At 60.1% G+C, this 55,086-nt stretch carries 60 protein-coding genes, 1 other RNA gene and 1 pseudogene (2 of these 62 only partly in view); 32 read left to right on the plus strand and 30 right to left on the minus strand.

Features of this window, described 5'->3' with window-relative positions; all coding sequences use genetic code 11:
- From AAIH70_RS07620 to ykgO, 3 genes are all read right to left on the minus strand, one after another.
- Nucleotides 1-1,006: the 5' portion of an alpha/beta fold hydrolase gene (locus AAIH70_RS07620; protein ID WP_132271584.1), read on the minus strand. The gene continues 35 nt to the left of window position 1, outside the view; 1,006 of the gene's 1,041 nt are visible here — the first part of the coding sequence; the start codon lies at nt 1,004-1,006; its stop codon lies beyond the left edge, outside the window.
- A 100-nt stretch (nt 1,007-1,106) separates the two neighbouring features.
- On the minus strand, nt 1,107-1,889 hold the full coding sequence (locus tag AAIH70_RS07625; RefSeq protein WP_132271585.1) for a hypothetical protein: 783 nt from the start codon (nt 1,887-1,889) through the stop codon (nt 1,107-1,109).
- An 80-nt stretch (nt 1,890-1,969) separates the two neighbouring features.
- Entirely contained in the window at nt 1,970-2,095 is a 126-nt protein-coding gene (gene ykgO, locus AAIH70_RS07630; RefSeq protein ID WP_132271586.1) for a type B 50S ribosomal protein L36, read from the minus strand.
- Nucleotides 2,096-2,320: 225 nt separating this feature from the next.
- Between ykgO and AAIH70_RS07635 the strand changes: the two genes are divergently transcribed.
- Entirely contained in the window at nt 2,321-2,821 is a 501-nt protein-coding gene (locus AAIH70_RS07635; RefSeq protein WP_207908210.1) for a PaaI family thioesterase, read from the plus strand.
- Between the two features lie 19 nt (nt 2,822-2,840).
- Here AAIH70_RS07635 and AAIH70_RS07640 read toward each other — a convergent pair whose 3' ends face one another.
- The 4 genes from AAIH70_RS07640 to AAIH70_RS07655 form a co-directional block, all read right to left on the minus strand.
- Entirely contained in the window at nt 2,841-3,401 is a 561-nt protein-coding gene (locus tag AAIH70_RS07640; protein WP_132271587.1) for a hypothetical protein, read from the minus strand.
- A gap of 68 nt (nt 3,402-3,469) precedes the next feature.
- Nucleotides 3,470-4,531 carry a 5-(carboxyamino)imidazole ribonucleotide synthase gene (locus tag AAIH70_RS07645; protein WP_132271588.1) on the minus strand — a complete coding sequence of 354 codons (1,062 nt, stop codon included), beginning with the start codon at nt 4,529-4,531 and terminating at the stop codon, nt 3,470-3,472.
- 5 nt (nt 4,532-4,536) lie between these two features.
- Nucleotides 4,537-5,004, minus strand: coding sequence for a 5-(carboxyamino)imidazole ribonucleotide mutase (gene purE, locus AAIH70_RS07650; RefSeq protein ID WP_132272532.1), 468 nt, complete (start codon nt 5,002-5,004; stop codon nt 4,537-4,539).
- A gap of 41 nt (nt 5,005-5,045) precedes the next feature.
- Nucleotides 5,046-5,249 carry a YdcH family protein gene (locus AAIH70_RS07655; RefSeq protein ID WP_132271589.1) on the minus strand — a complete coding sequence of 68 codons (204 nt, stop codon included), beginning with the start codon at nt 5,247-5,249 and terminating at the stop codon, nt 5,046-5,048.
- Nucleotides 5,250-5,655: 406 nt separating this feature from the next.
- On the opposite strand from AAIH70_RS07655, the gene AAIH70_RS07660 reads away from it, so the two are divergent.
- Entirely contained in the window at nt 5,656-5,832 is a 177-nt protein-coding gene (locus AAIH70_RS07660; protein ID WP_132271590.1) for a YdcH family protein, read from the plus strand.
- 168 nt (nt 5,833-6,000) lie between these two features.
- Here the strand turns inward: AAIH70_RS07660 and AAIH70_RS07665 are convergent.
- Both AAIH70_RS07665 and AAIH70_RS07670 read right to left on the minus strand, forming a co-directional pair.
- Nucleotides 6,001-6,269 (minus strand): annotated as a pseudogene (locus AAIH70_RS07665) (ArsR/SmtB family transcription factor).
- 86 nt (nt 6,270-6,355) lie between these two features.
- Nucleotides 6,356-7,120, minus strand: coding sequence for a sulfite exporter TauE/SafE family protein (locus tag AAIH70_RS07670; protein WP_132271591.1), 765 nt, complete (start codon nt 7,118-7,120; stop codon nt 6,356-6,358).
- A 218-nt stretch (nt 7,121-7,338) separates the two neighbouring features.
- Here AAIH70_RS07670 and AAIH70_RS07675 point away from each other — a divergent pair, with 218 nt between their 5' ends.
- Nucleotides 7,339-7,992, plus strand: coding sequence for a thiamine phosphate synthase (locus tag AAIH70_RS07675; RefSeq protein ID WP_132271592.1), 654 nt, complete (start codon nt 7,339-7,341; stop codon nt 7,990-7,992).
- Nucleotides 7,993-8,000: 8 nt separating this feature from the next.
- Complete coding sequence (locus AAIH70_RS07680; protein WP_165931921.1) at nt 8,001-9,107, plus strand: tetratricopeptide repeat protein; 1,107 nt, start codon at nt 8,001-8,003, stop codon at nt 9,105-9,107.
- Here the strand turns inward: AAIH70_RS07680 and AAIH70_RS07685 are convergent, their stop codons facing one another.
- Entirely contained in the window at nt 9,108-9,458 is a 351-nt protein-coding gene (locus AAIH70_RS07685; RefSeq protein WP_132271593.1) for a hypothetical protein, read from the minus strand.
- A gap of 218 nt (nt 9,459-9,676) precedes the next feature.
- Here AAIH70_RS07685 and AAIH70_RS07690 point away from each other — a divergent pair, with 218 nt between their 5' ends.
- The 3 genes from AAIH70_RS07690 to AAIH70_RS07700 all read left to right on the plus strand — a co-directional run bounded on the left by AAIH70_RS07690 (nt 9,677) and on the right by AAIH70_RS07700 (nt 12,751).
- Nucleotides 9,677-10,477 (plus strand): inositol monophosphatase family protein, encoded by an 801-nt coding sequence (locus AAIH70_RS07690; RefSeq protein WP_132271594.1) that lies wholly within the window; start codon nt 9,677-9,679, stop codon nt 10,475-10,477.
- 141 nt (nt 10,478-10,618) lie between these two features.
- Entirely contained in the window at nt 10,619-11,716 is a 1,098-nt protein-coding gene (locus AAIH70_RS07695) for a flagellar motor protein MotA (RefSeq protein WP_132271595.1), read from the plus strand.
- 3 nt (nt 11,717-11,719) lie between these two features.
- Nucleotides 11,720-12,751, plus strand: coding sequence for a peptidoglycan -binding protein (locus AAIH70_RS07700; protein ID WP_132271596.1), 1,032 nt, complete (start codon nt 11,720-11,722; stop codon nt 12,749-12,751).
- Between the two features lie 54 nt (nt 12,752-12,805).
- Here AAIH70_RS07700 and AAIH70_RS07705 read toward each other — a convergent pair whose 3' ends face one another.
- The 3 genes from AAIH70_RS07705 to AAIH70_RS07715 form a co-directional block, all read right to left on the minus strand.
- Nucleotides 12,806-13,369: a hypothetical protein gene (locus tag AAIH70_RS07705; protein WP_132271597.1), complete on the minus strand. Its 564-nt coding sequence runs from the start codon at nt 13,367-13,369 to the stop codon at nt 12,806-12,808.
- A 45-nt stretch (nt 13,370-13,414) separates the two neighbouring features.
- A complete protein-coding gene (locus AAIH70_RS07710; protein ID WP_430033736.1) occupies nt 13,415-14,731 on the minus strand; it encodes a glucoamylase family protein in 1,317 nt (438 codons plus the stop codon).
- Nucleotides 14,732-14,854: 123 nt separating this feature from the next.
- Nucleotides 14,855-16,603, minus strand: coding sequence for an ABC transporter transmembrane domain-containing protein (locus tag AAIH70_RS07715; protein ID WP_132272535.1), 1,749 nt, complete (start codon nt 16,601-16,603; stop codon nt 14,855-14,857).
- A gap of 239 nt (nt 16,604-16,842) precedes the next feature.
- Between AAIH70_RS07715 and rpmE the strand changes: the two genes are divergently transcribed.
- The 3 genes from rpmE (at nt 16,843) to AAIH70_RS07730 (ending at nt 19,555) form a co-directional block, all read left to right on the plus strand.
- Complete coding sequence (gene rpmE, locus AAIH70_RS07720) at nt 16,843-17,064, plus strand: 50S ribosomal protein L31 (RefSeq protein WP_132271598.1); 222 nt, start codon at nt 16,843-16,845, stop codon at nt 17,062-17,064.
- A 441-nt stretch (nt 17,065-17,505) separates the two neighbouring features.
- Complete coding sequence (locus AAIH70_RS07725) at nt 17,506-18,075, plus strand: AAA family ATPase (RefSeq protein WP_207908211.1); 570 nt, start codon at nt 17,506-17,508, stop codon at nt 18,073-18,075.
- Nucleotides 18,076-18,133: 58 nt separating this feature from the next.
- Nucleotides 18,134-19,555: a M20 family metallopeptidase gene (locus AAIH70_RS07730; RefSeq protein WP_132271599.1), complete on the plus strand. Its 1,422-nt coding sequence runs from the start codon at nt 18,134-18,136 to the stop codon at nt 19,553-19,555.
- Nucleotides 19,556-19,645: 90 nt separating this feature from the next.
- Here AAIH70_RS07730 and AAIH70_RS07735 read toward each other — a convergent pair whose 3' ends face one another.
- The 3 genes from AAIH70_RS07735 to AAIH70_RS07745 all read right to left on the minus strand — a co-directional run bounded on the left by AAIH70_RS07735 (nt 19,646) and on the right by AAIH70_RS07745 (nt 22,050).
- The gene (locus AAIH70_RS07735) at nt 19,646-20,155 is read right to left on the minus strand and encodes a DUF1465 family protein (protein ID WP_132271600.1); all 510 of its coding nucleotides are present in this window, start codon (nt 20,153-20,155) and stop codon (nt 19,646-19,648) included.
- Nucleotides 20,156-20,515: 360 nt separating this feature from the next.
- Nucleotides 20,516-20,707, minus strand: coding sequence for a DUF1192 domain-containing protein (locus tag AAIH70_RS07740; RefSeq protein WP_132271601.1), 192 nt, complete (start codon nt 20,705-20,707; stop codon nt 20,516-20,518).
- Between the two features lie 47 nt (nt 20,708-20,754).
- Nucleotides 20,755-22,050, minus strand: coding sequence for an MFS transporter (locus tag AAIH70_RS07745; protein WP_132271602.1), 1,296 nt, complete (start codon nt 22,048-22,050; stop codon nt 20,755-20,757).
- 197 nt (nt 22,051-22,247) lie between these two features.
- Between AAIH70_RS07745 and AAIH70_RS07750 the strand changes: the two genes are divergently transcribed.
- A complete protein-coding gene (locus AAIH70_RS07750) occupies nt 22,248-22,409 on the plus strand; it encodes a hypothetical protein (RefSeq protein WP_165931922.1) in 162 nt (53 codons plus the stop codon).
- A 163-nt stretch (nt 22,410-22,572) separates the two neighbouring features.
- Nucleotides 22,573-24,759, plus strand: coding sequence for a TonB-dependent siderophore receptor (locus tag AAIH70_RS07755; RefSeq protein ID WP_132271603.1), 2,187 nt, complete (start codon nt 22,573-22,575; stop codon nt 24,757-24,759).
- Nucleotides 24,760-24,872: 113 nt separating this feature from the next.
- On the opposite strand, the gene AAIH70_RS07760 is transcribed toward AAIH70_RS07755, so the two are convergent.
- On the minus strand, nt 24,873-25,904 hold the full coding sequence (locus AAIH70_RS07760; RefSeq protein WP_132271604.1) for a class I fructose-bisphosphate aldolase: 1,032 nt from the start codon (nt 25,902-25,904) through the stop codon (nt 24,873-24,875).
- A 233-nt stretch (nt 25,905-26,137) separates the two neighbouring features.
- Nucleotides 26,138-27,337 (minus strand): phosphoglycerate kinase, encoded by a 1,200-nt coding sequence (locus AAIH70_RS07765; protein ID WP_132271605.1) that lies wholly within the window; start codon nt 27,335-27,337, stop codon nt 26,138-26,140.
- Nucleotides 27,338-27,638: 301 nt separating this feature from the next.
- Here AAIH70_RS07765 and AAIH70_RS07770 point away from each other — a divergent pair, with 301 nt between their 5' ends.
- From AAIH70_RS07770 to AAIH70_RS07780, 3 genes are all read left to right on the plus strand, one after another.
- Nucleotides 27,639-29,303 carry a GGDEF and EAL domain-containing protein gene (locus AAIH70_RS07770; RefSeq protein ID WP_165931923.1) on the plus strand — a complete coding sequence of 555 codons (1,665 nt, stop codon included), beginning with the start codon at nt 27,639-27,641 and terminating at the stop codon, nt 29,301-29,303.
- A gap of 83 nt (nt 29,304-29,386) precedes the next feature.
- The gene (locus tag AAIH70_RS07775) at nt 29,387-29,620 is read left to right on the plus strand and encodes an AbrB/MazE/SpoVT family DNA-binding domain-containing protein (RefSeq protein ID WP_132271607.1); all 234 of its coding nucleotides are present in this window, start codon (nt 29,387-29,389) and stop codon (nt 29,618-29,620) included.
- Entirely contained in the window at nt 29,617-30,021 is a 405-nt protein-coding gene (locus AAIH70_RS07780; protein WP_132271608.1) for a type II toxin-antitoxin system VapC family toxin, read from the plus strand. Before AAIH70_RS07775 ends, AAIH70_RS07780 begins: the two co-directional genes overlap by 4 nt.
- A 13-nt stretch (nt 30,022-30,034) precedes the next feature.
- On the opposite strand, the gene AAIH70_RS07785 is transcribed toward AAIH70_RS07780, so the two are convergent.
- Nucleotides 30,035-31,864: a potassium/proton antiporter gene (locus AAIH70_RS07785; RefSeq protein ID WP_132271609.1), complete on the minus strand. Its 1,830-nt coding sequence runs from the start codon at nt 31,862-31,864 to the stop codon at nt 30,035-30,037.
- 347 nt (nt 31,865-32,211) lie between these two features.
- Between AAIH70_RS07785 and AAIH70_RS07790 the strand changes: the two genes are divergently transcribed.
- From AAIH70_RS07790 to AAIH70_RS07800, 3 genes are all read left to right on the plus strand, one after another.
- The gene (locus AAIH70_RS07790) at nt 32,212-32,841 is read left to right on the plus strand and encodes a GntR family transcriptional regulator (protein ID WP_132271610.1); all 630 of its coding nucleotides are present in this window, start codon (nt 32,212-32,214) and stop codon (nt 32,839-32,841) included.
- Nucleotides 32,842-32,960: 119 nt separating this feature from the next.
- The gene (locus tag AAIH70_RS07795; RefSeq protein ID WP_132271611.1) at nt 32,961-33,551 is read left to right on the plus strand and encodes a biotin transporter BioY; all 591 of its coding nucleotides are present in this window, start codon (nt 32,961-32,963) and stop codon (nt 33,549-33,551) included.
- The gene (locus AAIH70_RS07800) at nt 33,548-33,994 is read left to right on the plus strand and encodes a DUF1284 domain-containing protein (RefSeq protein ID WP_132271612.1); all 447 of its coding nucleotides are present in this window, start codon (nt 33,548-33,550) and stop codon (nt 33,992-33,994) included. The genes AAIH70_RS07795 and AAIH70_RS07800 overlap by 4 nt, the downstream gene beginning before the upstream one ends.
- A gap of 352 nt (nt 33,995-34,346) precedes the next feature.
- Here the strand turns inward: AAIH70_RS07800 and gap are convergent, their stop codons facing one another.
- Nucleotides 34,347-35,357 carry a type I glyceraldehyde-3-phosphate dehydrogenase gene (gene gap / locus AAIH70_RS07805; RefSeq protein WP_132271613.1) on the minus strand — a complete coding sequence of 337 codons (1,011 nt, stop codon included), beginning with the start codon at nt 35,355-35,357 and terminating at the stop codon, nt 34,347-34,349.
- An 82-nt stretch (nt 35,358-35,439) separates the two neighbouring features.
- The gene (gene tkt, locus AAIH70_RS07810; protein WP_132271614.1) at nt 35,440-37,413 is read right to left on the minus strand and encodes a transketolase; all 1,974 of its coding nucleotides are present in this window, start codon (nt 37,411-37,413) and stop codon (nt 35,440-35,442) included.
- Between the two features lie 325 nt (nt 37,414-37,738).
- Here tkt and AAIH70_RS07815 point away from each other — a divergent pair, with 325 nt between their 5' ends.
- From AAIH70_RS07815 to ssrS, 3 genes are all read left to right on the plus strand, one after another.
- On the plus strand, nt 37,739-38,011 hold the full coding sequence (locus AAIH70_RS07815; RefSeq protein ID WP_132271615.1) for a DUF4164 domain-containing protein: 273 nt from the start codon (nt 37,739-37,741) through the stop codon (nt 38,009-38,011).
- A gap of 19 nt (nt 38,012-38,030) precedes the next feature.
- Nucleotides 38,031-38,411 (plus strand): cell division protein ZapA, encoded by a 381-nt coding sequence (locus AAIH70_RS07820; RefSeq protein WP_132271616.1) that lies wholly within the window; start codon nt 38,031-38,033, stop codon nt 38,409-38,411.
- Between the two features lie 110 nt (nt 38,412-38,521).
- Nucleotides 38,522-38,680, plus strand: a non-coding RNA gene (gene ssrS / locus AAIH70_RS07825) — 6S RNA.
- A gap of 353 nt (nt 38,681-39,033) precedes the next feature.
- Here the strand turns inward: ssrS and AAIH70_RS07830 are convergent.
- Entirely contained in the window at nt 39,034-39,342 is a 309-nt protein-coding gene (locus AAIH70_RS07830; RefSeq protein WP_132271617.1) for a type II toxin-antitoxin system RelB/DinJ family antitoxin, read from the minus strand.
- A 227-nt stretch (nt 39,343-39,569) separates the two neighbouring features.
- On the opposite strand from AAIH70_RS07830, the gene AAIH70_RS07835 reads away from it, so the two are divergent.
- The 10 genes from AAIH70_RS07835 (at nt 39,570) to AAIH70_RS07880 (ending at nt 49,472) form a co-directional block, all read left to right on the plus strand.
- Nucleotides 39,570-41,066 (plus strand): sensor histidine kinase, encoded by a 1,497-nt coding sequence (locus AAIH70_RS07835; protein WP_430033745.1) that lies wholly within the window; start codon nt 39,570-39,572, stop codon nt 41,064-41,066.
- Complete coding sequence (locus AAIH70_RS07840) at nt 41,063-41,500, plus strand: response regulator (RefSeq protein ID WP_132271618.1); 438 nt, start codon at nt 41,063-41,065, stop codon at nt 41,498-41,500. Before AAIH70_RS07835 ends, AAIH70_RS07840 begins: the two co-directional genes overlap by 4 nt.
- A 15-nt stretch (nt 41,501-41,515) precedes the next feature.
- Entirely contained in the window at nt 41,516-42,574 is a 1,059-nt protein-coding gene (locus tag AAIH70_RS07845) for a histidine kinase dimerization/phosphoacceptor domain -containing protein (protein WP_165931924.1), read from the plus strand.
- Between the two features lie 277 nt (nt 42,575-42,851).
- Nucleotides 42,852-44,138, plus strand: coding sequence for a hemolysin family protein (locus AAIH70_RS07850; protein WP_132271619.1), 1,287 nt, complete (start codon nt 42,852-42,854; stop codon nt 44,136-44,138).
- The gene (locus AAIH70_RS07855) at nt 44,138-44,713 is read left to right on the plus strand and encodes a 5-formyltetrahydrofolate cyclo-ligase (protein WP_132271620.1); all 576 of its coding nucleotides are present in this window, start codon (nt 44,138-44,140) and stop codon (nt 44,711-44,713) included. Before AAIH70_RS07850 ends, AAIH70_RS07855 begins: the two co-directional genes overlap by 1 nt.
- A gap of 46 nt (nt 44,714-44,759) precedes the next feature.
- Complete coding sequence (locus AAIH70_RS07860; protein ID WP_132271621.1) at nt 44,760-45,584, plus strand: TIGR00282 family metallophosphoesterase; 825 nt, start codon at nt 44,760-44,762, stop codon at nt 45,582-45,584.
- A gap of 254 nt (nt 45,585-45,838) precedes the next feature.
- Nucleotides 45,839-46,867 carry an ABC transporter ATP-binding protein gene (locus tag AAIH70_RS07865; protein ID WP_132271622.1) on the plus strand — a complete coding sequence of 343 codons (1,029 nt, stop codon included), beginning with the start codon at nt 45,839-45,841 and terminating at the stop codon, nt 46,865-46,867.
- Between the two features lie 10 nt (nt 46,868-46,877).
- Complete coding sequence (locus AAIH70_RS07870) at nt 46,878-47,660, plus strand: ABC transporter permease (protein ID WP_430033749.1); 783 nt, start codon at nt 46,878-46,880, stop codon at nt 47,658-47,660.
- A 3-nt stretch (nt 47,661-47,663) separates the two neighbouring features.
- Nucleotides 47,664-48,464, plus strand: a complete 801-nt coding sequence (locus AAIH70_RS07875; protein WP_132271624.1) for an ABC transporter permease — start codon at nt 47,664-47,666, stop codon at nt 48,462-48,464.
- A 129-nt stretch (nt 48,465-48,593) separates the two neighbouring features.
- Entirely contained in the window at nt 48,594-49,472 is an 879-nt protein-coding gene (locus tag AAIH70_RS07880) for an MBL fold metallo-hydrolase (RefSeq protein WP_132271625.1), read from the plus strand.
- A 132-nt stretch (nt 49,473-49,604) separates the two neighbouring features.
- On the opposite strand, the gene AAIH70_RS07885 is transcribed toward AAIH70_RS07880, so the two are convergent.
- Nucleotides 49,605-50,108, minus strand: coding sequence for a pyridoxamine 5'-phosphate oxidase family protein (locus AAIH70_RS07885; RefSeq protein ID WP_132271626.1), 504 nt, complete (start codon nt 50,106-50,108; stop codon nt 49,605-49,607).
- A gap of 161 nt (nt 50,109-50,269) precedes the next feature.
- On the opposite strand from AAIH70_RS07885, the gene AAIH70_RS07890 reads away from it, so the two are divergent.
- Entirely contained in the window at nt 50,270-51,016 is a 747-nt protein-coding gene (locus AAIH70_RS07890) for a YebC/PmpR family DNA-binding transcriptional regulator (RefSeq protein WP_132271627.1), read from the plus strand.
- Between the two features lie 59 nt (nt 51,017-51,075).
- Here the strand turns inward: AAIH70_RS07890 and AAIH70_RS07895 are convergent, their stop codons facing one another.
- From AAIH70_RS07895 to AAIH70_RS07925, 7 genes are all read right to left on the minus strand, one after another.
- Entirely contained in the window at nt 51,076-51,588 is a 513-nt protein-coding gene (locus tag AAIH70_RS07895) for an NUDIX hydrolase (protein ID WP_132271628.1), read from the minus strand.
- A 3-nt stretch (nt 51,589-51,591) separates the two neighbouring features.
- Nucleotides 51,592-52,482: a metallophosphoesterase gene (locus AAIH70_RS07900; RefSeq protein ID WP_132271629.1), complete on the minus strand. Its 891-nt coding sequence runs from the start codon at nt 52,480-52,482 to the stop codon at nt 51,592-51,594.
- Between the two features lie 7 nt (nt 52,483-52,489).
- Entirely contained in the window at nt 52,490-53,530 is a 1,041-nt protein-coding gene (ruvB, locus tag AAIH70_RS07905; RefSeq protein ID WP_132271630.1) for a Holliday junction branch migration DNA helicase RuvB, read from the minus strand.
- Nucleotides 53,527-53,931, minus strand: coding sequence for a PIN domain-containing protein (locus tag AAIH70_RS07910; protein WP_132271631.1), 405 nt, complete (start codon nt 53,929-53,931; stop codon nt 53,527-53,529). Before AAIH70_RS07910 ends, ruvB begins: the two co-directional genes overlap by 4 nt.
- Nucleotides 53,922-54,215 (minus strand): AbrB/MazE/SpoVT family DNA-binding domain-containing protein, encoded by a 294-nt coding sequence (locus tag AAIH70_RS07915; protein WP_132271632.1) that lies wholly within the window; start codon nt 54,213-54,215, stop codon nt 53,922-53,924. The genes AAIH70_RS07910 and AAIH70_RS07915 overlap by 10 nt, the downstream gene beginning before the upstream one ends.
- Nucleotides 54,216-54,280: 65 nt before the next feature.
- Nucleotides 54,281-54,895 (minus strand): Holliday junction branch migration protein RuvA, encoded by a 615-nt coding sequence (ruvA, locus tag AAIH70_RS07920; protein WP_132271633.1) that lies wholly within the window; start codon nt 54,893-54,895, stop codon nt 54,281-54,283.
- Nucleotides 54,892-55,086: the 3' end of a type II toxin-antitoxin system VapC family toxin gene (locus AAIH70_RS07925; protein WP_132271634.1), read on the minus strand. 237 nt of this gene lie beyond the right edge of the window; 195 of the gene's 432 nt are visible here — the last part of the coding sequence; its start codon lies off the right edge, out of view; it ends in the stop codon at nt 54,892-54,894. The genes ruvA and AAIH70_RS07925 overlap by 4 nt, the downstream gene beginning before the upstream one ends.

Consider the following 55,086-nt stretch of genomic DNA (forward strand, 5'->3'; position numbering starts at 1 on the left):
GCGCGGGCACGCCGCTCTGCTGCAGTCTTGTCTCCACCACCTTGGCGGTCGCCTGCAAATCGCGCTCGAACCCCGCCACCTTTTCGATTGCCGCGATACACAGGTCGGTGATGACGTAATCCGGTTTGTGGCCGAGGCCGTGGACCATCACCAGTTCGGAGCCAGTGATATCGCGGGCGAGCCCTTGCGAGTGGATTTCTTCGAGAACGATCGGGTCGCTGTCGCCGGTGATGATGACCGTCGGTGCCTTGATCTCCCGGTAACGTGGCGCGATGCGGGCAACATAGTCGTGGAGATTAAAGACGTCGGTGGCATTGGCGCGGAACGTTGATGGGCGCAGGACGAGGGCGGGGGCGCCTTCGTCGACATAGCGCTCGCGGCGCAGGTTGGGGCTGAAGACGGATTTTGTGGCGCCATCCATCAGCAGCAGGCCGGCCGGCAGCGAGGCAAGGCGGGTGAACAGCCAGCCGATCACCGGCCGTGATGCCAGTCCGTAATACCAGTCAACACCGCCCGGCCAGGGATGGGTGGCGGGGGAGAGGAACACCAGCCCAGCCGTCTTTTCGGGGTGGAAGACAGCGAAGCTGGCTGCGATGGCGCCGCCGAACGAATGCGAGACGATGACAGCGCGCTGCATTCCATAGGCGTCCATCAGCTTGGCGATGGCGGCTGCCTGTCCGTCCGGCGTGTCGTTTTCGTGCCCGCCGCGTTGCGAATATCCGTGGCCGGGGCGATCGACGAACAGCATTTCGGCACGGCCGCGCAAGGGAGCGAGAAAGGCTGCCTCCTGATCACGCAAGTTTCCGCTGGCGCCGTGGATGAAGACCAGCGGCGGCAGGTCGGCATTTTTTCCGGCCGGCACATGCAGGGCGTTCATGCGGTAGCCGCCGATATCGGTCAGCGTGCCGATATTGGGAAAACGCCGCTCGATGGCGGCTGCCTGCCATGCGGTGAAGCCAAAGGCGGCGGCAAGGAGGAGGGCAAGGGCGGCGAGAGCTGTGATCATCAGGCGGAGGGGTCTGGACAGGTTCGTGCGGGCGGGGTGCGGATGGTGCATTTACGGGATAACGGCTCAGGCGCCCGATAAGTTTCCGACGCCCGGCCGATCAGGTACGGCTGCCGGCAATTTTTTCCGACAGCTTTTCCATCTGCTCGCGGGCTTCCTTGTCGGCCGGGTAGATGGCCAGATATTGCGCCAGCGCCTTTTCGGCGAGCGCATCTTCCTCCGCTTCCATCAGGATCGCCGCCATGCCGGCAATGGCGCCAAAATGGCGCGGCTCGCGTTTCAGCACTTCGTTGATGTCGGCCATGGCCTTGCGGCGATCACCCATCGTGTAATGCAGCGTGGCGCGCTGCTGCCATGCGCCGGTGAAGTCTGGATCGATCAGCGTGGCACGGTCGAGGAAATCGAGGGCGGCGCCGTTATTCTTCTTTTCTACCGCCTCGGATGCCCATTGCAGCAGAAGATCGACGGTGGCGCTGCCAGACTCAGTCCAGCCGGTTTGGATCTCTTCGGCGAGGTTCTTGGCCTTGTCCGGGTCGCCCTCGCGTTTCAGCTGGGCCAGAAGGCTGTCTATTTTCGCGGAGGGTGACAGGTTCTCGGCCGGTGCCGGTGCGGCCTTGGCCTGTTCCTGCGGCCTGGTCTGCGGCGCTGCCGGCGTATCGACATGCCGTTCAGGCAGGGGCGGCAGCGGCTGGGCGGGGGCAGGGGATTTTGGCGGGATGGTTACGCCCGGCAGCGTATCATTGCCCGGAGCAGCGCCATTCGGCGTTTCCTGCGCCAACGCGACAGCGGACGGCGAAAGGCCGACCAGAGGCATCGTGGCGAGAGCGAGGGCGAGCGGTGAGGCAAAACGGAAAAAGCGCATGGCGGAAAAGATAATCCGCATGCGCTCAATATCAAACCGAAATCGGTCTTTTATCAACAATGTGATCCGCAGCGGCCTTGCATGAAAGCCGCCAGCCACAATCAGCCCTGACGAGCCTTGAAGCGCGGGTTCAGCTTGTTGATGATGTAGATGCGGCCCTTGCGGCGAACCAGACGGTTGTCGCGGTGACGAGCCTTCAGCGCCTTAAGCGAATTCTTGATCTTCATTGCTTTGATCCAGCAGTCTGTGGGCCGTTAAGCCGCTTGTCTCTATCAATCAAAAGCGCACCGCTTTGTTTGTCAAAGGAAGGCGCGCCTTTAGGTTGGCGTCGAGATACAAGCAGCGTTGGCGCATGTCAACCATATGACGCGGTTTTCCGGGGCTTCTCGCGCAGTCACCGCCGATTTTTCGCAGCTTTGCCACAGGTTAATGCCGCTTTGCGGTGATTGACAATGCCTGCATGCGTGCAACTCTTGGCCCTCATGCACGGTTTGACGGGAGGGAAGGTGGTGGATCTCACGAACATGACGGGTCTGGAACTGCTGCAGGCCTCGGCCGCGGGGCTGATTCCCGCCGCCAGCATTTCGCAAACGATGGGAATGAGGGAGATGGAGGTGGAAAAGGGCCGAGTCGTCATCCATGCCCGCGCCGACAGCCGTCATCTCAATCCGCTCGGCGGTGTGCATGGCGGTTTTGCTGCGACGCTGCTCGATTCGGTCACGGGCTGCGCCGTGCACAGCATGCTCGATGCCGGAATCGGCTTCGGCACGGTCGATCTTGGGGTGAAGATGATGCGGCCGGTGCCGCGCGATCAGGATCTCGTCGCCGAAGCGCGGGTGACGCATCTGTCGCGGTCGATCGGGATTGCCGAGGGGACGTTGAAGGATGCGGATGGCCATCTGCTGGCCAGCGCCTCGGCCACCTGTTTCATCAAACCGCCGAAGGCGGGATAGTTTTCAGGTGCTGAAATCGTCAATGAGAGATTGTCGTTTCTGCGCGAGAACTGCTGACTTCGATACGAGTAGCGCCAGCATTCTCAAGCAGTTGAAGGATTTCCCAGAAAGCTCCAGAGTTGGCCGTTCCGAAGTCAACACTGATGCAGTTGGACTCGATCAGCATGGAGTGAATGGTTTCCGACAACTCGGCGTTGGGGTCACGGCGTGAATCTTCTGGATCGAACCAGAAACGGAACCAGTGAGACAATTGATCGGGCGGCAGGCCCTCGAGATCATGGCGGATGAGCACATCATCCCACTGCAGGCACTTGATCGACAGAGAAGTCTTGCCGAGCGTTCCGACGATTGGATCGAAAGTGAGAACGTTCTCCGCTTGAAAGTCTACAATCTCGTGACGACCGTCGTTCTTAATGAAGTCAACGCAATAGAGACGCTCAAACAACTCGCTTTGCTCGCCTAACTGCAACTTCACCTCGGATGCGCCTTGGCTGCAGGCTGCCTGTTGCTGCTCCATAAAGGCGCGAAATTGATCGACATAGTGGTTGCGTATACGCGTCAGAAAATCAGCAGTGTCCATGTCGTGGAGCGAACAGTTGGCAGGGTTGGTGGAAAGTTCAGGCTTTGCGTGAATTATGAGCTTTTGGCCTAACCGATCAGCTGGGTGACGTGGCCCATCTTGCGGCCCGGCCGCGCTTCGGCCTTGCCATAGAGATGGACGTAAGCATTCTTGCGCTTCAGCCATTCCGGCAGGTCGTTGATGTCGTCGCCGATCAGGTTGGTCATTACGCAATCGGAATGACGGTGCGGATTGCCGAGTGGCAGGCCCGAGACCGCGCGAATATGTTGCTCGAACTGCGAGATGATGCAGGCGGCTTCCGTCCAGTGACCGGAATTGTGGACGCGCGGGGCGATCTCGTTGGCGATCAGGGCGCCATCCGGCATCACGAAAAACTCCATGCCGATGACGCCGACATAATCGAGCGCGGCGAGCAGCTTTTCGGCTGCCTGACGTGCTGTCTGCGCCGTCGTGTCGAGCACGCGTGCGGGCAGGGTGGATGTGTGCAGGATGCCGTTGCGGTGGACGTTTTCGGCCGGATCGTAACAGGCGATAGCACCATCGATGCCGCGAGCGGCGATGATCGACACTTCGCGCTCGAAGGCGACAAAGCTTTCGAGGATGAGCGGCACGCCGCCGAGCGAATCGAAGGCACCGGTCAGGTTTTCGCCGCCGCGGAACACGCGCTGGCCCTTGCCGTCATAACCCATGCGGCAGGTTTTCAGCACGCCCTGTCCGCCGAAATCGGCAAGCGCTGCTTCAAGGTCGGCCTGGCTGTCGACCGCGTGGAATTTGGCCGTCTCGATGCCGCAGCCGTTGAGGAAGCGTTTTTCGGTCAAACGGTCCTGCGCCACGTCCAGCGCCTTTGCGGGCGGATAGACCGGCACGGTGCGCGCCAGCGTTTCGGCGGCGGTGACCGGCACGTTTTCGAATTCATAGGTAACGATATTGCAGAGGCGGGCGAGTTCCTCGAGTGCGGCCGGATCGTCATAGGCTGCGGTGATCTGTGCATTCGCCACCTGGGCTGCAGGACAATCGGCCTGCGGTTCCAGAATGATGGTGCGGAAGTTCAGGCGGGCAGCCGCCATGGCCAGCATGCGGCCAAGCTGGCCACCACCGATAATGCCGATCGTCTTCATCTCAGGTGTCATGCGGCTCAGGGTGCCTCGTCGATAGGGTATTCTGCGACCGCTTCGGTGTGTTCGGCGCGGTAAGCGTCAAGCCGGTCGGCGAGGTCTTCGTCGGACAGTGCCAGAACGGCGCCTGCGAGCAGGGCGGCATTGATGGCGCCGGCGCGACCGATTGCCATCGTGCCGACCGGAATGCCGGCCGGCATCTGTACGATCGAATAAAGACTGTCGAGGCCGCTCATCGTTTTCGACTGAACCGGCACGCCGAAAACCGGCAGCGGCGTCAGCGATGCGGTCATGCCCGGCAGATGCGCTGCACCACCGGCACCGGCGATGATGACCTTGAAACCTTCGTCGCGCGCGCCCTTGGCAAACTCGTACATCCGGTCCGGCGTGCGGTGGGCGGAAACGATGCGGGCCTCGTAACCGATGTCGAGAGCATCAAGTGTATCGGCGGCGTTCTTCATGGTTTCCCAGTCGGACTGGCTGCCCATGATGATGGCGACGGCGGGTCTGTCGGTCACGGCAAAACCTTTCAGGCGATGATGTCGGGAAGGATCTGGTCTTCGAGCTGGGTCATCTTGTCCTTGATGACCAGCTTCTTCTTTTTCATGCGCTGGACGCGCAGGGCATCGGCGCCGACCTTGATCATGGCATTGATGGCGACGTCGTAATCTTCGTGCTCCTGACGCAACCTCGCCAGCGCGAGCCTGACATCCGCCTGCTCCTGATCGGCCATACCCTTTGTCCCCATTCCATTCCGGGTCTCTATGGACCCTCAATTATCGCGCAAGCTCCTACCATCAAACGACGGGAACGACTAGCCTTGCACAACGCCAAATGAAGTGACGGTTACCGCTGAACACAACTTCCGTGGGGAGGCGTAAACCACTGTTGCCGAATCCGGCTGTCTTGATGGTTTCATACTGGGCCGCTTTGCAGCCTTGGCGGTAGCAGGATAACGGAACGCAATTTTATTTTAGAGATCGATCATAATTCGTTATCAATGCCACGATTTTGCCACTCAGTTATCAAGATTTCACCTTCGACATCGGGCTTTGATCGTGTCACACTTCCTTCGCAAACCTGAGGCCTCCAACCGAATGGATGGCTGGAGGCAGGTATAAGAAGGAAGGATATGCCACATGACCGTACAGGCTCATATTGCATCGCTTGAGAAGAAACACGAGGTTCTTGAGGATGAACTTCAGAGTGTTCTTGCGTCTCCCTCCACGGACGATCAGGAGATCGTGCACCTTAAAAGACGCAAGCTGCGTATCAAAGATGAGCTGGAACGCCTGAAGGGTTCCACGCGTCACTGATCCTTTTTCAGTAACGAGTTTCGGGCCGTCGCCGGATCACCAATATGTGGTTCAAGCGGCGGCCTTTTCATTTGTCGCGACGTGTAATTGCAATGCAAACAACGGCTTGACTGGCATGATCTGACAAATCAGTTCTCCGACCTGAAGCGTTTGTTGAACGTGTGCGCCTCAGGCGTTCTCGCCCCAGAACTGGTCGAGCCAGAGGTTCAGCCTGTCGAAACCGCCGACATTGATCGCATAGATGCGTCGCGTGCCTTCGGAGGTCACCGTCACCAGATTGCAGTCGAGCAGCGCCTTCAGATGTTGCGACACCGCCGGGGGCTGATCGGCAGGCCTTTTGCCAGTTCGTTGACGGTTTTCGGCGCCCGCCGAAGTTCTTCGAGCAGGTGCCGGCGGTTCGGGTCGGCGATGGCGGTGAAGGGGTCGATGGCTGTCATGGCGGGCAGGCTATGTCATAGGTCCTGTCCCATCAAGACACATTGTGCAGTGCAGCGAGGTTTGTTCCCGTCACAGTGTCGTGTGGTTACATCAGGCCGTCCCAAAGCAGTTTCAGGCCGGCCGCCAGAGCCAGCGCATACATCAGCGGATAGAAGAGTTCGATCTTCATGCGCCGCACAAGCGCCGCGCCGGCCATCGTCGCCAGAAAGGCGATCGGCAGCAGCGTGGCGGAGGCCGTGAGGTTTTTCGTATCGAAGGCGCCGAGCGCGAAATAGGGAATGACCTTGACCGCATTCACCAGCGCGAAAAAGCGCACGCTGGCGCCGGTATAGGCCCGCGGATCGAGCCGCATCGGCATGACGTAGATCTGAAAGGGCGGCCCGCCGGCATGGGCGACAAAACTGGCGTAACCGGACAGCATGCCCCAGAAATTGGCGGCGACAGGCCGATGCGGCAGTGGCTGTGTTTCGTGATCGGCAGGCGTCATCCATTTCTGCTGGAAATAACGCAGGGCAAAGAGAATGGTGGCGACCGCGATGACGACACGCAGCGCATCGGCCGAGACCATGGCGGATGTCGCCCAGCCGAGCGCAATGCCGACAATGCCGCCGGGCAGGATCATCAGCAGCGTCTTGCGGTCGTTGAATTTTCGCCATGCCCACAGCGCCACGATATCCATGACGATCAGGATCGGCAGAAAGATCGCTGCCGCTTCGACCGGGCCGACCACCAGAGCCATCAGCGGAACACCCATTAGCGCCAGCGCGCCGCCGAGCCCGCCTTTGGACAGACCGACGAGAATCACGGCCGGAACCGCCGCGAGAAAGAAATCGAGCGAAGGGAGAAACATGAAGCGGTGTTGATCCTTGTGTCGCTCCGGTTTATCGGATTTGCCAGAACAGGCGCATCGACCCGAAAACCGGATTAGGTTTTCGGAAAGTACGATGCGCAGCTCCTAAACGTCCATAGTCTCCTTTGTTCACCAAATATGGCGCACAAAGGAGACTATGGACGAGGGCGCGATGCCGGCAAACGGTTCGCCTCGCAACTCGAAGAAATGGAAACACCATGTCCGCATCCGAAGACCGCTGCCGCCTCGTGCTGATCCTGCCCGATCTGGCGGATGATGCGGCACTCGTGGAACAGCTCACCGCCGCCCTTGAAGGCGGCGATGTCGCTTCGGTGATCGTGCCGCAATATGAACTCGCCGAGCAGGCGTTTCAGGCGCGTGCCGAAAAGCTGGTGCCGATCATTCAGGAAGCCGGCGCCGCTGCGATGATCTCCGGCGATAGCCGCGTGGCCGGCCGTGCCAAGGCCGATGGTCTGCATATCGTCGGTCCGCTCGAGGAACTCGGCGAAGCGATCGAAAAGTTCACGCCGAAACTGATGGTCGGTGCCGGTGCGGCGGCCGATCGCCACAAGGCGCTCGAAGTTGGCGAATTGCGCCCGGACTATATTTTCTTCGGCAAGCTGGAGGGTGACATCAAGCCGGAAGCGCATCCGAAAAATGTCGCACTTGGCGAATGGTGGTCGTCGATGGTGGAAATTCCCTGCATCGTCATGGGCGGCACGGATGCCGCATCTGCCGTCACCGTGGCCGAGTCGGGTTCGGAATTCGTGGCCATGCGACTGGGCGTGTTTTCGCATGCCGGTGGCCCGCGCGCGGCCGTTGCGGAAATCAACGCTGCCTTGGACGAAAAAGCGCCACGGTTTGGCGCTTGATGGGTTTCATGAGCCGCGCCCCCAAGTCACCGATTCTTAAAAGCCTTCTGCCCGCCATGGCCATCGTCTCGGCGCTTGCGCCGACTTTAGCCGAGGCGCAGCAGTCGAAAACGACGCCGCGTGCGGTCTCGCGACCCGTTGAAACCGGCGCACAGTCGTTTCGTGGTGCCCGCGATGCAGGCGAAAACGGGCAGGGCGGCGAGATCCCGTCCAGCGGCGTGACGCTCTATCAGCGCATGGGCACCGAGTTGCCGGCGCTGCCGCCGGAAAAGCCGTTCACTGGCAAGATCGACGAGGCTTATGGTGCCTATCAGCGCGGTCTTTACATCACGGCGCTGTCGATCGCTTTGCCCAAGGCGGAAAAGGGCGATGCTGCTTCGCAGACGCTGGTCGCGGAAATGACCATGCGCGGGCAGGGCATCAAGCAGGATATCAATTCCGCCGCCTTCTGGTTCGGCCGTGCCGCCGAGGGTGGTGATCCGGCCGCGATGTTCCAGTATGCGCTGATGCTGATTTCCGGGCGTGGCGTCAAACACGACAAGGCCAAGGCCGATGAATATATGCGCAAGGCAGCCGAAGCCGGCAATTCGTCCGCGCAATTCAACTGGGGGCAGATCCTGATTTCCCAGAACCCCGGTGAAAAGGGAATGAAGCTGGCGTTGCCTTTTTATGAGAAGGCGGCTGTGCAGGGGCTGGCGGATGCGCAATATGCGGTATCCCAGCTTTATGTGTCGATCAGGGATCTGCCGGCTGAAAAGACCAAAAGAGCACGTGAATTTCTGGAGCGGGCCGCCAAGGCCGGTTTCGATACGGCGCAGCTCGACATGGGCATCTGGCTGGTCAACGGCGTTGGTGGCGATCGCGATTTCGATCAGGGCTTTACCTGGCTGCGGGTCGCTGCCGTGCGCGGCAATGTGGTTGCGCAGAACAAGCTGGCGCATCTCTATATCAACGCGCTCGGCACACGGCCGGACCCGGTGGAAGCGGCAAAATGGTATGTGCTGTCACGCCGTGCCGGACTGCCTGATCCGGTGCTCGAGGATTTTTATCTCGGCATCAACGAGGAAGTGCAGAAAAAGGCGGTCGAAGCCGCCAACCGTTTCCGCCGCAGCTGATCAGCTCATCGATGCTTTGAGAGCATATAGTGCGCCGCGGATGATAAAGCCGTGAGCGACGGCAAGGATGAAAACGGTGAATAGCCACAGGGCGAGGTAGCGGCCCTGAATGGCTGCTATTCCCTTGTTGATTTTCGGCCCCAGCGCGAAAAGCAGTGTCGCCAACGCGGCGGCACCCGGCAGCAATGACAATGCAAAGCCGGCCGAAGTGAAGGTGCCGGGTTCAGCCCAGAGCGCGAAATGAAGCGGCAATTGCGTGCCCGCCGGCAGCGCGACCGCAAGGCCGATCGAAAGAGAACTCATGGTGATCAGCAGGCCAAGGCTGACAAACAGCGGCAATGCGATGGGCAAGTCTTTATACTCCTGCTGCTGAGGCGCAACCTTCAAGGTTTCGGCCCCGTTTTGCCGCTTGTCGCAAAGGTGATGAGAACTGGCAAGTATCAACTATGTCGCGGCTCACTTGAATTTCCCTCGGTTTTATGGTCATGAAGCCGCACATCACGACAAACTGACAAAATAGACGTCCCGGCCGACGAATGCGCGGGACTCAATCCCCAAGGATTTCCCGCATGGCACGCTCCGCCCTTCTCAACGTCATGGTCCAGGCTGCCGTCAAGGCGGGCAAGTCGCTCACCCGCGATTTCGGCGAGGTCCAGAACCTGCAGGTTTCCGTCAAGGGACCGGGCGATTTCGTTTCGCAGGCCGATTTCAAGGCCGAAAAGATCGTTCATGACGAGCTGATGAAGTCCCGCCCGACCTACGGTTTCCTCGGTGAGGAAGGCGGCGAGGAAAAGGGTACCGACGGTGCGCATCGCTGGATCGTCGATCCGCTCGACGGCACCACCAACTTCCTGCACGGTATTCCGCAGTTCGCTGTCTCGATCGCGCTGGAGCGCAATGGCGAAATCGTCGCCGGCGTGATCTTCAACCCGGCAACCGATGAACTCTTTACCGCCGAAAAGGGCGGTGGCGCCTTCCTCAACGACCGTCGTCTGCGCGTTGCTGCCCGCCGCGTGCTTTCCGATTGCGTGATCGGCTGCGGTGTTCCGCATCTCGGCCGCGGCAATCACGGCAAGTTCCTGGTCGAACTGCGCCACGTCATGGGGGAAGTTGCCGGCGTGCGCCGCATGGGTGCGGCAGCTCTCGACCTCGCTTATGTTGCTGCCGGCCGTCTCGACGGTTTCTGGGAAGCCGAACTGCATCCGTGGGATGTCGCTGCCGGCCTGATCCTAATCCGCGAAGCCGGTGGTTTTGCCTCCGACATGAAGGGCGGCCAGAACATGTTCGAAACCGGCACCGTGGTCGCCGGCAACGAACTGATCCAGAAGGCGCTGCTCGAAGTCTCCAACCGCCCGATTCCGGCGCGCTAAAACAGCGTAGAGAGATATGCTGCCTCACTCCGTCGATTTGCCGGGGTGAGGTAAAATCCCCATGCTTTTCCAGTGCTTCGGCACTTCAATTCGTCGCAATTTTAAACTAGCCTTCGTTCACGATATGCGGAGGCTGCATTTATGACGAATGAATCTCTGGGGGATGTGGACGTTTCGGAATCGGCTCCGCGCGATTACGGCCACAAGCTTTCCAACCCGATCCCCTTCCTGTGGACGATGACGATCTTTCTGATCATCATCGGCTTTATCGCCGCCATTCTGTTCCGGCAGGCGCAGCATGCTTTCATGACCAATCCGGGCCTGAACGGCCTGATCCTCGGCGTTTTGCTGATCGGTGTGTTTCTGGTTTTTGCCCAGATCATCTCGCTGATCCCCGAGGTTCGCTGGTTCAATTCCTTCCGCGCCGCCGGCAGCGCCGACAAGGTTGGCCGCGAGCCAAAGCTGCTGGCGCCGATGCGCGCGCTGCTTGGCCGTCGCCGCAAGGTGGCACTGTCGACCGCGACACTGCAATCCATCCTCGATTCGATCGGTACGCGTCTGGATGAAAAGCGCGACACCTCGCGTTACCTGATCGGCCTTCTGGTTTTCCTTGGCCTGCTCGGCACATTCTGGGGCCTGATCGAAACGATCGGCTCGATCAGCGAGGTCATCCAGGGGCTGGACCCGGCCTCCGGCAACAATAATGACATCCTGCAGGCGCTGAAAAGCGGCCTGACCGCGCCGCTTTCGGGCATGGGCACGGCGTTCTCGTCCTCGCTGCTCGGTCTTTCCGGCTCGCTGATCCTCGGTTTTCTCGACCTGCAGGCCGGCCGCGCCCAGAACCGTTTTTACACCGAGCTGGAAAACTGGCTGTCTTCGGTCACCGATGATGGCCCGGGTCATGTGGTCACGCCCGGCGTCGTGCCGGCTGCGGCTGCTTCCGCCGACGAATTGCGGGCGCTGACCGAACAGTTGCAGAAGCTGGCCGCTGCGCAAGCGCAGGCACAGGGTGGGCCGCAGGCGGAACGGTCGCTGTCGGCCATGGCCAATCTCGCCGAAGGCATTCAGGGGCTTGTCAAGAACATGCGCAGCGAACAGCAGATGCTGCGTGACTGGATCGAGGCGCAGCAGGAGGAATCCAAGGCCATGCGCAAGTCGCTCGACCGGCTGAGCGAAAAACTGGCGACAGACAAGCTGGCGATAGACAAGGCGGCGATCGACAAAAGCGGGAGCAAGTAAGCGATGGCGCTCGGTAGGCACCGCCGCAGCGACCGTGGGGTCGATTACTGGCCCGGTTTCGTCGACGCCCTGTCGACGCTGCTGCTGTCCATCATGTTCCTGCTCACCGTGTTCGTGCTGGCGCAGTTCATCCTGTCCCGCGAAATTTCCGGCCGCGATGAGGTGCTGAACCGCCTCAACAGCCAGATTTCCGAACTGACGGAACTGCTGGCACTGGAAAAGAGCGGCAAGACCGATCTCGAAGACACGCTCGCCAACCTGCAATCCTCGCTCGCTTCTTCGGAAAACGAACGTTCGCGGCTGCAATCGCTGCTCGATCGCGGCGCCGGCGCCGGCGATGCCGCCAATGCCCGCGTTGGCGCGCTGACCGACGAACTCAGCCAGGAAAAGCAGATTTCCTCCCGCGCCACCAGCCAGATCGAGCTGCTCAACCAGCAGATCGCCGCTTTGCGTGCGCAGATCGCCGCCGTCGAAGGGGCGCTGCAGGCATCCGAGGCAAAAGACCAGTCGTCACAGGCGCGCATTGCCGATCTCGGCCGCCGCCTCAATGTGGCGCTGGCGCAGCGTGTGCAGGAACTCAACCGCTATCGTTCGGACTTCTTCGGCCGGTTGCGGGAAATTCTGTCGGATCGCGAAAACATCCGCATTGTCGGCGACCGTTTTGTCTTCCAGTCGGAAGTGCTGTTCCCTGTCGGCGGCAACGAACTGGACGATGCCGGCCGCGTGGAAATGGACAAGCTGGCTTCGGCGCTGCTGGAATTGGCGCAGGAAATCCCGGCGGAGATCAACTGGGTTCTGCGCGTTGATGGTCATACCGACAATGCGCCGCTTTCCGGCACCGGTCGTTACCGCGACAACTGGGAGCTTTCCTCGGCGCGTGCGACCTCGGTGGTGAAATACCTGATCACCAGAGGCGTGCCGGCCAATCGTCTTGTCGCCGCAGGGTTTGGTGAGTTCCAGCCGATCGCCGAGGGCGATACGCCGGAGGTTCGCTCGCAGAACAGGCGCATTGAGCTGAAGCTGACGGAGCGGTGATGCTCCGCATTCGGTGCAGGGATTACCGCTTTCCTAATATCGGCGTATAATATTCTAATCCGACGACATGATAGACCAATCGTGCACCGCGAAAAAAATTGTCGTTTGCTGAGGGAAATCGCCGAAACTGGACATTTCTTGCGTTAATAAAGCTATTCCGGGAATGATCTGTCCGTTTCGCGTGAAGTAAAGCATGTCGTCGCCTGAATCGAATTCGAGCGCATGTCCGAGATAATTGCTGTCTACAGAATCGCCAATTCCTACGCCGCCGTATTTTGTTGTATAACCTTCTCCAGCAAGGATCATGTGCAGTCTATCATTCGTGCAAAAATACAGAATGATTGTATTGTCTTCGAACGTAACGGTCGTTATTTGCCGCTTCTGTTGATTTTTGGATTCTGAGACGGTTGACGTGCGTCCAGTCCACACGCCTCTTTTACATTTGATATGAAATTCCCCATTCAATCGGTCTGAAAAATTTTGATCTCCGGTTTCAGAATGTAGGCTTATTGCGGTAATTGCTTCAGAGAAACTCATGCCGATGGTGAAGCCTGCCGCAGATTTGGCCGGAACAATAGGGGCGTCCATAAAGGGAAGAGATCGGGTGGTTTCGGTCATCGGTTACTCTTTTGGCGAGCGCTGTTTTCACGCGGCCCGTGGCACTCACCCCGAATGCTGGTTGCCCACTTCGAACTCCAGCCTCTCAAGCCCGCGCCGCACTTCCGGCGCCTTCATGAATAGGTCCCACAACAGGCCGGAGCGATAATTCTCGATCATCGCGACGATCGGGCCCTGGTCGATGACGATGTAATGCGGGGCCGTCCAGTCGCCGGTCGGCGTGAACGCATCGACAAAACCGAGCGGGCCAAAAAGAGCGCCGTTGTCGAAGGCCATGAAAGCGCGCAAAGCCTTTTCCGCCTCACGCGGCAGGAAGGGAAAACTCGACAGCGCCGCCGTCGGGGCGATGGCGCCGACATCCTGTGTCGGTGAATTGGCCGCGTAGCCATAGGGGATTTCCGAGGCCGTCAGGCCCCATACGTTGGCTTTGAGATATTCCGGCACGGTGAGGCAATAATCGTGGTTGATGCGCGCGTGCGCCACCACCTGCTCCCAGTAATCGCCGTATCGGTCTTCCAGCCCGCGCGGATCAAGCGCGCAGAATGAATATTGCGACATGAACAGCGGCCCGCCCAGCGGCTCGCCGAAGGGCAGGCGGGTGCCGAAATAGCTTTCGCCGTTGACGAAGGCGCCATTGCGCGTCCAGCCGGAATGGTAATTCTGCGGATCGATCGGGTGTGTGTTGGAGCCGGCAGCGAGGATGTAGGCCGACAGCGATTCGTTCCAGCCGGTGATCGGCAGGTTCATGATCCAGTCGTGTTTTTCGCTCCAGTGCCAGTAGAGCGGGCCGTCATCGTCACCGCGCGTGTACCAGCGCCAATCGGTCTCGTCGTAGAGGCGGGTGATGTCGGTCCGAAGTTTCGCCTCGGTCTTGCTGTCGCCGGCAAAATATTCGCGCGCGCAGATCAGGCCCTGCATCAAAAGCGCGGTTTCGACCAGATCGCCGCCATCATCCTTCTGCGAGAAGGGCAGGACTTTGCAGGTCGTGCCGTGGATGAGATGCGAAAACGCGCCATGGAATCGCGGCGCGCGAAAAAGATTTTTGACGATAAGAGCGGTGCGCTCGAGCGATTCTTCGCGCGAGATCCAGCCGCGTTCGGTACCGACAAGAAGCGCCATCAGGCCAAAGCCGACACCGCTCATCGCCACCGCATCAGTTGCCATATAACCGTCGGCGCGGCGTTTTTCGAAGGGCAGGCCGGTCTGCGGATGGGCGCCCTCCCAGAAATATAGAAATGTGCGGTACTGCACTTCATCGAGAAGTGCATCGAGGGGGAGGGAGGCTGGCTCGCGGGCCAGTTGATTGGTGACATCCATGCTGCCGAAACGCGTAAAGCCCTTCTGAGAATCGGAACGTTGCATGTCTTTCCGCCCGTTTCCCGGAGGCGGAAAGCCACCGGTCATCCCTGCCGGGAGAATCCGGCAAAGGGATGATCGTCAGGTGAAGCTAACATGACTTGTGTTAGCAGTGTGTTATTGGGCTTTTCAGTGCGTCAGGCCGTTCGGGCGCTCAAGTCCGCGATCGAACTGCAGGCGGGCAAGCTTGGCATAAAGGCCGTCATCGGCGGCAAGGCTGTGATGCGTGCCCTGCTCGACGATATGGCCGTTTTCCATGACAACGATGCGGTCGGCTTTCAGCACTGTGGCGAGGCGGTGGGCGATCACGATCGTGGTGCGATCCTTCATCAGCCCGTCCAATGCCTTCTGTACCAGCGTTTCGCTTTCCGCATCGAGCGCGGAGGTGGCTTCGTCGAGCAGCAGCACCGGCGCATCCTTCAGGATGGCGCGGGCGATGGCGATGCGCTGGCGCTGGCCGCCGGAAAGCGTGATGCCGCGTTCGCCGGCCAGCGTGTCGTAACCGTTGTCGAGGGCGGAGATGAAGCCGTCGGCTTGTGCTGCCACGGCTGCGGCACGGACCTCTTCGCGGGTAGCGTTGGGTTTGCCGAAGGCGATGTTGTCGTGGATGGAGGCGGCGAAGATGGTGACATCTTGCGGCACGATCGCCATGCGCGACCGCAGATCAGCCAAACGTGTCTGTTTCACATCGACGCCATCAAGCTTGATGCTGCCGGCGACCGGATCGTAATAGCGCAGCAGCAGCGACAGGATGGTGCTCTTGCCGGCGCCCGAAGGCCCGACGATGGCGACGGTTTCGCCCGCCTTCACCTTCAGCGACAGGCTGTTGAGCGTGACCGCGCTGACGCGGCTCGGATAGGCGAAGGAGACATTGTCGAACTCGACCTCGCCACGTGCCGGCGAACGCAGGGCGACGGGGGCCTCCGGATCACGGATGGCCGGGACTTCATGCAGCAGTTCCATCAGCCGTTCGGCGGCACCGCCGGCCTGCGAAAGATCGCCCCAGACTTCCGACAGTTGGCCGAGCGAGCTTGCCAGCAGCACGGCGTAAAGCACGAACTGGCCAAGCGTGCCGGCGCTCATTGTGCCGGCTAGCACGTTCTGTGCGCCATACCACAAGACGCCGACAATGCTGCCGAACACGAGAAGAATGCCGACGCCGGTGAGAAGCGCGCGCGAGCGGATGGCATTGCGGGCGGCATCATAGGCGAATTCGACGGTGGCGCCATAACGCGTGCCGGCTTCGTGCTGACCGTTGAAGGCCTGAATGGTGCGCACGGCGCTTATGGTTTCAGAGGCGAAGGCGGAGGTTTCGGCCAGCCTGTCCTGGGCTGCGCGCGAACGGCGGCGCACGGAGCGGCCGAAGGCGACGAGCGGGAAGACGATCAGCGGAATGGCGCCAAGCACCATGCCCGACAGCGCCGGGCTGGTGTAGATCATCATCACCATTGCCCCGAGACAGAGGATGATGTTGCGCAGCGCCTGTGAGGCGGACGAACCGAAGGCGGACTTGATCTGTGTGGTGTCCGCCGTCAGGCGCGAGACCAGTTCGCCCGACTGGTTGACGTCGAAGAAGGACGGGGAGAGCGCGGTGATGCGAGAGAAAACTTCGCGGCGGATATCGGCAACGACACGCTCACCGATGGTGATGACATAATAATAGCGCATGGCGCTGGCGAGCGCGAGCAGGGCGGCCAGAACCAGCATCATGCCAAAATAGTTGTTGACGAATCCGCCATCGGCGGCGGCAAAACCGTGGTCGATCATGCGGCGCACGGCCAAAGGCAGCGCCAGCGTGGTAACGGCTGCAAGCGTGAGGAAGACGATGGCGGCGCAAACCATGCCGCGATAGCGCAGCACATGCGGCATGAGGCGCATCAATGGCTGCGGCGAACGGCGGGTTTTGGTCTGGTTTTCCTGAATATCGGCCACGATCGTCCTCTTGGATGGTCAGGTGCCGACGGTCGGTTGCAGGCACTTGTACTCTCGGTGACCTTCCTGTATAGGCTCCGCATCAAATTGGGAAGCTCGGATCGAAGGTCGGTCCTGGCTTCAATTTATCGTTCAGGGCTCGGCGCTTCACCGTGACAAATGAGCCCTCTATCAGGAAGAGTGTCATGAAGGCCAGCATCCATCCCGACTACCACGTCATCAAGGTCGTCATGACCGACGGTACCGAATACGAAACCCGCTCGACCTGGGGTTCGGAAGGTCAGGTCATGAACCTGGAAATCGACCCGAAGTCGCACCCGGCCTGGACCGGCGGCAACCAGCAGATGCTGGACCGCGGCGGCCGCGTTTCCAAGTTCAACAAGCGTTTCGGCGGCCTCGGCCTCTAATTTCTGCTTGTTACTTGAATGCAAGAAGCCTGGCGGAAGCCGGGCTTTTTTGCGTTTGGGATTTCACCAAAAGCATGACTGGCTTGGCAATTGCATTTGAGTGCAATTTTAAATTGTGATTGATTGTCGGCTCGTCTTCCGCAGCGAAAGCAGATGCGCATTGCCAGGGCGCACCGGGGAGGATGGGCCGCTCCGGCCTTTAGGCGAAGGCCTCGCTGCTGAACTGGAGATGATCTATGTGGTTGATACCATTTAGTATCACTCTCACGATACGAAAAACCCGCACGAGCTGGCTAATGACCGCGCGGGTTCAATTCATCGTGTGAGAGCGGGGAGGCAGGGTTTTCGCCCTGTCTCCTCCTCCAGCAATATAAGCGCAGAGCAGGTTTTCGGCAAGTCTGGCGCCGCGGCGGCTGCAGGCGATCTCGGGAGGTTATGAACTTGGACAGTTTGCATCAATCCTCGCAAAACCTGCGCGCGCTGATCATGGGTAATGGTGGTTCCGGCAAGACATGGCTTGCAAGAGAACTTGGTCTGTTGCTCGACCGCACCCCCGCGCATCTGGACAACATCCATTGGGAGCCGGGCGGCTGTGGTGTGGCGCGTGACCGGCAACAGGTGATTGCCGATGTCGAATCGGTGGTGGGGCTGGATCGCTGGCTGATCGAGGGGGTGTATGGGCGCTATATCGATATCGCGCTTACCCGGGCGACACTGGTTGTCTGGCTCGACCTGCCGGAAGAGGCCTGTATCGCCAATATTCGTGAGCGTGGCCCGCAATATAGCGAGAGCGAGGCAGCGCTCGAAGAGCTGATTGTCTGGGTTGCCGATTACCGCGTGCGCCAGAACAACTGGAACTCCTATGAGCGCCATCTAGCGATGTTCGAGCGTTATGCGGGGCCGAAATTCCGGCTTTTGGACCGCAATGACGTGGGCAGCTGGCTGGCGAATTTTGCCGACGGTCTGCGCCGGGCCGGCCCCAAATCCGCAAACGAGGCAATTTTATCCTAGCTTCCGCATCTTTCGCAGGGCTACAGTTCCTGCAATCAAAACAACACGGAGCGGGACGATGGATGCAGAAAATACGGTTCAGGATCAATCACATGTCGATACACGGGCGGCTGTTCTTGCCCGCGCCGAACGTTATTTCGACGACGGTGATTTCCTCGCGGACCTGACCCGTCTCGTCGCCATCCGCAGCGAAAGCCAGGATCCCGCGAAAGCGCCGTATCTGATGGAGTACCTGACCGACGCGATAGAACCGATGTTGCGCGAGATGGATTTTCAGACGCAGATCTTTGACAATCCGCTGCCCGGCGGTGCGCCGCTTCTGGTTGGCTCGCGCATCGAAGATCCGGCGCTGAAAACCGTGCTGATCTATGGTCATGGCGATGTCTGCAATCCGCAGGAAGGTTTTTGGCGCGAGGGGCTGTCGCCGTTCGATATCGTCGTTGAAGGCGACCGCATCTATGGGCGCGGCACGGCCGACAACAAGGTGCAGCACCTGATCAACTTTCGTGCCCTCGGCTTTCTCCTCACGGAGCGCGGAAAGCTCGGCTTCAACGTCAAGGTGATCGTGGAAATGTCGGAGGAGACCGGGTCGGCCGGTCTTCGCGAGTTTTTTCGCGCCAACAAGGATCTGCTGAAATCCGATGTGCTGATCGCCTCCGATGGTCCCCGCCTGCAGGCTGATACTGCCACCGTGTTCATGGGGTCGCGTGGTGCCATCAATTTCGAACTTGTCGCCGATTTTCGCGAAGGTGCCTATCACTCGGGCAATTTTGGCGGGTTGATCTCCGATCCGGCGATCGTTTTGCTGCATGCCATCGCCTCGATCACCGATGCGCGCGGGCAGATCCATGTGCCGGAATGGCGGCCGACCTCATTGACACCGGACGTGCGTGACGCGCTTTCCGGTCTGCCGATGGGCAGCGATGGCCCGCCGGTGGAGGAAAACTGGGGCGAGGAGGGTCTGACGCCGGCCGAGCGTGCTTTTGGCTGGAACAGTTTTGCCGTGCTTGCCATGACCAGCGGCGTACCGGACTGCCCGCTCAATGCCATTGCCGGCGTGGCGCGCGCCACCTGCCAGTTGCGCTTCGTGGTCGGTACCGACGCGGATGAAATTCTGCCGGCCCTTCGGCGCCATCTCGATGCGGCCGGTTTTGAACGCGTTGTGATTCGCGCCGTCAACAACGACATCTTTCAGGCTACGCGTGTTTCGCCCGACCACCCCTGGGTCCGGCTTGTCACCGGATCGCTGGAGCGGACGGAGGGCAGGCCGCCGCACGTTCTGCCCAATCTTGCCGGCTCGCTGCCCAATGATGCGTTTTCGGAAATCCTCGGCCTGCCGACGGTCTGGGTGCCGCACAGTTATGGCGGCTGCTGCCAGCATGCACCCAATGAACATGTGCTCGGATCGCTGTCGAAATCGGCTTTGCGCAACATGGCCGGCATCTTTGCCGATATCGCCGAGAGTGGCGGGCCTTCCTAGCCGCTGGCGGATTAAGACCCGATTCAGCATAAAAAAAAGCGGACCGAGGTCCGCTTTGAAAAATTTGTGCTTGGATGCGTAGAAAGTAGATCAGCTCGAGAAGGCGGTGCTCAGCAGGTTCAGCTGGGCGCGCACGCCGTTTTCGTTATCGGGCAGCTTGGCTTCGCCCGGACGGTAGATCTCGCGATCAAGAATGGCGATACGGTTCTGCAGGCGCAGCGAGCGTTCGACCAGATCACGGAAACCTTCCGGAAGATCATTCCAGCCCGGAGCGTTGCGATCGACGTTGAAGCCGTCGAGGCGAACCTTGCTCTTTTCGGAAATGACCTGATCGCGGCTCATCTCGCCGTTGTTGACCGCACGCTGCAGCAGAAGCCAGGAGGCCATCTGCATCAGGCGGGTGGTCAGCCGCATGGATTCGGCTGCATAAAGCACCGATGCCATGCGCGGCAGAACCTTGGATGCGGCGCGGCCCGTGCCATCCAGGTAACCGGCGGTTTCTTCCACCAGCGACATGCCTTCAGAATACAGAGCCTTGAACTGCGACGAAGACGCCGCGCGGCCTGCGAAACTGACGGTATTCAATACCTGTTCTGACATGGGATTCATCCTGCTAACGCATCAACTTGATCAGGCAATGACGAAAGCAGTAAAAAGGTTCCGCTGTCGTCTGTCTTCCGCATCAAGATGGTACTGATAGCTTAAATCCGCAAGCCAATTCTTAAGGAAGGGTTAATTCCCACAGGATAGGTGCGCAAACCCAAAAAAAAGAGCCGCAAAGGCGGCTCTCAAGGTAAAACAGGGAGAAAATCAGACCACTTCACCGGTTGGTAAAAACTGCCTGACACCAGAAGAACTGGATGTGCACAGTAATGAATTATAATGCTTAATGTTCGGTTAAAGCCGCAGCATTTGATGTTGTTTTTATCCATTGTTCTGTGATCTGGCAGTCACTCTGCTTCAGGATCGGAACAGGTTTTCCGCAGCTGCCTTGCCGGATGCCTTCGTCGCCTTCTCCGCCTCCAGCCTTGCGATCTCCTCGCGCAGCAAAGTGACCCGCTTGTCGAGTTCATCGACCGACAGGGTGGAGAGATCCTGGCCGATTTCATGGGCAACAGGTTTTTTCGGACGGTCGTCGTCAAGAAAGGTCATGGTTTCCTCCCGTATTGACCTCGTCGTCATCTGCGTTCGCCAAACAATCAGGCCGTGGTGCGGCGCTGCTCCTCCGCGCTTTCACCGGTCGCCGTGTCCGTTTCGGTATTGGCGCGCGGATCGAGCGCCAGACCTTCCGGTGTGCCGAGAAGGGCGCTGCCGGCAGGCGCGGTCGTATAGTTGTCGCGCTCGTCCGCCGGTATGGCTGCGCGGATGCGGCTGCGGATGATCGCGTAGACGGTAATCAGTATATGCGCGCCGGCGGTGACGGCAAACAGCGCGTGCGGGCCGAGTACCGTCATGACCGAACCGCCCAGTGTCGGGCCGATGATCGTGCCGATACCGTAAAGCAGCAGCAGGCCGCCGGAAACCTTCACGAAGTCTTCGGGCGCGGCGAAGTCGTTGGCATGGGCGACCGCGATCGGATAAAGCGCGTTGGCCATGGCGCCATAGACGGCGACGATGATGATGATGGCGGTGACATTGGTCGGCTGCACCAGCAGCATGATCAGAGCGGCAAATGCGGCGGCGGCCGAAAGGCCAGCCAGAACATAACGGCGGTCCATGCGGTCGGACAGGCGGCCGGCCGGAAACTGAATGATGGCGCCGGCAAAGATGGTGATCGATACCATGGTGGCGATCGAGGTCTGATCCAGTCCGGCGCGGGCGCCGAACACGGCGCCGAGCGTGCCATAGGCGCCGTTGGCGATGCCGATCAGCAGGATGCCGATAAAGGCGATGGGCGAGTGGCTGTAGAGATCGGGCAGATCCAGCCGCACGCGTTTGAGCGGTTGCGGCGAGGCGGCCTTGGACAGCGTGGTCGGCAGCTGCGCCACGCAGTAAAGAATGCCGCAGAGCATGAACAGAAGCGGCGTCGAGACATCGGCGAACATCACCATCATCTGGCCGCCGACCACGCCGAACAGGGTGATGGCGATATAGAAGGAAAAGATCGCGCCGCGGCTCTCATTGGTGGCGCGCTCGTTCAGCCAGCTTTCGATGATCATCGAGGTGCCGGCAGTGCAGAAGCCGGTAATGGCGCGCAGGGTCAGCCATGCGGTCTGATCGACCATGATGCCGGTCAGCAGCACGTTGAGGCAGATGAGGCCGAGAAAACCGGAAAAGGCCCGCACATGGCCGATGCGGCGCACCACATTCGGCGCCACGAAACAGCCGATCACAAAACCGGCGGCCCAGGACGTGCCGAGAAAGCCGAGCGCTTCGTTGGAATAGCCTTCCAGAGAGCCGCGCAGCGGCAGCAGAAGACCTTGCAGGCCATTGCCGAGAAAGAGGAAAAGCGTGCCGGAGAGAAGGGCGAGGACAGGCAGAAGATTGCGTCTCATGCGTATGTTCGACCGTAATTTCGTGTGTCAGCACGCCCGACCTTGAACGGTGATCGAGCAGCGAATGGAAGGCCGCCGGACTATAGGATGAGAGTTATGAAAAAATTCGTTCCGAATCCCGCCGCCTCAGCCTATCTGTGGTCGATCTAAAAAATGTCCAGCCTGTGGCGGACACATAAGAAACACGCCGGATCCGCATGACAAAGATTATCGGACTGCTGCTGCTGGCCGCCATGGTGGTGCAGGTCATCAAACCGCTCGGCCTTCCGGGGCTGAAGCGCCGCGCCGATTTCTGGAAACTGGCGGTGCTTGCATTTGTGTTGTGGGCGGTGACGTTGCTGTTGCGGGATTTTACGTAAAGCCACGTCGAGCATTCTGTCGGCTGCCTAAAATTGTGGCGCTTCCGCCACAATCGATGAGAGAGCTAACCCCTGTACAGAAACGGTAAGGAAACAGGAGTTTTCTTGTCGACTTTAGGCTGACATAAGGGCCCCAGTTTGATCAGGTGGGGTTTATTTGTTCATGGCACGATCGCTTTCTTTTAAGGTTTTTCTTGGCATTTCCGTTTCTTCTCTCGTCCTTGTCGCCGCAGCGCGGGCACAGGATCAGCAGGGAACTGTTCTTGAAACGATCGAGGTTCAAGGCACGGCGGGCACATCCGTTCGCGAAAAAAGTGCTGCCGCAACAGGTCCTGTGAAGGGATACGTCGCGACGCAGAGCACAGCCGGCACCAAAACGACGACGCCGTTGATCGAAACGCCGCAGTCAATTTCCGTGATCACCACGCAGCAGCTTGAAGATCGCGGCGTGCAGAATCTGGGCGAAGCGCTGGGCTATACGGCGGGTGTCGTCGCCGCGCCTTTCGGCAATGACACGCGCTATTTCAATCCGCTCATGCGTGGCTTTGAAGCGGTAGACAGCATCTACATCAACTCCTTCCGCTTCATCCGCGATTTTGGCGCGCTGTCCTTCGAGCCTTACGGCCAGGAACGCATCGAAGTCATCAAGGGGCCGGCTTCGGTGCTTTACGGTCAGGGTGAACCGGGCGGTCTAATCAACCTGGTTGCCAAACGCCCGACCTTCGAAAAGTTCGGCGAGGTCGGCGTGGAGTTCGGCAGCAACAACCGCTACCAGATCAAGCTGGATGCCGGCGATGTGCATGACGACGTCGTTTCCTATCGCATCACTGCGCTCGGCCGCCTTGCCGATGGCCAGCAGGATTTCACCAGCGATGACCGCCTGTATCTCGCGCCTTCCATCACCTGGGCACCGGACGAGGATACATCGCTGACGCTTCTTGGCTCGCTGCAGCGGGACACCGGTACGTCGCCGCTCGGCCTGCCACAGGCCGGCACGCTGGATTTCAACCCGAACGGTATCATTCCGGTCAACCGTTACATCGGCGAGCCCGATTTCAACGACAACAAGAGCCTGCTGGCGACGGTGGGGTATGAGTTCAAGCATCGTTTCAACGAAACCTTCGAGTTCCGCCAGAACGCGCAGTACCTGTCGTTCGATGCCGATTTCAACAACCTCTACTATTCGTCGCTGGGTGCCGATATGCGCACGGTCAATCGCGGCGTGAGCGTCCAGTCGGAAAACACCGACAGCTTTGGCATCGACAACCAGATCGAGGCAAAATTCGAAACCGGTGCGCTTGAGCACACGGCGATCTTCGGCCTTGATTACCGTTATTATACTCAGGACCGGTCATCGCTGTTCGATAGCGTCGGCTCGATCGACGTCTTCAATCCGGTCTACGGCTCGCCATTGAATTACAATGTGGCGCTGACTGATTACATGGACCATCGCCTGCAACAGGTCGGCATCTACGCGCAGGATCAGATTGCGGTCGACAGGCTTCGCCTGACATTTGGTCTTCGTCAGGACTGGTCGGACATCCGGGGTAATGTTTTCGATGGCGGACGAAACACGACGACGATCACGCGAAACAAGGACCACGCGCTGACCGGCCGTGCAGCAGCACTCTATCTCTTTGATAACGGTCTGGCGCCTTACATCAGCTATTCGACCTCGTTCAACCCGCAGCCCGGTGCCAACACGACAACCGGCGAGTTGCTCGCTGCTTCTGAAGGCGAGATGATCGAGGCCGGTCTCAAGTTTCAGCCCGAGGGTTGGAACAGCATGTTGACCGCCAGTGTCTATCAGTTGACGAAGACCAACATCACCGGCACCGTGCGTGACGCAAGCGGGGCTCGCGTCACGCAGCAGGTCGGCGAGGCGGAATCGCGTGGCTTCGAGCTTGAAGCCACGACCAGCCTTGCAGAAGGGCTGGATCTGCTTGCGAGCTACACCTACAGCGACAGCCAGATCACCACCGGTGGTTTCGAGTTCGATAGCGTTACCTCTACATCCGTTCTGACCACGGGCAACCAGCTGGCGAATATCCCCGAGCATTCGGCAGCGCTTTGGGTGGGTTATACGTTCCCGCAGGATACGGCGCTCGAAGGTCTGAAACTGGGTGCCGGCGCGCGTTACATTGGCGAGCGTTATGGCAACAACACCAATTCGATCAAGCTGTCGGATACGACCGTCTTCGATGCTTCTGTTTCCTTCGAGAAGGAAAACATCAAGGCTTCGCTGACCGTGCAGAACCTCGCCGACAAGCGTTATGCCGCAAGCTGCAATTTCGGCTGCTTCTATGGCGAAGGCCGCACGATCGTCGGTAGCCTGACATACAAGTGGTGATCGGCTGAAAGCGCGCCGGGCAGGCTGGCGCGCCGCTCTCCCCAAAACACACGAAAGCCGCCCGTTGCCGGGCGGCTTCCATGCCATTTTCCTCTCCCGGGAAACTTTTGGGCTTACGCTGCCTTTTCGAGGTCGAGCTTCCACGTGCCCTTGGCGGCAAGCGTGTTCATCTCGGCGCGGTGCTGGAAGGCGCGTTGGCCGGCTGCGACGTTTTCAGACTTGCCGCCCCAGGCCTTCAGTGCCGTTTCCTGCAGCGCGCGGCCGTAGGAATAGGTCAGAGCCCAAGGCATGTCGTAACCGGCGACCATGGCCGACAGATGCGCAGTCGCCTCTTCGGTGGACTGGCCGCCCGACAGGAAGGCGATGCCCGGCACGGCCGACGGCACGGTGGCCTTCAGAACCTTGACGGTCTTTTCGGCCACTTCCTCGACCGACGCCTTGCGGGCATTCTTGCCGTCGATGATCATGTTCGGCTTGAGGATCATGCCTTCGAGATTGACGCGGGCGTCATAAAGATCGTTGAAGACGATGCGCAGCACGTTTTCGGTCACGGCGGCACAGGTGTCGATCGAGTGATTGCCCGGCTTGCCGTCCATCAGCACTTCCGGCTCAACGATCGGCACGATGCCGGCTTCCTGGCAGAGAGCCGCGTAACGGGCGAGCGCTTGCGAATTGGCCTTGACCGAGCTCAGCGTCGGAAGGTTTTCAGCCGTGTTGATGGCGATGACGCCGCGCCATTTGGCAAAGCGTGCGCCGGCCTTGTAATAGTTTGCAAGGCGTTCGCGCAGGCCATCAAGACCTTCGGTGATGGTTTCGCCCGGATGCGCGGCCATCGGCTTGGCGCCGATATCGACCTTGATGCCCGGCAGGGAGCCGGCAGCCTTGATCAGGTCAACGAACGGCGTGCCATCGGCTGCTTTCTGGAACAGCGTTTCTTCGTAAAGGATGACGCCGGAGATGCAGTTCTTCATGGCCGCATCGGTGCGAAACAGCATTTCGCGGTAATCGCGGCGGCTGGTCTCGGTCGACTCAAGGTTGATCGAGTCAAAACGCTTCTTGATCGTCGATGTGCTTTCGTCGGCGGCCAGGAGGCCTTTGCCGTTTGCAACCATCTGTACGGCAATGTCTTCGAGGCGTTCGGTCATCTTAGTCTCCCGGGGCTGATAAAAGCTGATATTTCGGCCATAACAGAAGAATAGGGCAGGAAAAACAGGGAGCTAATTGTTTGAAACGATTAAAATTATTTCAATCGTTTAAAATATCTAAAATTTTTGAATGTGCTTGTTAAAAAAGGAGAGCAGCCTATTTTAGCCGCTCTCCTGCTCGCTATGGCTGCGAACATCCGCCCATCATGATGGCGTTTGCGCCAGTCTTGGGCTCAGGCCTTCTTGAGGACTTCGACGCCGGGTAAGACCTTGCCTTCCATCCATTCCAGGAATGCGCCACCGGCTGTGGACACGTAAGTGAAATCGTCTGCCACGCCCGCATGGTTCAGGGCGGCCACGGTATCACCGCCACCGGCAACCGATGTCAGTTCGCCGGCCTTGGTGCGGGTTGCCGCGAACTTGGCGGCCGCGACGGTCGCGGTGTCGAAGGGGGCGATTTCGAAGGCGCCGAGCGGGCCGTTCCAGACCAGCGTCTTGGCCTTGCCGATCCATTCACTGATGGCTTCCACCGTCTTCGGGCCGACGTCGAGGGCCATGGCATCGGCCGGGATGGCGTCGATGGCGACCGTTTCATTGGCGGCATGGGCCTTGAACTCGCGGGCGACGACGACATCGACCGGCAGCACGATGGCGCAGCCAGCAGATTCGGCTTCCGCCATGATCGCCTTTGCGGTTTCGCCGAGATCATGTTCGCACAGCGACTTGCCGACATCGATGCCTTTCGCGGCGATGAAGGTGTTGGCCATGCCGCCGCCGATGACGAGGCAATCGACCTTCTTCACGAGGTTCTGCAACAGGTCGATCTTGGTGGAAACCTTGGCGCCGCCAACGATGGCGACAGTCGGGCGCACCGGCGTTCCGAGGCCGGCCTGCAGCGCTTCAAGCTCGGCCTGCATGGTGCGGCCGGCATAAGCGGGCAGGTGGCGGGCGAGGCCTTCGGTGGAGGCATGGGCGCGGTGGGCGGCGGAAAACGCGTCGTTGACAAAGATGTCGCCGTTCTTGGCCAGTTCCTCGGTGAAGAGGGGATCGTTCTTTTCCTCGCCCTTGTGGAAGCGGGTGTTTTCCAGAAGCAGGATATCGCCGTCCTTCATCGAGGAGACGGCGTCTGCGGCATCCGGGCCGATGCAATCGGCGCCAAACAGGATCTTGTCGCCCAGCACTTCATTGACGGCGGAAACGATCAGCGACAGCGACATGTCGGCAACCGGCTCACCTTTCGGGCGGCCGAAATGGGCGAGCAGAATGACCTTGGCGCCCTTTTTCGACAGTTCCAGAATGGTCGGCGCGACGCGCTCGATACGGGTCTTGTCGCTGACCTTGCCGTCTGCCATCGGCACGTTGAGGTCGACGCGCACAAGAACGCGTTTTCCTGCGATGTCGGAGAGGTCGTCGAGAGTCTTGAAGGCCGCCATATCGTCAATCCATATGTTTACGGGTTGGAATTTCGACGCGGACCATACTATCCTTGGAGACGGACGCAAGGAGCCAGGTCAAGCCGGTGCCAGCTTCGGCAGCGTAAAATCACGCGCGAGCGCCGACAATCTGCCGTGTATGCGGGATGTGCATTTTTGTCGCACAGGGCCGTTAACGGAATTCCCATGAAACCGGTGTGTAATGGGGTGGATGGCGCAAGTGCGGGCCGGATCGGAATGGTGCAGCAGTCGCTGTGCAGGACGACGGTTCACAAGGCAAGGCGCGCCAAGCGAGGTATTAATGGCCGGTCGGTCAAATCAGAAGGATACAGCCGGCGATGCAGCGCCGGTCGGAACGGTTGCCGGTGAGTTCGACGATCGCCGTCTTCTCGATATCCTTCCCGCGCTGATCGGCTACATGGATGCCGACCTGCGTCTTCTCTACATCAACAAGACCTATGCCGACTGGCGCAATATCGACCCGCAAACGGTGATCGGCAAACATGCGCGCGAAGTGGTGGGACCTGAAAACTACGGTGCCATTCGCGACCGGCTGGAAGCCGCCCAGAAAGGCACAGCCGTCTCCTTCGAATACGACCTGATGTCACGCGGGAAAAAGCGCCGTGTGCAGGCGCAATACGTTCCGGATTTCGACCCCGACGGCAAGGTGCGTGGTGTGCTCGCGCATGTGGCCGATCTCGGCCGGCAGGTGGACCTGCACCAGCGTGTCGCCGAAAGCCAGGCATTGTTTGAAGGTGCCTTCCAGCACTCGCCGATCGGCTTGGCGCTGGTCGATACTGCCGGCATCATCCTGCGCGCCAACCGAAGTTTTGCCGAGATGCTCGGCCGCAGCGTTGCGGATATTACCGGCATCGGTTTCGGTGACATCACCCATCCCGACGATATCGATGCCGACCTTTTCCTGTTCCGGCAGGTTCTGGCCGGCCATCGCGACAGCTACAAGATCGACAAACGTTATTTGCGGCCCGATGGCGGCATTACCGAAACCAACCTGTCCGTTACCGCCATGCGCAACGATGCCGGCGAGATCGTGCGGTTCATCTCGCAGATCGTCGATCTGACGGAGCAGAAACAGGCGCAGCGGGCGATGAGCGAAATCAACGCTCAGCTGGCGGTCGCGATGGACGCCGTCAGCGGCGGATTCTGGCAGTTCGATATCGGCCAGAATGATTTCCGCATTTCCGATGGTTTGAAAACATTCATCGTCGGGCCGGGACCTGTGCCGTTCGATCTTTCCGGTTATATCCAGCGCATGGACCCGGAAGATCGCTCTGGCGCAGGGTTCGAGCGGCTGGTGGCCGGCGAGACCGACCGCGAAACGGCGGAATACCGTCTGCAGACCGTGACCGGCGAACGCTGGATGCGCTGCGAGCGCAAACTCCTGCGTGATGAAGAGGAGCGGCCGATCAAGATCATGGGCGTCGCCTTCGACATCTCGCGGGAACGCGAGCAGTTGCGGCAGACGCAGGAGCAGGCCAATCGCGACAGCCTGACCGGGCTGTTGAACCGCCGTGGGCTGGAGGCCGCGTTCGCGCTTGGCCGCGCCAGCCATGGCTGCGGCGTGCTGGCCGTCGATCTTGACGGCTTCAAGCTGGTAAACGACCGGTATGGCCACGATGCCGGCGACGAGGTTCTCATTGAGACGGCGCGGCGCCTGCGTGCGGCGGTGCGCGACACCGACCTCATCTGCCGCACCGGCGGCGACGAATTCGTGGTGGTGCTGGTGGATGCCGACGAGCCGCTGATGGATGCCATCAGCAGCCGCATCATCGAGCTGATGGGTGTGACCATGATCATCAGCTATGGCGAGGTGAAGGTGGGCAGCAGCATCGGCACCGTCTGGTATCCGAACTGGCCCGCGGGCCTGAAGGAACCGCTCGCTCGCGCCGATGGCGGGCTTTACCGCGCCAAGGCGGCGGGGAAGAATACCTGGCGGGCTGGGTGAGGTTTCTGACTGACTTCATCAAGCTTGAAAGCCGAAACCAAAAGTAATACCTGTTTTTCAGTTGGTATTACGGAGTGACAAGCATGAGCACGACGGTCACGGCAAAAGGGCAGGTAACGATCCCGAAAGCGGTGCGCGAACTGCTCGGCATCGTGCCCGGAAGCAAGGTCGATTTTCAGAGAACCGCCGATGGTAGCGTCGTCCTGAAAACGGAAGGCAGGGAAAAGCCCGTCAGCCGTTTTGAGAGCTTGCGCGGACACGCGGGCGAGGGGCTTGATACCGATGCGATCATGGCGCTGACCCGCGGTGAATCGTGACGCTCATAGACACCAATGTTTTGCTGGATCTTGTGACCGATGATCGCGTTTGGGCAGATTGGTCGATCGGACAGCTGGAAGCGGCCAGTCTTGTCGGTCCGCTGCTGATCAACGACATCGTTTATGCCGAACTCGCTGTTCGTTACGAGCGTATCGAGGATCTCGATGCTTTTCTCGAAAGTGCACAATTGATCATCAGGCCGATTCCGCGCGCGGCGCTGTTTCTGGCCGGGAAGGTTTTTACGCGGTACCGCCGTGCAGGCGGCTCTCGCACCGGTGTTCTTCCTGATTTCCTGATCGGTGCCCATGCGGCGGTTGAGAGATTGCCAGTGCTGACACGCGATATCGGTCGCTACCGCACCTATTTCCCAACCCTTACGTTGATCGCCCCGGCCGGCTAACGCAGTCCAGCCTTCACTCCCCCGTCGCCGTCTTTTCCCTTGCCCGTGCCCTATACCGTCGCAGCGCATCCCTGATCCGGTGGGCGATTTCGCGCATGTTGATGAAGATCGGCAGGACGGTTGCCGGCTCCACCGGTTCCAGCGATATGCCCACGCCGCTGATATGGTTCTGTTCATCGAGATCGCGCACGATCAGGATGATCGAGCCGAGCCGCACGCGGTCGGCATATTCGGCGTGGCCGCTCAGGCGGTTGAGGATGAGTTCGGACACCGTCATGCCCTGTTCGGCGGCGGTGATCAGGCCGGGGCCGTAGGCGGCGTCGAGTTCCTTTGCCGGACGTGACGGCGAGATGGCAAAGGCGCCAAAGAAGTCGGCGTCATCCTCTTCCACCGGCAGGCGGCTGGCAAACAGCCGGTCAAGCAGGCGCGAATAACCCGGCGCGATGAACATGTAGAGCTGGTCGTTTTCCTTCAGCCGGCCGGCATATTGATAACGCATGCTGCGGCCGTCGCGGATGACTAGCGAGGGGGTGGCCCAGCGGGGAATGCGCTCGCCGCGCAACACGGCACTGTCCTTCGCCACGCGGTAGGAGATCAGTTCGTGGTTGGCGCGGCCGGGCAGGTCGAGTTCCAGCTTGTCGACTTCGCCGATACGCGGCGGAATGATCAGCCCGAGTTTCTGGGCAACCGGCTTGATCGTCCAGCCCTGGACCAGAAGCGACACCAGCACGATGATGAAGGCGGTGTTGAAATAGACCTGACCATGCGGCACCTCGCCCATCACAGGCAGGATGGCGAGCAGGATGGAAACGGCGCCGCGCAGGCCCACCCATGCGAAAAAGCCGATTTCCTGCTGGGTGAAATCGAAGGGCAGAAGGCTCAGCCAGACGGCGATCGGGCGGGCCACAAAAATCAGGAAGAGCGCAAGGCCGATCGCCGGCAGAGCGATGTCGCCGAATTGCGAGGGTGTGGCGAGCAGGCCGAGCACGAGGAACATGATGATCTGCGCCAGCCATGTCAGCCCATCCTGAAAACGGCGGATCGCCTCCTTGGCAAAGATTTTCCGGCTGCCGGCAAAAATGCCGGCGACATAAACAGCCAGAAATCCGCTGCCGCCGAGCGTGCCGGTGAAGGAGAAGACGAGCAGCGCAAGGCCGAGCACGAAGATGGGAGCAAGGCCGCGGTCGGCGGCAAAACGGTTGACGATGGCGACGATCATCATGCCGCCGGCGAGGCCAAAGATCAGGCCGAGGCCCATTTCCTGCACGAATTCGGCAAGCAGTTCGACGTTCAGGCCGTCATAACCCTTGCCGAGGCTGACGACCTGCACCAACGACAGGGTGAGGAAAATCGCCATCGGGTCGTTGGTGCCGGATTCCACTTCGAGCGTCGAGCGCACCTTGTCGCGGATATGGATGCCGCCGATGCGCAGGAGGAAGAATACGGCGGCGGCATCGGTGGAGGCGACGATCGAGCCGAGCAGCAGGCCTTCAAGCCATGTGAAGCCGAGCAGAAGCGAGGCGGCGAAGGCAAAAATGACGGCGGTCAGCACCACGCCGACAGAGGCGAGTGCCAAAGCCGGCAAGGCGGCGATCCTGAAGGAATGCACAGAGGTGCCAAAGCCTGAGTCGAACAGGATGATCGCCAGGGCGAGCGAGCCGATCATGTAGGCGAGCGGGTTGTTGTCGAAATGGATGCCGAGGCCATCGGTGCCGGCTGCAAGGCCGATCATCAGGAAAACGAGCAGAAGCGGCGCGCCGAAGCGGAAGGCGATGAGGCTGGAAAATGCCGCTGCCAGCACCAGAACCGTGCTGACCAGCAGGATGAGATAAAATGCCTCCACTGCGTCTGTTCCCTTGTCCGCTTTCCAATGTCCGCGTCTTCACATCACTGTCGGGTTTCCGGTTATGGCATCTGCGTTGCGGCATCCGCAGAAGCGGGCCGGGCTTCGTCCGATGATAGACGAAAAACTTGCAATGCGCGTGGGTCCGGCTCGCGCCGGCGGGAATCAGGCAGTCACCGATTAGGCATGGGCAAAAGGGGCAAGAGAAGGGCGATGAGGGGATTTTTACGGAGAAAATGCGCGACCGTATTTCCAAAGCCGTTTCCGGTGCGGAAATGTCCTGAAAGCGGGTGCGGCAAATCATTGATTGCTCGACGCGTAAGCTCGCATGAATTATCTATAATTCCATGACGACAGCCAAATCAGACACGATTGCTTCCCGCATCAGCCGCACGCTTGCCGAGCGCATCATCGCCGGCGCGATCGCTGCCGGGGCAAAGCTGCGGCAGGATCATATCGCCGAGGAATTCGGTGCCAGCCATGTGCCGGTGCGTGAGGCGTTTCGCCTCTTGGAATCGCAGGGGCTTGTCGTCAGTGAGCCGCGTCGCGGCGTGCGGGTGGCAAGCTTCAGTCTCGATGAGGTTAAGGAAGTGGCGGAGATGCGGGCGGCGCTGGAAGTGCTGGCCTTGCGCCATGCGGCGCCGCATCTGACGCGCGCCATTCTCGATGCGGCGGAGGCGGCCACGCATGCCGGCGACAAGGCGGCCGACGTGCAGACCTGGGAAGAAGCGAACCGGACGTTTCACAAGCTGATCCTTGCGCCCTGCGGCATGCCGCGTCTGCTGAAAGCGATCGATGATTTGCAGATGGCCAGCGCCCGTCTGCTGTTCTCCGGCTGGCGGGCCGAATGGGAGGCGCCGACAGATCGCGATCACCGCGCCATTCTGGTGGCGCTCAGGGCCGGTGATGTCGATCAGGCCGCATCCGTCCTGGCGCGGCATGTGCAATGGGTTGGCAAGAACCCGCGTAAATCCTGATTTTTCGTTGTTATTTCAAAGTGTTCTTTTGACCGTATTGTTTGCGGCTTGCCAATTCGGCTGACCTGTGGATTCATTAGCTATAGATTATGATAATTATCTATAATTTGGAGATCCATATGAGCTACGTTTCTACCGACACCTCCCGCCCAGCTTTTAGCCCGCTTGATCTGCAGAATGCCTCGCTTGTCTGGCGCGGTTTGGCAGTGCTGCTCGGCACCGGTATTCTGGCGGCGTCGTCCTATATCGAGGTGCCGATGGTGCCCGTGCCGATCACCATGCAGACCTTTGCCGTGACCCTCATCGGTGCGCTGTATGGTTGGCGTCTGGGAGCGGCGACGGTTGTTGCATGGCTTGTCGAGGCTGCAATGGGCATGCCGGTTCTGGCGGGTGGTGCTTCGGGTCTGCTTCCCTTCATGGGGCCGACCTCTGGTTATCTGTTTTCCTTCCCGATCATCGCAGCGCTGACGGGCTTTCTGGCGGAAAAGGGCTGGAATGGTCACCGCCCGGTTTTCGCCTTCGTCGCGATGATGTTTGCCAACCTGTTGTGCCTTGCCACCGGTGGTGTCGTGCTCGCCTTCATGATCGGCGCGGAAAAGGCGTTTCTGTTCGGCGTGCTGCCCTTCCTGATCGGTGCGGCGCTGAAATCCGCGCTGGGTGCGGCAGTGCTGCATGTGCTGGCCCGTAAAGGCGCGCGCGCCGCAGCATGACGGTTCGGCTTCGTCCGCATCATCTCCTTTGCCTGCTCACCTATGTGGGCAAGGGATACACGCCGGCCTTCGTCGACAATTACGATCGCATCGCCCGCCGGCTGTCGGAGGGCGAGGGTATCGTGGTTGTCGACGGGCCGGACGATGTCTGTGCGGCGCTGCTCTGTGCGCCGGATGCCCATTGTTTTCGCGACAGCGTGCGGGTGCGCGATGCGCAGGCGGCGGCCGATGTCGGCGAGCTGCTGGACATGACGGTGTCGGCGGGTGCGCGGATCGATCTGCATCCGGCACTTCTCGCCCGCATGCGCAAGGCTTTTGCCGAGGGGGTGACGCGAAAGGCCTGTCTCGGTTGTGAATGGTCGGCGCTTTGCAGTGGTGTTGCTGCTTGCGGGTATGCGGAGGTGCGGGTGAGGGCGGTGGCTGAGGTCTGCCTTGGCATATGAGCAGGATGACCTACGAAAGAGCGGGACGCGCATATGGAGTGCAGAGTGTGCCGTTCAGCCGATCTCCCTCCTTGTGGGGGAGATGCCCGGCAGGGCAGAGGGGGGGTAATCCTGGCGCAACAGCCGCTTTTCCAGCCTTTGCCGCAACGTCGCCACCCCCCTCTGTCACTATCGTGACATCTCCCCCACATGGGGGGAGATCGAAGGGAGTGCGCTGCACCGCCACACTACACATGTGATAGTCACGAAGGAGGGCTTGCTTCCTCTCAAATCGACGCGCTTCGGAACGCAGCAATCCGCGCATAAAAAAAGGGGCACTTTCGCGCCCCTTTCGTCATCCAAAGTCGCTCGATCAGATAAGCTTTGCCAGCGCGACCGAGGTGTCGGCCATGCGGTTGGAAAAACCCCATTCGTTGTCGTACCAGGTCAGGATGCGCACGAAATTGCCTTCGAGCACCTTGGTCTGGTCGATCGCGAAGATCGAGGAATGGCTGTCGTGGTTGAAGTCGCGCGATACCAGCGGCTCTTCGGTGTAACCGAGAATGCCCTTCAGCGCGCCGTTGGAGGCGGCCTTGATGGCGTCGTTGATTTCGGCAACCGTGGTGGCCTTCTTGGCAACGAACTTGAAATCGACGACCGAAACGTTCGGGGTCGGCACGCGGATCGAGGTGCCGTCGAGGCGGCCCTTGAGGTGCGGCAGAACCAGGCCGACGGCCTTGGCGGCGCCGGTCGAGGTCGGGATCATCGACAGGGCTGCGGCGCGGGCGCGGTACAGGTCCTTATGCATGGTGTCGAGCGTCGGCTGGTCACCCGTGTAGGAGTGGATCGTGGTCATGAAACCATGATCGATGCCGACGGCGTCGTCGAGAACCTTGACCACCGGCACCAGGCAGTTGGTGGTGCACGAAGCGTTGGAGATGACCAGGTGGTCCTTGGTCAGCTGGTCGTGGTTGACGCCGAAGACGACCGTCAGGTCGGCATTGTCGCCAGGCGCCGAGATGATGACGCGCTTGGCGCCAGCCGTCAGGTGGGCAGCGGCCTTGTCGCGGCTCGTGAAGATGCCGGTGCATTCGAGCGCGATATCGACGCCGAGTTCGCCATGCGGCAGCTGGGCCGGGTCGCGAACGGCAGTGACCTTGATCGGCTTGCCGCCGGCAACGGTGATGGTGTCGCCTTCGACCTTCACTTCGGCCGGGAACTTGCCGTGGATGCTGTCGTAGCGCAGAAGATGGGCATTGGTTTCAACCGGGCCGAGGTCGTTGATGGCAACGACTTCGATGTCGGTGCGGCCGGATTCGACGATGGCGCGCAGCACGTTACGTCCGATACGGCCAAAGCCGTTAATGGCAACCTTTACAGTCATATGAAGCTTTCTCCCTGAATGGTGGGGCCTTTGTATAGGCCGAAGAGATGCCGCCCTTTTTGATTTAGGGCGGCATTCGAAATTAAATTTTGGCTTGCGCGGCAGCGACGACGGCATCCGCCGTGATGCCAAAGTGCTTGAAGACATCCTTGGCCGGGCCGGAAGCGCCAAAGCCCTTCATGCCGACAAACGTGCCTTCCGGACCGATGAACGCATCCCAGCCGTCGCGCACGCCGGCTTCGACGGCGATCTTGACCGGCGACTTGCCGAGGATTTCGGCGCGGTAGGCGTCCGGCTGTTCGAAGAACAGGTCGGTCGAGGGAACGGAAACGACGCGAACCGACGTGCCCTTTTCCTCAAGCGTCTTGGCAGCGGCAACGGCCAGCTCGACTTCCGAACCGGAAGCGAAGATCGTCACCTTGGCGTCAGCCTTGCCGGACAGGACGTAAGCACCCTTGGCCGACAGGTTCTCTTCCGAATATTCGGTGCGAACGGCGGTGAGGTTCTGGCGGGTGAGCGCCAGACCCGACGGACGATCCTTGGTGGAGACGGCGATCTGCCAGCATTCGGCAGTCTCGGTCGCATCTGCCGGGCGGAACATCATCAGGTTGGGGATGGCGCGCAGCGATGCCATCTGCTCGACCGGCTGGTGAGTCGGGCCGTCTTCGCCGACGCCGATCGAATCATGCGTCAGCACGTGGATGACGCGGATGCCCATCAACGAGGCAAGGCGGATCGGCGGGCGGCAATAATCGGAAAAGATCATGAAGCCGCCGCCGTAAGGGATCAGGCCGCCATGCAGCGCGATACCGTTCATGGCCGATGCCATGCCGTGTTCGCGAATACCCCAGTGCATGTAGCGACCGGCGAAATCGGACGGCGTGATCGAGACCATCTGGCTGGTCTTGGTGTTGTTGGACGGGGTCAGGTCGGCAGAGCCGCCGATGGTTTCCGGCAGGAAACCGTTGATGACTTCAAGCGCGTCTTCCGATGCCTTGCGGGTGGCAACGGTCGGCTTGGTGTCGGCCAGCTTCTTCTTGTAGTCGAGGATCGCGGCGTCAAAACCTTCCGGCAGGTCGCCGGCGAAACGACGGGAGAACTCGGCCTTGTTTTCTGCCTTTTCGAGACGGCCTTCCCATGCCTTGACGGCGTCAGCGGAACGGGTGCCGGCGGCGCGCCATTCTGACAGGACGTCGTTGGGAACGACGAAGGGTTCGTATTCCCAGCCCAGTGCCTTGCGGGTGGCGGCGATTTCTTCGGCGCCGAGTGGCGAGCCGTGAACCTTGTGGCTGCCGGCCTTGTTCGGAGCGCCGAAACCGATGACGGTCTTGCAGGCGATGAAGGTTGGGCGGTCGGACTTGTGGGCTTCTTCGATCGCGGCTGCAATCGCTGCCTGATCATGACCGTCGATCTGGATGGTGTTCCAGTTGACGGCCTTGAAGCGGGCGATCTGGTCGGTCGAATCCGACAGCGATACGGCGCCGTCGATGGTGATCGAGTTGTCGTCCCAGAAGAGGACCAGCTTGTTGAGCTTCAGGTGGCCGGCAAGCGCGATGGCTTCGTGGGAAATGCCTTCCATCAGGCAGCCGTCGCCGTTGATCACGTAGGTGTAGTGATCCTGCAGGTCGGAGCCGAATTCGTCAGCGAGCTTGCGCTCAGCGATCGCCATACCGACGGCATTGGCAATGCCCTGGCCGAGCGGACCGGTGGTGGTTTCGATGCCGGTGGCATGGCCGTATTCCGGGTGACCGGCGGTCTTGGAGCCGAGCTGGCGGAAGCCCTTGAGGTCTTCCACGGTCATGTCCGGGTAACCGGTTAGATAAAGCAGCGAATAAAGCAGCATCGAGCCGTGGCCGGCCGACAGCACGAAACGGTCGCGGTCAGGCCAGTTCGGCTTCAACGGGTCGAACTTCAGATATTTGGAGAACAGCACCGTTGCCACGTCGGCCATGCCCATCGGCATGCCCGGGTGGCCGGAATTCGCCTTTTCGACGGCATCCATGGCAAGGAAACGGATCGCATTTGCCATCCGGTCATTTTGTTCGCGAGAAGTCATGGCTTATCCACTATCGTCCGAGTGTCGGTCAGCAGGCCCTTCGGGCCCTGTAAAGGGAGCGCCTGATCCTTAGCAGGTGCATCGCGCAAGTCAACAAATGGGGGCATAGCGAAATCCTGCAAGTGCCGCATTTCGACGCAGCCTGCTTCAATGTCGTGCAGTCGTTTTCGGATGCTAAAAGAACTTGTCGATCCACAACATAGACGGGTTGGTAAAGGCACTGGTTTATTGACCCGCATCGAGCCGGTGCATAATCTCTCATATCTGTTGGACAGTCAGGACCTTGCGATTCGTCGCTTTCCTGCATGCACCGGGAAGACGGAAGATGCCGACGGACAAGTCGTTGGAATTTGCCATATCAGATCTGAAGTCCGCCATTGGCGGGCTGGAGAACGCAATCGACGCACGCATCGAGCGGCAACGCATGGGCGCGGAAGTCGAGGGCGAGGTGCGCCGCGTGCATGCCGATCGGGCGCGACTGGCACAGGAACTCGACCAGTCGGAGTTTCGTGCCAACCGGCTCGAAGAGGTCAATCGCGAAGTGTCGCGGCGTCTGGTCACGGCGATGGAAACCATCCGCGCCGTGCTCGATCGGTAAAGAGTGGGATTGAGCATCAATGGCGCAAGTCACGGTAACGATCGACGGCAAGGCCTACCGAATGGCCTGCGAAGAAGGCCAGGAACAGCATCTCGAGATGCTGGCCGGCCGGTTCGACCAGTATGTCGGGCATCTGAAAAGCCAGTTCGGCGAGATCGGCGATCTGAGGATCACCGTGATGGCCGGCATCATGATCATGGACGAACTGAACGAACTCAACCGCAAGATCGACAGCCTGCAGGGTGAGATCACCACGCTGCGTTCAAGCGGTGAGGGCGCAGCCGAGGACAAGGCGCGCAACGAGGCGCTGATGGTGTCTGCCGTCGAGGAACTGACGGCGCGGCTGCAGGCGATTTCTGCAAAACTTCTGTCGCGCCAGCCGGAGCCTGCCGAAGGCTGAGTTTTGCGCGAGGCGAGGGCGGTGGCGACCGTTTTCCGCCTTTGAATAAAAACAGCGCGCAATCGCTTTCCGCCACTGGCGATGTCGTCGCAGACCGCCTATATTGCATTTGCGTTCTGCGCTTCCCGACAGGAACCACAATCCCTGGGGCCATACTCGATCCAAAGGGAGCTGTCCCTGGCCAGGCCCGTGGGCTTGGACATATGGCGCCCACCTACGTTTGTAGGCACCCAGGATCGTAAACATCCATCGGTTGCCGTGGATCGCACCTGATTTTCCATTTTTGCGTGCTCGCACGTACCCGTTCCTTCTGGGGGCGGGTTCGCCGGGCTGTATTTGCCGCTAGCCGAAGATGTTGCCAAAAATGTTATCCGACCATGCCCTGCGTCAAAGGCGGTTTCGCCCTATGTCGCCATCATGACAGAGGGCAGGACATACACACCGGAACAATTGCACCGCATCTACAACGCTCATGTTCGGGTATGTGCCATGCGTGGCATCGAACTCGTCAGCGGGGAAGGCAAACAGATCGCCAAGCGGCTGTTGAGCGAGTTTACCGGCTCGGAGCCGGAGGACGATATCGTGCGGAAGTTTCTGTCGTGATACTGCGCCCAAACGAGTTTCATCGGTCGTGTGGCTCCGCCTTACGGAGTGCAGCTGCCCGTCGCTGGCGAAAAACAGCCTCCACCTCTTCGTCATCGATATCGGGGCGTTGGTCCTGCAATGCCTCCATGACCTTGCCTCGAAACCAGCTGTCGTAAGCCTCGCTATTGCTGAGGAGTTCCAGAGGCATGGCACCTTCATTCGCCGTACGGGTGAGAAGAATTCTTACCGCATCCGAAACGGTCAGGCCCATGCCGGCAAGAACTGCCGCAGCGCGATCCTTCACATCGGCATCAATGCGTGTCTGAATGAGTGCGTTCGCTGCCATGGGGATCTCCTTCCGGAGTATTTGTAATTCATATGAATGACGAAATCCACTGGTGTTCGAATACCCACTCTGCCGTGACCATGGATGCATCAAGGAAATTCGCTGAAAAAGCCTCCGGCCGAGATCAAGTGCGCTGATATTGGTGCATGCCTGCTCCTGCTGCCCCTAACTGCTTGACTTCCCTGCCATCCTCCCCATTTGTGGGATCGGGGAGATCCACCGACACTATGGCCATTCTGAACAATACTTTTGCGCGCTCGTCGCTGCTCATGCTGCTGGTCGGTGGCGTGATCATGCTTGGCATTGTCCTGTCGTCGTTTTTCCTGGCGCAGAACACCACGGACTATTTCAACGAAGTGACGCGGCTGCGCGCCGTGCGCACCAATTCCGCCGACCTTCTTTTGCGCGTGCAGGCGGCCGAGACTGCGCAGCGCGGTTATCTGATCACCCGCGAGCCGGCTTTTCTCACCAGTTTCAACGAGGCGCGCGACGCTATTCCCGAGCAGCTCGCCAAGCTCGAGCGTGCAGGCAATGCGCAATCCTATGCGCCTGTTCCTGTTGGGGAATTGCGCAGGCTGATCGATGAAAAAATCAATGAGATGGAATCGACCTTCGAGCGGGTCAACAATAATGACGTGCGCGGTGCCGTTGCCATTGTCCGCAACGATTCCGGCCGCGAGATCATGGATCGCCTGTCGAGCATTCTCACCGGCATTATCGGCGTGATGGATACGCGGCTGACGCAGGGCATTGCCGAACTCAGCCAGTCATCCACCAGCCTGCAATGGGTCAGCATCGGCGGTGGTCTCGTTATCGTTTTGCTGGTCGGAAGCGCCATCTTCATCGTTGCCCAGCATGTGCGTGCCCTGCAACGCGCGCGCCAACAGGTCGAAGCCCTCAATGCCGGCCTCGAGGAACGCGTCGACGAGCGCACCGAGGACCTGATGCGCGCCAATAGCGAGATCCAGCGTTACGCCTATATCGTTTCTCACGACCTGCGGGCGCCGCTCGTCAACATCATGGGCTTCACCAGCGAGCTTGAGACGACGCTGAAGGATATCCGCGCCTATGTGATGGCCGAGGGCATGCCGGGCGAGGACCAGATCAAACAGGCGCGGTATGCCGTCGAGGAAGATCTGCCCGAGGCGATATCCTTCATCCGGTCTTCGACGAAAAAGATGGATGGGCTGATCAACGCCATCCTGAAAATCTCGCGCGACGGACGCCGCGAACTGAAGCCAGAGCCGATCGATCTTTCCGATATGCTGGAAGCGACGGCGGCGTCGATCAACCATCAGGTCGTCGATGCCGGCGGCGAGATCAAGATAGCCGTCAACGCGGCGAAAAATCTGGTGTCGGATCGTTTTTCGCTGGAGCAGGTTTTTGGCAACCTGTTCGACAATGCCGTCAAATACCGCAACCCGGAAAAGCCGCTGGCGCTGTCGGTGCGGGCCTATCCGGTCGGCCGCTCGGCGCTTCGCATCGAGGTCGCCGACAATGGCCGCGGCATTGCGCCGGAAGATCACGAGCGGGTGTTCGAGCTGTTCCGCCGATCCGGTTTGCAGGATCAGTCCGGTGAGGGTATTGGTCTTGCGCACGTGCGATCGTTAGTCAGAAATTTAGGCGGGGACATTACGGTCACCTCCACGCTCGGGGGCGGCTCGACATTCGTGATCCGCCTGCCCGTGGATTTGTCCCAGTATGTCAGGAGCAACGGGTCATGAAAGCTGCCGGTAAGGAAGTCACCATCGTCATGATCGAGGACGATGAAGGCCATGCCCGCCTCATCGAAAAGAACGTGCGCCGCGCCGGCGTCAACAACGACATCGTGCCGTTCACCAATGGCACGGCCGCGCTCGACTACATTCTCGGTGCCGACCGTTCCGGCGATCCGTCGCAGGGCCGTTACCTGCTCATCCTTCTCGACCTCAACCTGCCGGACATGTCGGGTATCGACATTCTGGAAAAGGTGAAGTCCAACCAGCACACCAAGCGCCTGCCTGTGGTCATCCTCACCACCACCGATGACGAGCGCGAAATCCAGCGCTGTTACGATCTCGGCGCCAATGTTTATATTACCAAGCCGGTGGAATACGAGAGCTTTGCCAATGCCATCCGGCAGCTCGGACTGTTCTTCTCGGTCATGCAGATCCCCTGAAATCCCCGAAATCCCTTGAATGAAAAGGCCATCGCGCCGATGCCGCAGACCGTTCTTTACATCGATGACGACGTCGCCCTCGGGCGGCTCGCGGAACGGTATCTCGGCCGCGCCGGCTATGTGCTGAAACATGCCGTCGATGGCGCCACCGGTCTGGCGCTTGCCGAAGCCGGTGGTGTCGATGCCATCGTGCTCGACCATTATTTGCGCGCTGAAACCGGGCAGGATGTGCTGCGCGGACTCAAGGAACGCGGCATCGAACTGCCGGTGATCTATGTCACCGGGTCCAGCGAGGCGACGATCGCCATCGATGCGCTCAAGAACGGTGCCGCCGATTACGTCATCAAGACGGTGGGCGACGAGTTCTGGTCGCTGATGGAAAATGCCATCCGCCAGTCGATCACCAATGCCGAACTGCGCCGCGCCAAGGAAAAGGCCGAGGCCGAGATCCGCATCGGCAAGGAACGCGCCGAAGTGCTGCTGGCCGAGGTCAACCATCGCGTCGCCAACAGTCTCGCACTGGTGGCGGCCCTTATCCGCCTGCAGGTGACGAGCAGCCGCAGCGACGAGGTGAAGGAAGCGCTGACGGAAACGCAGGCGCGTATCTCCGCCATCGCCGGCATGCATCGCAGCCTTTACACGTCCGATGACGTGCGCACCGTTGAGATCGACAAATATCTCGAAACGCTGGTCAAGGAAGTGCAGCGCTCGGTCGAGATGGGTGACAAGGGCCCGTCGATCCGCCTCGAGGCCGAGGCGATCTCGCTGTCCTCCGACCGCGCCGTCTCTGTCGGCATGATCGTGACCGAGCTTCTGACCAACGCCATCAAATACGCCTATCCGACTGGTTCGGAGGGCGAAGTGCGGGTGATTTTCAAGAAATCCGACGATGCCCATGCGTTGCTCGCAGTCGAGGATGACGGCATTGGCTGCCTCGATGGCGATGCCCCGAAAGGCACCGGGCTTGGCACCCGTATCATCAAGTCGATGGCCTCGACTCTGGGCTCCGGCGTGACCTATGTGCCGGTCGCGGTGGGGACGCGCGCAGAGCTGCCGATCTCGTTGCAGGGCTGATCATCTTTCCTAAAAACACCATGTGTCGCTCCAGCCATTGCCAAGCGTGTGCGGGAACCCTATTGTTCTCGCCATATTGACGGATACAGGACCATGACATCCCTGAACCGGCGACGGTTTTCCGAACGCTGTGTGCGACATTGCTGAGACGCCGGACCTGCGCTTTTGCGCAGGAGTTTTTTCCATTCCGGCGTGACGATTGCTGCGGTCAAGACCACACGCGCCTCAGCCGGAACCTTCAATCCCCAATTCTTCCATTCAAAAAAGAGAGCTTCTCTTGTTAACCGAAATACTCATCGTGGTCTGCCTCACGGTTTTGAACGGTGTTCTCGCCATGTCGGAACTTGCCGTCGTCTCCTCGCGCCCTGTCCGCCTGCGGGTGATGGCCGAGCAGGGCAACCGGGGCGCTGCCACGGCGCTGCATCTGGGTGAAGACCCCGGCCGCTTCCTCTCCACCGTCCAGATCGGCATCACCCTTGTCGGCGTCCTGTCGGGCGCCTTTTCCGGCGCAACGCTTGGCGCGCGCCTGACCGGCTGGCTCGAACTTCAGGGCATGTCGGAAAACGCCGCCGACTGGCTCGGCGTCGGTACCGTCGTCGTCATCATCACCTACCTGTCGCTGATCGTCGGCGAGCTAGTGCCCAAGCAGATCGCCTTGCGCAATCCGGAAGGCGTCGCCTCGCGTGTCGCGCCGGCCATGTGGCTGTTGTCGAAGATCGGCGCACCTCTGGTCTTCCTGCTGGATCTTTCCGGCCGGACGGTTCTGAAACTGCTCGGCCAGACCGGCGAGAGCGCAGACCGCGTCACCGACGAGGAAATCCGCACCGTTCTTGCCGAAGCGCAGAGTGCAGGCGTGATCGAAAGCGGCGAAAGCGAAATGATTTCCGGCGTCATGCGTCTCGCCGACCGCACCGCGCGCGGCCTGATGACGCCGCGCCGCGATGTCGAGGTAATCGACACCGAGGACGATCCGGACGAGATCCGTGCCCAGCTGCGCGAAACCCACCGTTCGCGCCTGCCGGTGCGCAAGGGCAGTTCCGACGAGATCATCGGCGTTCTGTTCGTGAAGGATGCCTATGATTTCATGGCTGGTGGCAAGGCCGTCGACATGAAGACCATCCTGCGCGATGCCCCTGTTGTCTCCGACCTTACCGGTGCGCTCGATGTCATCCAGGCGCTGCGCAAGGCGCCGGCGCATATGGTTCTCGTTTATGACGAATACGGCCATTTCGAAGGCGTGATCACCTCCGGCGACGTGCTGGAAGCGATCACCGGTGTCTTCCAGGAAGATGAAGTCGATGAGCCGGCCATCGTGCCGCGCGACGATGGCTCCTATCTGGTTGCCGGCTGGATGCCTGTCGATGAATTTGGCCATCAGATGGGCATCTCGATCGACGAGGATCCGGGTTACGAGACCGTTGCCGGTTTTGTCATCGACGAACTGAAGCACCTGCCGGAACTGGGTGAAAAATTCACCACCCATGGCTGGATCTTCGAGGTCATCGATCTCGACGGCCGCCGCATCGACAAGCTGCTGGTGACGCGGGCGTCGGATCAGGACTGATGGCGACGACGCCTGAAAAAGCGAACTTACGCAACGGGCGGCTTGCCGCCCGTGACGCGATACCGCCAGCCGAGCGACTGGAGAAAAACCGGTCGCTCACCGCGCATGGCCTTGGTGCCATATCGGTTCCTGCCGGCACGACTGTCTCCGTTTTCCTGCCGATCCGCTCGGAAGTCGATCTCAGGCCGCTGATGACGGCGTTTGCCGACGAAGACGCGCGGCTCTGTCTGCCCGCCATTCTCGACAGGGAAACCATCGTTTTTCGTGAATACAGGCTCGATGCCGAGCTGATTTCCATGGGCTTCGGCACCTTTGGCCCGGCCGAACACGAAGCGGTTCTGCAGCCCGATATCATGCTGGTGCCGCTTGCCGCTTTTGACACTTTTGGCAACCGGATCGGCTACGGCGGCGGTTATTACGACCGCGCCATTCACCAAATGCGCGAAAAAGGCGGAAATCCGCGGCTGATCGGCATTGCATTCGACTGCCAGGAAGTGGCATCAGTGCCTGCAGAACCTCACGACATCAGACTGGACGCGATCCTGACGGAAAGCGGCTACCGGACCTTCGCCTGAGGCGGACCCGGTACGTTTTGTCCTTGCAGGCACAGATTGGATTAGCATGCGCCTTTTGTTTCTCGGTGACATGGTGGGCAAGACCGGACGCACGACCGTCTGGGACAAGCTGCCCGGCCTCGTCTCCGACCTGAAGCTCGATTTTGTCATCGTCAACGGCGAGAATGCCGCCGGCGGTTTCGGCATTACCGAAGACATCTTTCTGGAAACCATCAATGCCGGCGCCGACGTGGTGACGACAGGCAACCATGTCTGGGACCAGAAGGAGGCCGTCAGCTTCTCCGGCCGCCACGACCAGTTTTTGCGCCCGGCCAACTATCCCGCGGGAACGCCCGGCAAGGGTTCCGGCGTATTTTACGCCCGCAACGGCGCGCGCGTTCTCGTCGCCAACATCATGGGCCGCGTGTTCATGCACCCGGAACTCGACGACCCCTTCAAGTCTGCCGAGGCGATCCTCGAAGCCGCACCGCTGAAGGATCAGGTCGACGTCATCGTTTTCGATTTCCATGCGGAAGCCACCAGCGAAAAGCAGTGCTTTGGCCATTTCGTCGATGGCCGCGCCTCGTTTGTCGTCGGCACCCACACACATGTGCCGACCGCCGACTACCAGATCCTGAACGGCGGCACGGCCTATATGTCGGATGCCGGCATGTGTGGCGATTACGATTCCTCGCTCGGCATGGAAAAGGAAGAGCCGCTCAACCGCTTCATTTCGAAAATGCCAAAGGGCCGTTTCGAGGCGGCATCGGGTCCGGCAACGATCTGCGGTGTCGGCGTCGAGATTTCCGATGCGACGGGACTGGCGGAAAAGATCGAGCCCTTGCGCATCGGGCCGCGGCTTGCGGAAAATATTCCGAGCTTCTGGCGGTAGTTTTCTTCGCATGCGTCATCCCGGCCTTGTGCCGGGATCCAGCAGTCGTGCGTCTGCGCGACAAAAGACCTCTTTCAGCCCAAAGACTTGGGCTGGCTGGATTCCTGTGACAAGCACAGGAATGACGGTGGAATTTTTCTGCTCGCCGCACCTTTCCTATCTCCATCCCCCAACAATTCACCCCTTGGCACCTGTCGCGTGACCGTCATACTGGGCATGTATCGGATTCGGCTCCCTCAGACGGAATTCCCGCCATGCCTCCCATCATCCACGCCGACGGCGCGACAAAATGGTTTGCGCAGAAAGTGCCGCAGTCCGGGCTTGCCGGCGCATTTCGCAATTTCCTTTCCCCCGTCACCCGCGATGTGAAGGCGGTGGATGGCATTTCCTTTGCCATTCAGGCGGGCGAGGCGGTCGGTTATCTCGGCCCCAATGGTGCCGGCAAATCCACCATGATCAAGATGCTGACCGGCGTGCTGGTGCCGACCGCCGGCTCCGTCAGCGTGCTTGGCCGCGTGCCGCATGTGGAGCGTATTGCCAATGCCCGCGATATCGGTGTGGTGTTCGGGCAGCGCAGTCAGCTGTGGTGGGACCTGCCGTTGTTCGAAAGCTTCGAACTGCACCGGCGCATCTACCGCGTGGAAAAAGCGCGGTTCGACCAAGTGCGGGCCGAACTGATCGAGATGCTGCAGATCGGCCCTTTTCTGGAGCGGCCGGTGCGGCAGTTGAGCCTTGGCCAGCGCATGCGCGGCGAAATCGCCATGACGCTACTGCATGAGCCCAAAATCCTGTTTCTCGACGAGCCGACGATCGGCCTCGATGTCGTTGCCAAGGATGTGGTGCGCAAGCTGCTTGCCCGCATCAACCGGGAGCGTGGCACGACCATCATCCTCACCACCCATGACCTGCGCGACATCGAGGAAATCTGCCCGCGGCTGATCATGGTCGATGACGGAAAACTGTTGTTCGACGGGCCGCTTGCCAACCTCAACGCCACCTTTGGTGCCCGCAAAAAACTGACGCTGGAATTTGCGACGGAACCGGGAACGGTCACACTCGCGGGTGCCGAACCTGCCGGCGGTGAGGGCGTGATCCGCACGTTTCTGCTGGCGGATGGAAAACGTTCGCTGGTGGAGATCATCACCGCACTGAAATCCGATGCCGAACTGGTGGATGTGCATCTGCACGAGCCGGATATCGAGGAGGTTATCCGCACCTATTACCAGTCGCGCGAGGCGGTTTCGTTGCCCGTGCCGTCGCTAGCGGCAAAACGAGTGGGGTAGGGCGATGTTTTTGGCACTTGCATCCGCTGGTTTTCGCATCGAATCGAGTTTTCGTGCGCAGTTCTGGTTCAAGCTGCTGAGCGGCGTCTTGAACGTTGTTGCCCGCGTGTCGATCTGGCAATCGGTGTTTTTGCATGGCGCGGGTTCGACCGATATCAGCCTGCCGCAGATGGTGACCTATGCCATTCTGGGCGCGACGATCTTTTCCACCTGGGATGCCACGCAGATCCTGCGCGAGATCGGTGCCGATATCCGCAGCGGCAATGTCGTCAGTCACCTGATGCGCCCATACAGCTATCCCGTCTCGCTGTTTGCCCGCCAGCTTGGCGTGCGTGCCCACGACATGCTGATACTCGGCCTGCCGGTGGCCGTCGTCATGGGCTGCGTCTACGGGTTTCAGCCGCCGGCCAGCGTCGGCCATGCGGCGTTGTTCCTGCTGGCGCTGATGCTGTCGCTGTTTCTGCTGTTCAGCCTGTCCATTGCCGTGTCGATGATCGGCTTCTGGGTGATGGACATGCTGGCGCTGGAATGGTTCATGCGCGGCACGCTGGCGCTGTTTTCCGGCGGGCTGGTGCCCTTGTGGTTTTATCCCGACATCATCGCTGAAGCCGTGCTTTACCTGCCCTTCGCCTGGATCACCTTTTATCCGCTGGCCATCTATCTCGGCCAGCTCGATCTTGCGGCGGCGGCGCTGCAGCTTGTTTACGGTGTTGGCTGGGCGGCCGTTCTGGCGGCGCTGGTGGCTGTGATGTGGCGTGCCGCCTGCCGCCGCATGGTCGTGCAGGGAGGGTAAGCCATGCGCCACAGCCTGTCGCTTTATCTGTATCTCATCCGCCTGCAGGTGCGCACCCGCCTGCAATATCGCGCCAATCTCCTGATCGGCTGGGTGGCGCAGGCATTCGGTTATGCCAGCGCTTACGGCGCGATCTGGATCGTTGCCAGCCGTTTCGAGCGGCTCGGCGGCTGGGTGTGGCCGGAAATCGCCCTCATGCTCGGTTTTCATGTTCTGGGATATGCGCTCGGTGCGCTGTTCACCTTCGTGCAGCTGCGCCGCATGGAGGAGCTGGTGCGGCTCGGCACCTATGACACGCTGCTGGTGCGGCCGGTCAGCCCCTGGGCCTTTCTGGTGTTTTCCGGCATCAATATCGAATATGGCGGTCACATCGCGCTCGGCATCGGCATGATCGTCTGGGCGCTGCCGCAGCTTGGCATCGACTGGACTCTGCTGACTGTGCTGCAATTTGCCGCCAGCCTGATCAGTGCCGCGTTGCTGACGGCGTCTGTGGTGACGACCATTGGCGCCATGGCGCTGGTGCTGACCCGATCGCGTTACCTGTTCGGCCTCTATTTCGACTTTTGGGAACTGTCGCGCTATCCGCTGACCATCTTTGCGTTGCCGTTGCAATTCGTGCTGCTGTCGATCATGCCACTGGGTTACATGGCCTACGTTCCGGTCGCAGCACTTCTCGGCAAACCGGTGCCGCTGATCGGCGATGCCGCGCCTTATGCCGCCGTGCTTGCCGGCCCGGTCCTGGTCGTGGTCGCCATGCTGGTCTGGCAGGCCTGCCAGCGGCGTTATCAGGGCGCGGGCGGCTGACCGCACCGCGGCAATGACTAAATCGTGACGATCAACCCGTCATAACCGGCTGGACCGGTCGTCACGCTTCCCGCATCTTTCCCGCATGGACGGGCCGTCGGTAACGGCATGAACCGGGCGGGGAGTGGCATGATGCTGCGGACAGTCGCATTCGTTTCTTCCATCTTGGCCGGCGTGCTGACTTCGGCCGTGTCGGCATCGGCGCAATCGCCCGGTTCGGGCGAGGGGTTGCCGGTCAGCCAGTGCCAGGCGATCGCGCAAGCGGTTCCCGGCGCCACTTACGCAAATTTCACGCCTTCTTTGCCTCTGCCCGTCTGGAAGGCGCAGGCGAAAACCACGCTGAGCATGGCGGACAAGGAGCAGGTGAAAATCACCTTTGTCGGCCATTCCACCTATTTTATCGAAACGCCCGGCGGCATCGGCATCGCAACCGATTACAGCGGCGTCTACAAGCCCTATCGCCTGCCGGACGTGATCACCATGAACCGGGCGCATTCCACTCACTATACGCTGACACCCGATCCCGGCATAAAACATGTGCTGCCCGGCTGGAGCGATGTGCCCGGTGAAAAGGCGCAGCACAATGTCATGGTCGGCGACGCCTATATTCGCAATGTCGCCTCCGATATCCGCAACTGGGGCGGCGGCATCGAGGAAAACGGCAATTCCATCTTCATCTTCGAAGTGGCGGGACTGTGCATCGGCCATCTCGGCCATCTGCATTTCGAGCTCAACGAGCAGCAATATACGCAGATCGGTAGGCTCGATATTCTGATGGTGCCGGTGGATGGCGGGCTGACCATGGGCGCCGACAGCATGAGCCGGGTGGTGCAAAGGTTACGCTCGTCGCTGATCCTGCCGATGCACCGTTTTGGCCCGCCGCTGGAGGCGTTTCTCTCCATGTTCGACCAGAAATTCGATATCGCCTATGCCAAGGACGATGTGATTTCGGTGTCAATGCGGAGTTTGCCGAAAAAGCCGACGATTTTGGTGCCGAAGGGGTTGTAGAACCTCTCCGTCGTCATCCTCACCCTCGGGTTAAACCCGAGGGTGAGGATGACAAAGGCGGGGGCAATACCCATAAAAGAAGCCGCGAATTTTCACTCGCGGCTCCAGTCATTCGGTGATCAAACCGCAGTTTTACGCAAACGCCAGATGCTGCTTCACACCCACTTCCGGCATCTTTTCATCCGAATAATTCGCCTTGGCGATTTCCCAGCCGAATTTCAGCTTGCTGTCGGTGGATGCCCAGATGTCGGCATCGTCCACATGCATGGCGATCATCGTCAGTTTCGGATCGGCCTTGCCATCCTCGTACCAGGCGGCGGTGACGCTGCTCCAGTATTCCTCGATCTTGGCCGGATCGGCGCGCAGATCCAGTGTGCCGCCGAGGCTGGCATGGTAATCGTGGTTCTTGCCGACCACGCAGAAATAACCGCGGGTGCCGGGTTTGATCGACTGGGCCAGATCCGTATCGGTCTTGGTGAAAAACCAGATCGTGTTGGTTTTCGGGTCCGCATGCGGCGCCATCGGCTGCATGTGGCCATGTGCGCCTTCGATGCCCAGCATGCCGGCATGGATCTCGGCGATCTCGTCCCAGAGCTGGCGGGCGGGGGCTTCGCGTGCTTCGGTCAGGCTTGCCATGAACATTCTCCTTCTCGTCATTCGGGCTCGGTGCAGAAAACGGCGGGGGCTGTGCTTTGTTCCGAGCGGATCTGCGAGAAGGCAACGGCCGCACCCTCTTGAACAGCACAGCCATCGAAACTATAAGGCGGCCATTCCATTACAAATGATGCAGGGGTGCCATGGCTGGCCATTCACAGTTCAAGAACATCATGCACCGCAAGGGCAAGCAGGACGGTATCCGTTCAAAGATGTTCTCCAAGCTCGCGCGCGAAATCACGGTTGCGGCAAAGACGGGTCTGCCTGACCCGACCATGAACGCAGCGCTGCGCCTTGCCGTGCAGAACGCCAAGGCACAGTCGATGCCGAAGGACAATATCGACCGCGCCATCAAGAAGGCTTCGGGCGCAGACGCCGAGACCTATGACGCGATCCGTTACGAAGGTTACGGCCCGGGCGGTACGGCGGTCATCGTCGAAGCGCTGACCGACAACCGCAACCGCACCGCATCGAGCGTGCGTTCGACCTTCTCCAAGGCCGGCGGCGCACTCGGCGAAACCGGTTCGGTGTCCTTCTCCTTCGATCACGTCGGCGAAATCACCTACAAGGCTTCCGTCGGCGATGCGGACAAGGTCATGGAAGCGGCGATCGAAGCCGGTGCCGATGACGTCGTTTCCGATGAAGACGGCCACACCATCTATTGCGGTTTCGAGGACATGAACGAAGTGTCCAAGGCGCTGGAAGCGGTGCTCGGCGAAGCCGAAACCGTAAAGGCCATCTGGAAGGCGCAGACGCCGATCGAAGTCGATGAGGAAAGGGCGCGCTCGATCATGAAGCTGATCGACACGCTCGAAGACGATGACGACGTGCAGGCCGTCTATTCCAACTTCGAAGTGTCCGACGAAGTGATGGCCAAGCTTTCGGCCTGATCTTTCTGGTTGATTGAGATTGCGAGCGGGGCCGGAAGGCCCCGTTTTGCGTTTGGGCTTTACCCCTTCACATCCAGATCGCCATCGCGCCAGACCACATGGCGCGGTGATGTCGGCAGGGTCTCGATCTCGTCGGCGATGAAATAGGGCGGGATATCGAGCGCCTTCAGTGCCTCTGTCGTTGCCGGCACCCATTTGAACTCGAGTTCATGCGTATCGACGATGCGGTGGACGATGTCCGTCGGATGAAAGGGAAAGCTCTCCGGCAATTCCATGCGGTAATAGAAGCCGAGTTCGTGCCAGTCCTTGTCCTCGTAATGGAAGAAATTTTCCACTACCCAGAGAAGCGGGCCGATCTGCGCCGTCACGCCAAGCTCTTCCACCATTTCCCGCGCCAACGTCTCTTGCGATGTTTCGCCCATTTCGGCGCGGCCACCCGGAAAGGTCCAGAAGGTTTCGTGCACGGCGCGATGGACCAGAACATGATCGTTGCGAAAGGCGAGGCCGGCGATGCGCATCTGGAAGAGGCGTCCCGGTTTGAACTTTTTGCGGATGCGCAGGTCCTGCGGCATGGATTACCCCAATTCTATGACATTTATTTCCGGGCGCGAACCGATCCGGATTGGTAATACGGAACAGCCCAGCCCGCGTGAGACAATCAGGTCGCGCCCGAATTCGCGATAGTGTCCGGCGGGATATCGACGTGAGCCGGCGGAAGCCGCCACAGGCCGCCAGCCAAAAATGTTGATCTGGCCGCCATGGGTGTGGCCTGACAGCACGAGGCCAATGTTTTTGCTCGCGTCGTCCATCTGCGTAAAAATATCCGGCTCGTGCGCCATCAAGATGGCAGGGGCGGTGTCGGTAATCTGCGACACGGTTTTCGGCAGATCGTCCAGCCCGGCAAGCCGTCTGCCGCGCAGTGCCATCTGGTCGCCAAGGCCGGCCAGCCAGAACGGTTTGCCATCCTTCTCCAGCCTTGCGGCTTGATTGACATAGGTGGCGATGCCGACGCTTTTCAGCGCTTCATGCGCAAGACTCGGCCCCTGCGGATACTGTTGAAAGGTGTCGTCATGCCAATAGTCATGATTGCCCAGAATCGCATGGACACCGAGCGGCGCCTTAAGCGTGGCCAGCGCAGATGCCCATTCTGCCGGCGCGACGTGGTCGGTCACCATATCGGTGGCGGCAACATAATCTCCCAGAAGCAGGATGATATCTGCATCAAGCCCGTTGGCCGTAGCGCATATCTGCCTGATCCGGTCGATGGTCATCCACGGATTGCAGGCGTGAACATCCGCAAGTGCCACGATGCGCAATTTCAGGCCGGGCGTCCAGCCATTCGGCCTTAAAGCATGGCGGGTTATTCGCTGTTGCGCCATGACCTCGACAAAGGGATAGGCGACCAATGCCAGAAGGCCGGCCGCGGCGGTCAAGGCGCCTTTGATCAGGGTTCGCCTTGTCAGCATGCGGGGATCACTCGTCTTCCAGGCTCATGCGAAACTGTGCGGCTTCCAGATCTTTTGGCGGCTGCAATCCTAAATGTTTCCAGGCGTTAGCCGTCAGCACGCGGCCGCGCGGGGTGCGCTGGATAAAACCCTGCTGGATCATGTAGGGCTCGATAATATCCTCGATCGCGTCGCGTGGTTCGGAAAGGCCGGCGGCGATCGTCTCGATGCCGACCGGGCCGCCGGCAAAGTTGACGGCGATCATGTTGAGGTAACGTTTGTCGAGCTGGTCGAAACCCATATTGTCGACGTTGAGCCTTGTCAGCGCCTCGTCGGCGATTTCACGGGTGACGGCTTCGGCGCGGGCTACTTCGGCGAAATCGCGCACGCGGCGCAAAAGGCGGCCGGCGATACGCGGTGTACCACGGGCGCGACGGGCGATTTCGCGGGCACCGTCATCGGTCATGCCAAGGCCCATCAGCCGGGCGCCACGGCGCACGATGCCTTCCAGTTCCTCGACCGTGTAAAAGGCGAGGCGGACAGGAATGCCAAAGCGGTCTCGCAGCGGCGTGGTCAGCAGGCCGAGGCGGGTGGTGGCGGCGACGAGCGTGAATTTTGAAAGGTCGATTTTCACCGAGCGCGCGGCCGGGCCTTCACCGATGATCAGGTCGAGCTGAAAATCCTCCATGGCGGGATAGAGGATTTCCTCGACGGCCGGGTTGAGACGGTGGATTTCGTCGATGAACAGAACGTCGCGTTCTTCGAGATTGGTCAGAAGGGCGGCAAGGTCACCGGCCTTGGCGATGACCGGGCCGGAGGTGGAGCGGAAATTGACGCCGAGTTCCTTGGCCATGATCTGTGCCAGCGTGGTCTTGCCGAGACCCGGAGGCCCGACGAACAGGACGTGATCGAGCGCCTCGCCACGGTTTTTTGCCGCTTCGATAAAAATCTTCAGGTTGGCGCGGGCTTCGGCCTGACCGGTGAATTCGTCCAGCGACTGCGGGCGCAGCGCGGTGTCGAGATCTTCGCCCCGTTTCTCCGGCGTGATGAGGCGGGTTTCGTCTGTCATGCGAGCAGTTCCATTCCGGGCACGCGGCTGGCGGCCTTTTGGTCGAAGGTTTTTATCGAGGTGCAGCCTGCGTCGAGCGAGCGGGCGGCGATCAGGGCACCGGCGAAATCAGCCCGTCCCCGTGTGGCGAGTCGCAGCGCTTTTACCACGAGATCATGGTGCTCGATCGTCAGTCCGCGCGTCTGCAGCAATTTTCCGATGGCTTCCATGGAAGCCTGTCTGGAAAAACCAAGTCGCGACCTCAACGCCCAATCGAGTTCGACGATACCGATGAGCGTCAGGTAGGCGGTGTGGGTTGCGCCCAGACCTTCCGCAAACCGCAATGCCGCTCGCCTCTGCGCCGGATCATCATTTGTCAACAGGCGGATGACGACGTTGGTATCAAGACCGATCATGTCCATGCGGCAACATCGGATTTGCCGTCATCATCGGTATCGAGAGCGCTGTCGCCTGCGGCCTTGATCACCGCTGCGTCTATTTCTTCCAATGTCGCTGAGCCATTTGGTGCATCACCGAGGAAACCGGCGAGATCCTTGAAGTCGATGTTTTTCGGGGTAACGATGACCTCGCCATCCATCACGCTATAGATCAGCTGGTCGCCGGCGCGCAGGTTCAGCGCCTCGCGCATCTCTTTCGGAATGGTGACCTGTCCCTTGGCCGACAATGTCGCTTCCCATGCTTTCATTGGACCGCTCGCATGTTCCTTCCGAAGAATAGCAGAATTTCCGACACATGCCTATTTGTCGGATTTTATCGTGCCAGTTCCTTCAACCCCAACCGGATCAGCTTGGCGCTGTCGGCACCTTCACCGGCCGTCTTCATCGCCGCGGCCACCGCATTGGCGGCCTGATCGCGCGAATAACCGAGATTGGTGAGGGCCGAGACGGCATCCGATACCGGTGCGGAGGCTACGCCTTCGCCAAGCTCCTGCTTGAGGCCGATATTAGCTGAGGCGTCGCCGGCAAAGGCGGGGGCCTTGTTCTTCAGTTCGGTCACAAGCCGTACCGCTACCTTCGGCCCGACGCCCGGCGCGCGCGATACCGCCGTCTTGTCCTGCAGCGCAATTGCGTTTGCGAGTTCCGACGGGGTGAGGGTGGAGAGAACCGCCAGCGCCACTTTCGAGCCGACGCCCTGCACGCTTTGCAAGAGGTTGAACCATTCGCGCTCCAAGGCCGAGACGAAGCCGAACAGCTTTAGCTGGTCCTCGCGCACATAGGTCTCGATGAACAGGATCGCCGCCTCGCCGATGGCCATACGCGACAACGTGCGCGACGAGCAGAAGGCTTCGTAACAGACGCCGTGCACATCGATCAGCACATGGTCGTCGCCGATCTCGTCGATAGTGCCTTTGAGCTTGCCGATCATGTTTGCGGTCCTGAAATTGGGTGAGTGTCGGGTGCGATGATGGACAGCAATGGAAAATACGTCCGGTATTTTGAGACATCGCGGGTGAGCAGGCGGTATCCGCGGATCGTCGCATGTGCTCCGATGTAAAAATCCGGTAGCGGCGATCGCCGGTCTCCACCCGATCGTCGATATTGAAGGAAGGCGTGCCC

The sequence above is a fragment of the Neorhizobium sp. BT27B genome (assembly GCF_050455485.1).
Lineage (GTDB): Bacteria > Pseudomonadota > Alphaproteobacteria > Rhizobiales > Rhizobiaceae > Neorhizobium.

Coding starts and splice junctions, on each gene's coding strand:
- AAIH70_RS07860 (WP_132271621.1), top strand. CDS start 44,760: ATGCGCCTTTTGTTTCTCGGTGACATGGTGGGCAAGACCGGACGCACG.
- AAIH70_RS07820 (WP_132271616.1), top strand. CDS start 38,031: ATGGCGCAAGTCACGGTAACGATCGACGGCAAGGCCTACCGAATGGCC.
- AAIH70_RS07875 (WP_132271624.1), top strand. CDS start 47,664: ATGCGCCACAGCCTGTCGCTTTATCTGTATCTCATCCGCCTGCAGGTG.
- ruvA (WP_132271633.1), bottom strand. CDS start 54,895: ATGATCGGCAAGCTCAAAGGCACTATCGACGAGATCGGCGACGACCAT.
- AAIH70_RS07710 (WP_430033736.1), bottom strand. CDS start 14,731: ATGCAACGTTCCGATTCTCAGAAGGGCTTTACGCGTTTCGGCAGCATG.
- AAIH70_RS07635 (WP_207908210.1), top strand. CDS start 2,321: ATGCCTGCATGCGTGCAACTCTTGGCCCTCATGCACGGTTTGACGGGA.
- tkt (WP_132271614.1), bottom strand. CDS start 37,413: ATGACTTCTCGCGAACAAAATGACCGGATGGCAAATGCGATCCGTTTC.
- AAIH70_RS07675 (WP_132271592.1), top strand. CDS start 7,339: ATGTCCGCATCCGAAGACCGCTGCCGCCTCGTGCTGATCCTGCCCGAT.
- AAIH70_RS07835 (WP_430033745.1), top strand. CDS start 39,570: ATGGCCATTCTGAACAATACTTTTGCGCGCTCGTCGCTGCTCATGCTG.
- AAIH70_RS07775 (WP_132271607.1), top strand. CDS start 29,387: ATGAGCACGACGGTCACGGCAAAAGGGCAGGTAACGATCCCGAAAGCG.
- AAIH70_RS07795 (WP_132271611.1), top strand. CDS start 32,961: ATGAGCTACGTTTCTACCGACACCTCCCGCCCAGCTTTTAGCCCGCTT.
- ruvB (WP_132271630.1), bottom strand. CDS start 53,530: ATGACAGACGAAACCCGCCTCATCACGCCGGAGAAACGGGGCGAAGAT.
- AAIH70_RS07695 (WP_132271595.1), top strand. CDS start 10,619: ATGACGAATGAATCTCTGGGGGATGTGGACGTTTCGGAATCGGCTCCG.
- AAIH70_RS07735 (WP_132271600.1), bottom strand. CDS start 20,155: ATGTCAGAACAGGTATTGAATACCGTCAGTTTCGCAGGCCGCGCGGCG.
- AAIH70_RS07740 (WP_132271601.1), bottom strand. CDS start 20,707: ATGACCTTTCTTGACGACGACCGTCCGAAAAAACCTGTTGCCCATGAA.
- AAIH70_RS07645 (WP_132271588.1), bottom strand. CDS start 4,531: ATGACACCTGAGATGAAGACGATCGGCATTATCGGTGGTGGCCAGCTT.
- AAIH70_RS07840 (WP_132271618.1), top strand. CDS start 41,063: ATGAAAGCTGCCGGTAAGGAAGTCACCATCGTCATGATCGAGGACGAT.
- AAIH70_RS07660 (WP_132271590.1), top strand. CDS start 5,656: ATGACCGTACAGGCTCATATTGCATCGCTTGAGAAGAAACACGAGGTT.
- AAIH70_RS07890 (WP_132271627.1), top strand. CDS start 50,270: ATGGCTGGCCATTCACAGTTCAAGAACATCATGCACCGCAAGGGCAAG.
- AAIH70_RS07855 (WP_132271620.1), top strand. CDS start 44,138: ATGGCGACGACGCCTGAAAAAGCGAACTTACGCAACGGGCGGCTTGCC.
- AAIH70_RS07815 (WP_132271615.1), top strand. CDS start 37,739: ATGCCGACGGACAAGTCGTTGGAATTTGCCATATCAGATCTGAAGTCC.
- ykgO (WP_132271586.1), bottom strand. CDS start 2,095: ATGAAGATCAAGAATTCGCTTAAGGCGCTGAAGGCTCGTCACCGCGAC.
- purE (WP_132272532.1), bottom strand. CDS start 5,004: ATGGGCAGCCAGTCCGACTGGGAAACCATGAAGAACGCCGCCGATACA.
- AAIH70_RS07690 (WP_132271594.1), top strand. CDS start 9,677: ATGGCACGCTCCGCCCTTCTCAACGTCATGGTCCAGGCTGCCGTCAAG.
- AAIH70_RS07730 (WP_132271599.1), top strand. CDS start 18,134: ATGGATGCAGAAAATACGGTTCAGGATCAATCACATGTCGATACACGG.
- AAIH70_RS07750 (WP_165931922.1), top strand. CDS start 22,248: ATGACAAAGATTATCGGACTGCTGCTGCTGGCCGCCATGGTGGTGCAG.
- AAIH70_RS07670 (WP_132271591.1), bottom strand. CDS start 7,120: ATGTTTCTCCCTTCGCTCGATTTCTTTCTCGCGGCGGTTCCGGCCGTG.
- AAIH70_RS07715 (WP_132272535.1), bottom strand. CDS start 16,603: ATGCGCCTCATGCCGCATGTGCTGCGCTATCGCGGCATGGTTTGCGCC.
- AAIH70_RS07680 (WP_165931921.1), top strand. CDS start 8,001: ATGAGCCGCGCCCCCAAGTCACCGATTCTTAAAAGCCTTCTGCCCGCC.
- AAIH70_RS07790 (WP_132271610.1), top strand. CDS start 32,212: ATGACGACAGCCAAATCAGACACGATTGCTTCCCGCATCAGCCGCACG.
- AAIH70_RS07760 (WP_132271604.1), bottom strand. CDS start 25,904: ATGACCGAACGCCTCGAAGACATTGCCGTACAGATGGTTGCAAACGGC.
- AAIH70_RS07910 (WP_132271631.1), bottom strand. CDS start 53,931: ATGGACATGATCGGTCTTGATACCAACGTCGTCATCCGCCTGTTGACA.
- AAIH70_RS07895 (WP_132271628.1), bottom strand. CDS start 51,588: ATGCCGCAGGACCTGCGCATCCGCAAAAAGTTCAAACCGGGACGCCTC.
- AAIH70_RS07900 (WP_132271629.1), bottom strand. CDS start 52,482: ATGCTGACAAGGCGAACCCTGATCAAAGGCGCCTTGACCGCCGCGGCC.
- AAIH70_RS07655 (WP_132271589.1), bottom strand. CDS start 5,249: ATGGCCGATCAGGAGCAGGCGGATGTCAGGCTCGCGCTGGCGAGGTTG.
- AAIH70_RS07830 (WP_132271617.1), bottom strand. CDS start 39,342: ATGGCAGCGAACGCACTCATTCAGACACGCATTGATGCCGATGTGAAG.
- AAIH70_RS07755 (WP_132271603.1), top strand. CDS start 22,573: ATGGCACGATCGCTTTCTTTTAAGGTTTTTCTTGGCATTTCCGTTTCT.
- AAIH70_RS07765 (WP_132271605.1), bottom strand. CDS start 27,337: ATGGCGGCCTTCAAGACTCTCGACGACCTCTCCGACATCGCAGGAAAA.
- AAIH70_RS07745 (WP_132271602.1), bottom strand. CDS start 22,050: ATGAGACGCAATCTTCTGCCTGTCCTCGCCCTTCTCTCCGGCACGCTT.
- AAIH70_RS07880 (WP_132271625.1), top strand. CDS start 48,594: ATGATGCTGCGGACAGTCGCATTCGTTTCTTCCATCTTGGCCGGCGTG.
- AAIH70_RS07705 (WP_132271597.1), bottom strand. CDS start 13,369: ATGACCGAAACCACCCGATCTCTTCCCTTTATGGACGCCCCTATTGTT.
- AAIH70_RS07885 (WP_132271626.1), bottom strand. CDS start 50,108: ATGGCAAGCCTGACCGAAGCACGCGAAGCCCCCGCCCGCCAGCTCTGG.
- AAIH70_RS07770 (WP_165931923.1), top strand. CDS start 27,639: ATGGCCGGTCGGTCAAATCAGAAGGATACAGCCGGCGATGCAGCGCCG.
- rpmE (WP_132271598.1), top strand. CDS start 16,843: ATGAAGGCCAGCATCCATCCCGACTACCACGTCATCAAGGTCGTCATG.
- AAIH70_RS07800 (WP_132271612.1), top strand. CDS start 33,548: ATGACGGTTCGGCTTCGTCCGCATCATCTCCTTTGCCTGCTCACCTAT.
- AAIH70_RS07915 (WP_132271632.1), bottom strand. CDS start 54,215: ATGAAAGCATGGGAAGCGACATTGTCGGCCAAGGGACAGGTCACCATT.
- AAIH70_RS07640 (WP_132271587.1), bottom strand. CDS start 3,401: ATGGACACTGCTGATTTTCTGACGCGTATACGCAACCACTATGTCGAT.
- AAIH70_RS07700 (WP_132271596.1), top strand. CDS start 11,720: ATGGCGCTCGGTAGGCACCGCCGCAGCGACCGTGGGGTCGATTACTGG.
- AAIH70_RS07625 (WP_132271585.1), bottom strand. CDS start 1,889: ATGCGGATTATCTTTTCCGCCATGCGCTTTTTCCGTTTTGCCTCACCG.
- gap (WP_132271613.1), bottom strand. CDS start 35,357: ATGACTGTAAAGGTTGCCATTAACGGCTTTGGCCGTATCGGACGTAAC.
- AAIH70_RS07865 (WP_132271622.1), top strand. CDS start 45,839: ATGCCTCCCATCATCCACGCCGACGGCGCGACAAAATGGTTTGCGCAG.